49 protein-coding genes and 1 pseudogene (2 of these 50 only partly in view) are annotated in these 57671 nt (G+C 53.3%); 30 read left to right on the forward strand and 20 right to left on the reverse strand.

Features of this window, described 5'->3' with window-relative positions; translation table 11 throughout:
* From FHP24_RS03110 to FHP24_RS03145, 8 genes are all read left to right on the forward strand, one after another.
* Positions 1 to 2991: the 3' portion of a sensor domain-containing protein gene (locus FHP24_RS03110; protein WP_180355865.1), read on the forward strand. Its footprint begins 135 nt before the window's first position; the window shows 2991 of its 3126 coding nt (coding positions 136–3126); its start codon lies off the left edge, out of view; it ends in the stop codon at positions 2989 to 2991.
* An 853-nt stretch (positions 2992 to 3844) separates the two neighbouring features.
* On the forward strand, positions 3845 to 4444 hold the full coding sequence (locus FHP24_RS03115; protein ID WP_139672709.1) for a DUF4360 domain-containing protein: 600 nt from the start codon (positions 3845 to 3847) through the stop codon (positions 4442 to 4444).
* Between the two features lie 56 nt (positions 4445 to 4500).
* A complete protein-coding gene (locus FHP24_RS03120) occupies positions 4501 to 5892 on the forward strand; it encodes a DUF4360 domain-containing protein (RefSeq protein ID WP_180355866.1) in 1392 nt (463 codons plus the stop codon).
* Between the two features lie 269 nt (positions 5893 to 6161).
* Positions 6162 to 6617, forward strand: a complete 456-nt coding sequence (locus tag FHP24_RS03125) for a hypothetical protein (RefSeq protein WP_139672714.1) — start codon at positions 6162 to 6164, stop codon at positions 6615 to 6617.
* A gap of 952 nt (positions 6618 to 7569) precedes the next feature.
* Positions 7570 to 7878: a DUF982 domain-containing protein gene (locus FHP24_RS03130; RefSeq protein ID WP_180355867.1), complete on the forward strand. Its 309-nt coding sequence runs from the start codon at positions 7570 to 7572 to the stop codon at positions 7876 to 7878.
* A 1056-nt stretch (positions 7879 to 8934) separates the two neighbouring features.
* On the forward strand, positions 8935 to 10773 hold the full coding sequence (locus FHP24_RS03135) for a BTAD domain-containing putative transcriptional regulator (protein WP_246091578.1): 1839 nt from the start codon (positions 8935 to 8937) through the stop codon (positions 10771 to 10773).
* A gap of 254 nt (positions 10774 to 11027) precedes the next feature.
* Positions 11028 to 11237, forward strand: a complete 210-nt coding sequence (locus tag FHP24_RS03140) for a KTSC domain-containing protein (protein WP_139672725.1) — start codon at positions 11028 to 11030, stop codon at positions 11235 to 11237.
* 354 nt (positions 11238 to 11591) lie between these two features.
* On the forward strand, positions 11592 to 11792 hold the full coding sequence (locus tag FHP24_RS03145; RefSeq protein WP_180355868.1) for a KTSC domain-containing protein: 201 nt from the start codon (positions 11592 to 11594) through the stop codon (positions 11790 to 11792).
* A 418-nt stretch (positions 11793 to 12210) separates the two neighbouring features.
* On the opposite strand, the gene FHP24_RS03150 is transcribed toward FHP24_RS03145, so the two are convergent.
* Complete coding sequence (locus FHP24_RS03150; protein ID WP_139672731.1) at positions 12211 to 12933, reverse strand: hypothetical protein; 723 nt, start codon at positions 12931 to 12933, stop codon at positions 12211 to 12213.
* A gap of 612 nt (positions 12934 to 13545) precedes the next feature.
* The gene (locus FHP24_RS03155) at positions 13546 to 14127 is read right to left on the reverse strand and encodes an NUDIX domain-containing protein (RefSeq protein ID WP_180355869.1); all 582 of its coding nucleotides are present in this window, start codon (positions 14125 to 14127) and stop codon (positions 13546 to 13548) included.
* A 633-nt stretch (positions 14128 to 14760) separates the two neighbouring features.
* Between FHP24_RS03155 and FHP24_RS03160 the strand changes: the two genes are divergently transcribed.
* The 3 genes from FHP24_RS03160 to FHP24_RS03170 all read left to right on the forward strand — a co-directional run bounded on the left by FHP24_RS03160 (position 14761) and on the right by FHP24_RS03170 (position 17920).
* Positions 14761 to 15264, forward strand: a complete 504-nt coding sequence (locus tag FHP24_RS03160; RefSeq protein WP_139672737.1) for a hypothetical protein — start codon at positions 14761 to 14763, stop codon at positions 15262 to 15264.
* Between the two features lie 287 nt (positions 15265 to 15551).
* Positions 15552 to 15785, forward strand: coding sequence for a hypothetical protein (locus FHP24_RS03165; protein ID WP_139672740.1), 234 nt, complete (start codon positions 15552 to 15554; stop codon positions 15783 to 15785).
* A gap of 1679 nt (positions 15786 to 17464) precedes the next feature.
* A complete protein-coding gene (locus tag FHP24_RS03170) occupies positions 17465 to 17920 on the forward strand; it encodes a helix-turn-helix domain-containing protein (RefSeq protein ID WP_139672743.1) in 456 nt (151 codons plus the stop codon).
* A 14-nt stretch (positions 17921 to 17934) separates the two neighbouring features.
* Here the strand turns inward: FHP24_RS03170 and FHP24_RS03175 are convergent, their stop codons facing one another.
* The 3 genes from FHP24_RS03175 to FHP24_RS03185 all read right to left on the reverse strand — a co-directional run bounded on the left by FHP24_RS03175 (position 17935) and on the right by FHP24_RS03185 (position 21612).
* Entirely contained in the window at positions 17935 to 18405 is a 471-nt protein-coding gene (locus tag FHP24_RS03175) for a helix-turn-helix domain-containing protein (RefSeq protein ID WP_139672747.1), read from the reverse strand.
* 199 nt (positions 18406 to 18604) lie between these two features.
* Entirely contained in the window at positions 18605 to 19906 is a 1302-nt protein-coding gene (locus FHP24_RS03180; RefSeq protein WP_139672750.1) for an HlyD family type I secretion periplasmic adaptor subunit, read from the reverse strand.
* Positions 19907 to 19908: 2 nt separating this feature from the next.
* Positions 19909 to 21612 carry a type I secretion system permease/ATPase gene (locus FHP24_RS03185; protein WP_139676090.1) on the reverse strand — a complete coding sequence of 568 codons (1704 nt, stop codon included), beginning with the start codon at positions 21610 to 21612 and terminating at the stop codon, positions 19909 to 19911.
* Positions 21613 to 22046: 434 nt separating this feature from the next.
* On the opposite strand from FHP24_RS03185, the pseudogene FHP24_RS28970 reads away from it, so the two are divergent.
* Positions 22047 to 22154 (forward strand): annotated as a pseudogene (locus FHP24_RS28970) (IS5 family transposase); the annotation flags it as partial.
* Positions 22155 to 22177: 23 nt separating this feature from the next.
* Here the strand turns inward: FHP24_RS28970 and FHP24_RS28975 are convergent.
* Together FHP24_RS28975 and FHP24_RS03195 are read right to left on the reverse strand one after the other, a co-directional pair.
* The gene (locus FHP24_RS28975) at positions 22178 to 22522 is read right to left on the reverse strand and encodes a hypothetical protein (protein WP_246091580.1); all 345 of its coding nucleotides are present in this window, start codon (positions 22520 to 22522) and stop codon (positions 22178 to 22180) included.
* A 90-nt stretch (positions 22523 to 22612) separates the two neighbouring features.
* Positions 22613 to 22984 carry a hypothetical protein gene (locus FHP24_RS03195; protein ID WP_139672753.1) on the reverse strand — a complete coding sequence of 124 codons (372 nt, stop codon included), beginning with the start codon at positions 22982 to 22984 and terminating at the stop codon, positions 22613 to 22615.
* Here FHP24_RS03195 and FHP24_RS03200 point away from each other — a divergent pair.
* The 3 genes from FHP24_RS03200 (at position 22971) to FHP24_RS03210 (ending at position 24822) form a co-directional block, all read left to right on the forward strand.
* Positions 22971 to 23477, forward strand: coding sequence for a hypothetical protein (locus FHP24_RS03200; RefSeq protein WP_139672756.1), 507 nt, complete (start codon positions 22971 to 22973; stop codon positions 23475 to 23477). The genes FHP24_RS03195 and FHP24_RS03200 overlap by 14 nt on opposite strands.
* Positions 23478 to 23534: 57 nt before the next feature.
* Positions 23535 to 23822 carry a hypothetical protein gene (locus FHP24_RS03205; protein WP_139672760.1) on the forward strand — a complete coding sequence of 96 codons (288 nt, stop codon included), beginning with the start codon at positions 23535 to 23537 and terminating at the stop codon, positions 23820 to 23822.
* Between the two features lie 346 nt (positions 23823 to 24168).
* Positions 24169 to 24822 carry a hypothetical protein gene (locus FHP24_RS03210; protein ID WP_139672763.1) on the forward strand — a complete coding sequence of 218 codons (654 nt, stop codon included), beginning with the start codon at positions 24169 to 24171 and terminating at the stop codon, positions 24820 to 24822.
* 66 nt (positions 24823 to 24888) lie between these two features.
* Here FHP24_RS03210 and FHP24_RS03215 read toward each other — a convergent pair whose 3' ends face one another.
* Positions 24889 to 25599 carry a hypothetical protein gene (locus tag FHP24_RS03215; protein WP_246091581.1) on the reverse strand — a complete coding sequence of 237 codons (711 nt, stop codon included), beginning with the start codon at positions 25597 to 25599 and terminating at the stop codon, positions 24889 to 24891.
* A 62-nt stretch (positions 25600 to 25661) separates the two neighbouring features.
* On the opposite strand from FHP24_RS03215, the gene FHP24_RS03220 reads away from it, so the two are divergent.
* From FHP24_RS03220 to FHP24_RS03275, 12 genes are all read left to right on the forward strand, one after another.
* Positions 25662 to 26564 carry a lytic transglycosylase domain-containing protein gene (locus FHP24_RS03220; RefSeq protein WP_246091582.1) on the forward strand — a complete coding sequence of 301 codons (903 nt, stop codon included), beginning with the start codon at positions 25662 to 25664 and terminating at the stop codon, positions 26562 to 26564.
* Between the two features lie 14 nt (positions 26565 to 26578).
* Complete coding sequence (locus tag FHP24_RS03225) at positions 26579 to 26914, forward strand: TrbC/VirB2 family protein (protein WP_139672766.1); 336 nt, start codon at positions 26579 to 26581, stop codon at positions 26912 to 26914.
* Between the two features lie 5 nt (positions 26915 to 26919).
* A complete protein-coding gene (locus tag FHP24_RS03230) occupies positions 26920 to 27219 on the forward strand; it encodes a VirB3 family type IV secretion system protein (protein WP_139672768.1) in 300 nt (99 codons plus the stop codon).
* A gap of 33 nt (positions 27220 to 27252) precedes the next feature.
* On the forward strand, positions 27253 to 29706 hold the full coding sequence (locus FHP24_RS03235) for a VirB4 family type IV secretion/conjugal transfer ATPase (protein WP_139672771.1): 2454 nt from the start codon (positions 27253 to 27255) through the stop codon (positions 29704 to 29706).
* 23 nt (positions 29707 to 29729) lie between these two features.
* Entirely contained in the window at positions 29730 to 30788 is a 1059-nt protein-coding gene (locus FHP24_RS03240) for a lytic transglycosylase domain-containing protein (protein WP_246091583.1), read from the forward strand.
* Positions 30789 to 30800: 12 nt separating this feature from the next.
* Complete coding sequence (locus FHP24_RS03245; RefSeq protein WP_139672774.1) at positions 30801 to 31505, forward strand: type IV secretion system protein; 705 nt, start codon at positions 30801 to 30803, stop codon at positions 31503 to 31505.
* Positions 31506 to 31732: 227 nt separating this feature from the next.
* Positions 31733 to 32728 (forward strand): type IV secretion system protein, encoded by a 996-nt coding sequence (locus tag FHP24_RS03250; RefSeq protein WP_139672777.1) that lies wholly within the window; start codon positions 31733 to 31735, stop codon positions 32726 to 32728.
* 64 nt (positions 32729 to 32792) lie between these two features.
* Positions 32793 to 33488 (forward strand): virB8 family protein, encoded by a 696-nt coding sequence (locus FHP24_RS03255; RefSeq protein WP_139672780.1) that lies wholly within the window; start codon positions 32793 to 32795, stop codon positions 33486 to 33488.
* Entirely contained in the window at positions 33485 to 34285 is an 801-nt protein-coding gene (locus FHP24_RS03260; RefSeq protein WP_139672783.1) for a TrbG/VirB9 family P-type conjugative transfer protein, read from the forward strand. The genes FHP24_RS03255 and FHP24_RS03260 overlap by 4 nt, the downstream gene beginning before the upstream one ends.
* Positions 34282 to 35466: a type IV secretion system protein VirB10 gene (gene virB10 / locus FHP24_RS03265; RefSeq protein WP_139672786.1), complete on the forward strand. Its 1185-nt coding sequence runs from the start codon at positions 34282 to 34284 to the stop codon at positions 35464 to 35466. Before FHP24_RS03260 ends, virB10 begins: the two co-directional genes overlap by 4 nt.
* The gene (virB11, locus tag FHP24_RS03270) at positions 35447 to 36469 is read left to right on the forward strand and encodes a P-type DNA transfer ATPase VirB11 (protein ID WP_139672789.1); all 1023 of its coding nucleotides are present in this window, start codon (positions 35447 to 35449) and stop codon (positions 36467 to 36469) included. Before virB10 ends, virB11 begins: the two co-directional genes overlap by 20 nt.
* Positions 36466 to 38052, forward strand: coding sequence for a type IV secretory system conjugative DNA transfer family protein (locus FHP24_RS03275; protein ID WP_139672792.1), 1587 nt, complete (start codon positions 36466 to 36468; stop codon positions 38050 to 38052). The genes virB11 and FHP24_RS03275 overlap by 4 nt, the downstream gene beginning before the upstream one ends.
* Positions 38053 to 38290: 238 nt before the next feature.
* Here FHP24_RS03275 and FHP24_RS03280 read toward each other — a convergent pair whose 3' ends face one another.
* Both FHP24_RS03280 and FHP24_RS03285 read right to left on the reverse strand, forming a co-directional pair.
* The gene (locus FHP24_RS03280; protein ID WP_139672795.1) at positions 38291 to 39364 is read right to left on the reverse strand and encodes an acyltransferase family protein; all 1074 of its coding nucleotides are present in this window, start codon (positions 39362 to 39364) and stop codon (positions 38291 to 38293) included.
* A gap of 117 nt (positions 39365 to 39481) precedes the next feature.
* Positions 39482 to 40963 carry a hypothetical protein gene (locus FHP24_RS03285; RefSeq protein WP_139672798.1) on the reverse strand — a complete coding sequence of 494 codons (1482 nt, stop codon included), beginning with the start codon at positions 40961 to 40963 and terminating at the stop codon, positions 39482 to 39484.
* Positions 40964 to 41249: 286 nt separating this feature from the next.
* Between FHP24_RS03285 and FHP24_RS03290 the strand changes: the two genes are divergently transcribed.
* Positions 41250 to 42500: a TIGR03790 family protein gene (locus FHP24_RS03290; protein WP_180355870.1), complete on the forward strand. Its 1251-nt coding sequence runs from the start codon at positions 41250 to 41252 to the stop codon at positions 42498 to 42500.
* A 776-nt stretch (positions 42501 to 43276) separates the two neighbouring features.
* On the opposite strand, the gene FHP24_RS03300 is transcribed toward FHP24_RS03290, so the two are convergent.
* The 7 genes from FHP24_RS03300 to FHP24_RS03330 all read right to left on the reverse strand — a co-directional run bounded on the left by FHP24_RS03300 (position 43277) and on the right by FHP24_RS03330 (position 52589).
* Positions 43277 to 45079, reverse strand: coding sequence for a hypothetical protein (locus tag FHP24_RS03300; protein ID WP_139672804.1), 1803 nt, complete (start codon positions 45077 to 45079; stop codon positions 43277 to 43279).
* A 101-nt stretch (positions 45080 to 45180) separates the two neighbouring features.
* Positions 45181 to 46110: a glycosyltransferase family 2 protein gene (locus tag FHP24_RS03305; RefSeq protein ID WP_139672806.1), complete on the reverse strand. Its 930-nt coding sequence runs from the start codon at positions 46108 to 46110 to the stop codon at positions 45181 to 45183.
* A 166-nt stretch (positions 46111 to 46276) separates the two neighbouring features.
* On the reverse strand, positions 46277 to 47446 hold the full coding sequence (locus FHP24_RS03310) for a glycosyltransferase (RefSeq protein ID WP_139672809.1): 1170 nt from the start codon (positions 47444 to 47446) through the stop codon (positions 46277 to 46279).
* Positions 47443 to 48561: a glycosyltransferase family 4 protein gene (locus FHP24_RS03315; RefSeq protein WP_139672812.1), complete on the reverse strand. Its 1119-nt coding sequence runs from the start codon at positions 48559 to 48561 to the stop codon at positions 47443 to 47445. Before FHP24_RS03315 ends, FHP24_RS03310 begins: the two co-directional genes overlap by 4 nt.
* A 117-nt stretch (positions 48562 to 48678) precedes the next feature.
* Complete coding sequence (locus tag FHP24_RS03320) at positions 48679 to 49827, reverse strand: glycosyltransferase family 4 protein (protein WP_139672815.1); 1149 nt, start codon at positions 49825 to 49827, stop codon at positions 48679 to 48681.
* On the reverse strand, positions 49827 to 51122 hold the full coding sequence (locus FHP24_RS03325; protein WP_139672818.1) for a lipopolysaccharide biosynthesis protein: 1296 nt from the start codon (positions 51120 to 51122) through the stop codon (positions 49827 to 49829). The genes FHP24_RS03320 and FHP24_RS03325 overlap by 1 nt, the downstream gene beginning before the upstream one ends.
* A gap of 192 nt (positions 51123 to 51314) precedes the next feature.
* Complete coding sequence (locus FHP24_RS03330) at positions 51315 to 52589, reverse strand: WcaI family glycosyltransferase (protein WP_139672821.1); 1275 nt, start codon at positions 52587 to 52589, stop codon at positions 51315 to 51317.
* Positions 52590 to 52995: 406 nt separating this feature from the next.
* On the opposite strand from FHP24_RS03330, the gene FHP24_RS03335 reads away from it, so the two are divergent.
* Positions 52996 to 53868, forward strand: coding sequence for a hypothetical protein (locus FHP24_RS03335; protein ID WP_139672824.1), 873 nt, complete (start codon positions 52996 to 52998; stop codon positions 53866 to 53868).
* A gap of 22 nt (positions 53869 to 53890) precedes the next feature.
* The gene (locus tag FHP24_RS03340) at positions 53891 to 54361 is read left to right on the forward strand and encodes a hypothetical protein (protein ID WP_139672827.1); all 471 of its coding nucleotides are present in this window, start codon (positions 53891 to 53893) and stop codon (positions 54359 to 54361) included.
* A 44-nt stretch (positions 54362 to 54405) separates the two neighbouring features.
* Here the strand turns inward: FHP24_RS03340 and FHP24_RS03345 are convergent, their stop codons facing one another.
* The 3 genes from FHP24_RS03345 to fcl all read right to left on the reverse strand — a co-directional run.
* Positions 54406 to 55590 carry a glycosyltransferase family 4 protein gene (locus FHP24_RS03345; protein ID WP_139672829.1) on the reverse strand — a complete coding sequence of 395 codons (1185 nt, stop codon included), beginning with the start codon at positions 55588 to 55590 and terminating at the stop codon, positions 54406 to 54408.
* Complete coding sequence (locus FHP24_RS03350; protein WP_139672832.1) at positions 55587 to 56657, reverse strand: CgeB family protein; 1071 nt, start codon at positions 56655 to 56657, stop codon at positions 55587 to 55589. Before FHP24_RS03350 ends, FHP24_RS03345 begins: the two co-directional genes overlap by 4 nt.
* 85 nt (positions 56658 to 56742) lie before the next feature.
* Positions 56743 to 57671, reverse strand: partial view of a GDP-L-fucose synthase gene (gene fcl, locus FHP24_RS03355; RefSeq protein ID WP_281287388.1) — the 3' portion only. 25 nt of this gene lie beyond the right edge of the window; 929 of the gene's 954 nt are visible here — the last part of the coding sequence; its start codon lies beyond the right edge, outside the window; it ends in the stop codon at positions 56743 to 56745.

Raw genomic sequence — 57671 nt, forward strand, 5'->3', positions numbered from 1 at the left:
TACCGGGCCTGGGATCTCGCCGATCGCCATCGCAGCATTTTCTTACCCAGCGCGCCTGATCGGGAGACCGAAGAAGGCATCCGCCTTGCTTTTGAGAAGGGGATACCGTTCCAGGCGGACGTCACCCGAGTGAAACGCAACGGGGATGAATTCGTTGCGGAAGCAATGTACCATCCGATCTGCGATGCTGCGGGCTCTGTCGGAGAAGTTATCGTGCTGATGCGCGATATCACCTCACAAAAGCGACGCGCGGCTGACATAGGTGGGCAAATTGCGGCAATCAATACATCGCAATTGGTCATCCAGTTTTCTCTGGACGGAACCATTCTGGATGCCAATCCAATGTTTCTCAGCGCAACGGGATATGACCTGAGCGAGGTGGTCGGCCGCCATCACAGCATGTTCGTCGAGCGCGATGAGGCTAGCTCAAGCGAGTACAAAGGGTTTTGGCAAAGGCTGGCAGCGGGCCAGCATTCATCGGGAGAGTTCAGGCGCCTGGGCAGAGGCGGCTCGCCAGTCTGGCTTCGCGCCACCTACAATCCGATATTTGACGTCAACGGCCATCCGTTTAAAGTCGTCAAATACGCGATTGACGTCACGCCCGAAAAGCTTCAGCAGGCAGATTACGAAGGGCAGATCGACGCTATTCACAAATCTCAATGTGTCGTCACCTTCGATCTCGACGGGACGATCATCGACGCGAATGAGAACTTCTTGCAGGCGGTTGGCTACCGACGCGAGGAGATAGAAGGCCGGCATCACCGGATGCTGGTCGATCCATCTTATGCGCATGGACTGGACTATGAGATTTTCTGGAGTGATCTCGCCGCAGGGCGGCATCGGTCGGGCGAGTTCAAGCGGGTCGGTCAGGGTGGGCGTGAGATATGGCTGCAGGCCACCTATAACCCGGTATTCGATCAGGATGGAAAGCCTTTCAAAGTGGTCAAATACGCAACCGCGATCACACGCGAAAAGCTGCGTCAGGCCGACCATCAGGGCCAGATTGCGGCAATCCACAAGTCACAGAGCGTCGTCTCGTTCTCGTTGGATGGGACCATCCTTGACGCAAACGATAATTTCCTCAGTCTGACGGGCTACCGTCTGTCGGATGTCCGCGGTCGCCACCACCAGATGTTTGTTTCAGACGAAGAGCGAGAAGGTGCTGCCTATCTGGAGTTCTGGCGACGTCTGGCGTCAGGGCAACATCAAAGCGGCGAGTTCAAGCGGATTTGCCGCGATGGCAAGGAGCTCTGGCTTCAGGCGAGCTACAATCCGATTTTTGATATGAACGGGCGCCCGTTCAAGGTCGTCAAAAATGCTGTCGATGTAACCGCGGAAAAGCTGAGACAGGGTGATCACGAAGGCCAGATTGCAGCGATTAGCCGGTCACAATGCGTTGTCAGCTTTGACATGGATGGCGTCATACTCGACGCCAATGACAATTTCCTCCACGCCATGGGATATCGATTGGAGGAACTTGTCGGACAGCACCACAGGGTTCTGGTCGAACCAAGCCATTCCGAAAGTGACCAGTATCAGCATTTCTGGGATCAGCTGAAGAAGGGTATTTTCCTCTCATCAAAGTTTCGCCGATGCGGCAAGGACGGACGTGAGGTCTGGATCCAGGCGTCCTACAACCCGATCCTTGATCTCAATGGCCAGCCGTTTAAGGTGGTCAAGATCGCAACCGACATCACGGCCGATGTCGCGCTTGCGGCGGATCTGAGCAAAGCCCGCAGGGAAGTGCTTTGCGATCCCCTGACGGGTCTGCCGAACAGAATGGGCCTCACTGATTTTATTGCACGCACGGTGCAGTCACTCGATGCCAAACTATCGCTTCTTTATCTGGACCTTGATCATTTCAAACCGATCAACGACACGTTTGGCCATCATATCGGCGATCACGTCCTGCGCGAAGTTGCAGCCCGCCTGCAGCTGGCGCTGGATGTGGATCAGATCGTGGCTCGGGTCGGCGGAGACGAATTTGTTGTCGCCGCGCCAGACCTGTCTCGCGAGGATGCAGCGACCCTGGCCGCAAAGCTGATCAAGACGGTGAAGGACCCCATTCGCCACGACAAAAACAGCCTGACGGTCGGACTGTCGATCGGCATTGCCCAGGCCCCGCATGATTCAAAAAACGAAGAAGAGCTCCTGCGCTTTGCCGATGTCGCGCTCTACCGGTCAAAGGGCGGCCAGCGCGGAACCTACAGCTTTTTCTCGGATGCCGTTGACCATAGCGAAGAAGCTGACCGTCACCTTGCCCATGAAATGCAATTTGGCATCAAGGCAGATCAGTTCGCGCTGTTTTTCCGTCCGCGTTTCAGGGCCGAGGATAGCGTGCTGGACGCGGTCGAAGCAGAGGTTGAGTGGAACCATCCCGATCGTGGCCGCATCATTGCCAATCGATTTGTCGGACTTGCCGAACAGAGCGGGCTTATTGTGCCGCTTGGTGACTGGATCCTTCGTGCAAGCTGCAAGGCAGCGCTTGAATGGCCACTGATTACGATATCGGTTGCTGTTTCGCCAATTCAGTTTCTCAGCGGCGACCTGCCTGGCGCAGTGCGCCTAGCGCTGCGGGAAACGGGCCTGCCGGCAGGCCGTCTCGAATTGCGTGTTGAACAGAGCGCCGGACCGATGAATATCGAACAGATCCGGCATGAACTTGAAGATCTGAAAAAAATCGGCGTTCGAATTGTCGTTGGAGGACAGCTTGTCGGTGAGGATGCCACAAGCGGCCGTCAGGCGTGGCCCGTTGATTTCATCACGATCGATGCACCGACACGCCGGGTCCTCGAGCGCCAGGGCCATGCAAGTGTCAAAGAAATTGCCAAGCTGGAGGCGGTTATGAACGTTCCGCGTCAGAGCGGCTTGCCGGGCGACAGCAATAAAAGGCTGATCCTTTGGCTGGATAACGAGGCGAACCTGCAGGCATTTCTGTCGGTCGAAGCACGATCAGCAGCAGACGTCCCTGCCCTCCTGGCGAGACGGTGAACGGGCAAGGAGAAGCACGGTTTCTGCCATATCGCTGATCTCATGCGCCGTTGCGCCTCGGCGCTGTTCACTGTGCCACGAGAAAGCCGGAACTGCATTGCCGGGCATCGCCTTTGCCGTCTCGCATGCGGGTGGGAACCAGCTGCGTTATCAAAGATGGGCAGGTCGATATTTACTGCCTGAGCCCGACGCGTTTGGCGGCGCTTTCGGGGCAAGAAAACTGAAGGGGTATGTATCCCTGCCACAACAATGGAGCGTGACGCCCTTGCACTTCAGTTTGCTGGCCTTCGTCGACCATTGCCTGCTGCCCCTATGCGCTCAAAGTCGGGGCTGCTTAGTATGGATTGACCACTCGACCACATTGCTGCCCGGTGTTTCTACAGGATTTCGGTCGATACAGCCGCCGATAATTGCCCTCGATATAACGCGCCTCTTGCCTGCGTTGATGCTCAAGCCGCTGAGGAGACACCAATTGAGCTTTCCCCGTTGCCGATGTCGGCGTCGCAGCGGATGGACCGGTCGTATTGCAGCCTGAAAGACCAAATCCGCCCAGCAGCAGCAGGATGATAGTGACAAGCCTGTATCCAATCGAATGCATGGCACCCTCCGCGGCGTGAAAACCGAAATTCGTGAGCGATTGTCACGTCTTAGCCATATCTCACCAGATCACAAAATCGCCTCAGGATGGGACGTTTCAGACCATATTTTCGTAAGCAATCATTAACTCAGGTTCGTGGATATTCGCATCCGCTAAATGACTCAGGGATTAACGATGCACTCATGCGAAGTTCAGTTTTCCGATGTCACATTATGGGTCAGTCACCGGGGTCGCATCAAAACTTAAGGAAATCTCATGAAGATCGCAGGTATTGTATTCGCCTCCTTGCTAACCGCCTCGGCTGCTTCAGCCGCCCCGGCGCAGGACATTTCGCTTGGCGTGCCGGGCTATGGTGGCAGTGGCTGCCCATCTGACAGTGTTTCTGCGACCATCAGCCCTGATGGTAAGGCGCTCAGCCTTTTGTTTGATAATTACGTCGTCGAAGCAGGCGGTGAAACCGGTAAATCGTTTGATCGCAAGACCTGCAATGTTGCCATCCCGGTTCATGTGCCGCAGGGCCGTAGCGTCTCGGTCCTTGCAATCGACTATCGCGGCTTTAATCAGCTTCCTCGCGGCGCACGGTCGCAGTTCAACGTCGAATACTTTTTTGCCGGAACGCGGGGGCCGTCTTTTACCCGATCGTTTAATGGCCCGACAGAAAAAGACTATCTGATTTCCAACAAACTGGTGGCGGAATCGCTGATCTGGTCGGCCTGTGGCGAAGACGTCAATCTGAGAACGAACTCGAGTATTCGCGTCAACACCAATGGCAGACAGCAGGCCATGGCGACGGTCGATACCCAGGATGTCAAAGCAGCGATTGTTTATCAGCTGCAGTGGCGGACCTGCCGGTAGTACGCAGCGTTGGGGCAGCACAATGGTGCTGCCCTCCTTCCGCGGGAATTGTGTATTTGAGACTTTTATCTCGTTTGATTGTGTCATTCGCTGCAACTGCCCTGCCAGGTTACGCGCTGGCTGCAAACGGCTGTGCGGATGGGACCTATTCGCGCGTGCAGTCTCCCGATCGCAATTCGACAAGCTTTCTGTTCGATGATTTTTCGGCAACAGCTGGCGGCTCCTCCGGAATTTCCCGGGCGAGCAGCACATGCAGGCTGAGCGTGCCGGTCACACAGGCAGAAGGACATTCCGTTTTTGCGGTGGACTATCGCGGTTACGTCTCAACGCAACCTGGTCAGGCTGCTTCGGTCGTTATGCTCAAAGATGGCCGCGCCGTCGTCCTGCAAGACATCACCCTGCCAACCGACGATGATCTTTCTTTTTCGCAAAGGATCGGCAGCTCGGGATCCAACATAGTTGAGCTTGACGTCGTGGTCGGCGCAACCGGGGCGCCTGATCCAGGTCTGTCCGACGCGATCATATTTCTGGACTCGATCGATCTTGCCCGAATTGGTTTCACAACAACTGAGGCTGTCGTGGAATCGGCAAATCAGGTCGCACGGCAAAGACAGTCGATTGCCGTGGGATTAATGGACAGTGCCCTGAGCTTGCTGGGACAGACGAACCGGTTTGACGATGGCAATTCTGTAAGCGGTTTTGCCAGTTCGGATGCGGCAGCGGGATTTGCCGGTCGCTGGGAGGCAGGTGACGGTTTAAGTTTGCTTGCAGGCGCAGCAATTATTGATCCGAACGAGATCGACAATGTCTCCGATACGCTTGCCTTGTTTGCCGCAGCTGTGCGCTTCACCACCGCTCCATCTCAATGGAGAGCGTTTGGCGAGGTTGGCGCGTGGGCCTCACCAAACGTGTCGGCGTCATTGTCGCGCAGCTATTCAAATCTCAACAGCACCAATTTTGGTGTCGGTTCAAGCTCTGGGTATTTGTTTGCCTCCTATGCGCGAGCGGGTCTGATATTTGCTCCAGACGAGATCAACGAGTTTGCTCTGTCAACCCGCATCTCGCGATCCTGGCTCGATCTCGATGGTTATGAAGAAGCGGTATCGCCTGACAATCTGTTTGCCGCGCAAATGAAACCGGGCCGATCGATCGCCGACACGATCAGCGCAGAACTCGCCTGGAGCCGAAGCCTTTCCGAAACATTTGACTTTACTGTTTTTGGTGCTGCAGGGCGGACGTTTGCCAGGAAGAATGGCGTCAGTGCGTCGGTTGATTGGGTAGGTGATGTTCGCGGTACAGCAGATGACCAAAATTTTGGGTCCGTTGCAGGGCGGGTTGGCTGGAAGTTCACGCAGGGCTGGCAGGCGGACCTATCGGTTTCAGCCACCTTCCGGGAGACTGAGAAACCAGCCTGGAATATTGGCGGTCAGCTCAAATCAACGTTCTAGAACCGGAAAAATCTGCCGTGCGTCCAATAGCTCGAGCTTATGTCCCGTCCTTGGAACCAGGTGATCTCCGTATCGATCAGCAACCCTGATGTGCATCGGCGTTAAAATACGATCTTAGGGAAGTACAAAACCCGGATTACCCAGATCATCGCATCGAGATTAACTTCAACTCAACATGACGTCAGGTGAGCTTCAAGTTGTTGTGGACGCAGCATGTAGCAAAATGCCATTAACCGCTCGTTAGGGATAAATTCCCAGTGAGAGGTAACATGATGAAACTGAAGACTTTGATGCTGGCGGCAGCGCTGGCGTTTGGAAGCATTTCGGCGGCGCAAGCTGCATTTCCGGCTCCGGCCACCAAGGTGACGAGCACTGACGAAGCGAATTACGTCAACATCTACAATTCGTGGGTTTCAGGCTGGACAAGCGTGTTCAACGCAACGGTCGGAAACAACTGGACGACAAGAACTTACGGGGAATTCGAAGAGAACTTTTACTCGGAGATCCCTGCGGTTACCATTATGCGCACCTACCTGGCGCCTAACATCCAGGCATTCCAGGCCATCTTCAGCTATCAGGGTGGTTCGATCACCTACACGCAGCTACCCGCGGGCACCGCAGTTCCGGTCCCCGGCCCCGAGGCTGGCGCAGGCATTGGCGCACTTGCCATGCTGGGGCTTGCCTATTGGGCAAAACGTCGCCGCAACAGCGCTCAAACCGCGTAAGGCTTTAGTGGCTAACTGCGGTTTCGCTAAAAGCGTTAATGATCGTTACGGCGCGTGTCTCAAGATCTTCGAAGTGGGATCTACGCGCCGTAACCAATTGAGCGACAAGATCGGCTGGGTACAGAGCAGGTCACAACAGGGGCCGGAGCCTGAACGGTCCGCTACGCCATTTATAAGAGCGTAAATTGGCATCGACATGATTTGGATTGCCGAACATCATTGTCCTGCAAGCAATTTCAGTGCGGTAGCAACCCCTGCCCCTGCGCCTGCGCCAATTCTATCGGTCAATAGCGCTCCGAATACCGACAAGTCCGGTGCTTACCAGCAAGAGCAAGCGAAGCAGGCTCAGGACGAGCGGTCCCGCCGCTTTTCCTTCATGACCATGACGACGATCGCACCAAAATAGCCAACCTGCATCAGCGCGAGTGATGCAGCAGCAAAGAGCCCGCTCAATATCAGACTGTTACCCGAATATACTGCCACACATCCTATTAGGACACTCATTGTCAGCATGCGCAGAAGAATACAGGGGACGCGCAAATACCGACAGTAATGTTCCATGGAAGCCGCACCAGGTTAAGGGATAATTAACATAGCCTGCGCTCTAGAGTACTACAATACCCCATTTGGGTGAGGCATTTTACTGTGACGCGGCCGCGAAGAGCCGATCAATTCGCCACAGCCTCTGACGCGTTGGGGTTATTCTGAAGCGCAGTGGCCTCCTGTCATGATCATTGAGAGGATGCTCCAGCGGGACACGGCCACTCGAACTGCCTAAAAAAGCCAATCCAAAACATTTAAAATACAACTTAAATGCCTTAATTAACTGACTTTTTTGCTACTACCGTCTCAAAACAGATCGCCATTTCTGGTAAAATCCGGAATATCATACGACGAAGACCCGGGTATCTGCTTATCTGAATATTCAAATAAACGATGCAGGTCCGATTTCGTGAGTGTCATTGTTGAGCTACAGTTTTCGACCCGCTGGACGCGTCCAGTTCACGTTGGTGATGACCATCGCATTACCGGCGTGGTTGTCGGCCCGAGCGATGCGCTTCGCTTTATGAGCACGCGCTTTTCGTTTCGCAGAGGGACAAGTTTCTTGCTGGCACAGCGCGCCTGCTGCGAGGCGGTTGCCGGAAAGACAGATCCGGAGCATGCCCGCCGTCTGTTCATGAGCGCCTATGCCGAGGACTGTGTGCGCCGCTGCCTGCTTGCAGAGGCCGATGCAACTTTAACCGAGACGACATCAAACTAGCACGGCATGTGCGAGCCTAAGCAAATGGCTGTCGCGTGCAAAGCAAGAAGGCGACAGCGTCGCGAAGCTGTTGATGTAACGCCCCCTGATTAACCTTCGAAGATAACCCTAACAGCAGATCTTCATTGCAATATTTTCACGGCATGACAGATTACCGATGTAACTATATTGGGGATAACCATGGACGTGAAAATATTTCTGATTGGTTCCGCCATTATTACTTCAGCCTGGATTGGCGGGATTGTTGGTTTTCTCTGGTCGATCGCCTAAGCGGCGAAAAACCGACCTCGCGACCTCTCCGTGCACATCTCCGATGTGCTGTTTTGAAGACCTGGGCCGTCGCAATGTTTTGACCTCTATTGGCCTCAGTCGTGTCTCTACAGATGCATTGGCAACGACAGGCGTCGCTAAAGTCGCATCGCTCCGACACCATGAGGCGCCAGTTGCGGCAAAAGGTGATCGTCTGGATGGCTCTTATCGGCAAGAACGGACACACACTGACTTTCGGTCAGGTCACAGGCTGGACAGCTACTGATCTCTTCACGCCTGTCGGTGGCTGACTGGTTTGACGCTGCTGTGACGCGCCAGGACGTAATAGGGAGCAACGCGACCTTTTCCTGTTGGGTAGCGCAGGTCGTTGAGCTTTACCCCTAGCTCAACGGCCGTTTCCTTTCGGCACGTGGCGAGAGCATCAATATGAATTTAAGAGCGCTGATGGTCGGTGGCATCTTTGTAACGTCGCTCTGGCTTGCCGGGATCGTATCGCTCGTCGTTATTTATGTCTGATTATCCGGCGCAAACCGTCATTCTTTCGGCCAACAGCCAGGCCGCCTCAGCTGCTCACCAGATTAGTTCAATTTAGAGCGCCAGCAAAACCGCGCCGCGAGGCGGTTATTTTCTGTCATGATCGTGTCAAATCATACAATCACTGTATGATCCGATGGAAATATCGCACGTTTTGTTTCACTATAGCCTGCAATGACAGTTGATAATGGCACAGAACAGACATTGCTTTGGCTGACAGGCACTCCGCGACTGGCCGGTCATGATGGATTTTTGCCGACCAAAGCATATGTGCTCTTTGCAGCGCTCCTGCTTGCTCCGGGGCAGACACTCTCACGGCCTGCCGCGGCCTCGCTTCTTTGGGAGGGCGTTGAACACAAGCGGGCGCTTGGCAATCTGCGACAACTCCTGTCGCGGCTTCAAAGTTTTACGGATGGCAGCTCATTTGTGATGTCGAGCGGTGGCCATCTCATGGCCGGCCCGAAAATCCTGAAATCCGATCTGGCGACTTTCCTGCAATCGGTCGATACAGAGGTTTCGAACGCGCGTCTTGAGGCGATGATGTCGGTTCACGGTGAGCTTTTGGACGGACATGAAACCGGCGACGAGCAGTTTTACCTGTGGCTTTTGTCGGCGCGCAAGCGGGTGAAGGACCTGTTCTTTTCCGCTCTGGGACCGGTCTTCGATGATCTGACCCGTTTGGGTCATAAAAAGACCCCTGCAATCGGGGCGCTAGCGGAGCGCGCGCTGAGCCTTGATGAAGATCGCGAGCAAACCTATCGGGACATTATGGCGGCCTACGCCCGGATCGGCGATCACGCGTCCTTCCAGCAGACGTTCGACCGACTGCGTGCTGTTTTAGAAAGCGACGGACTTTCGCCCGACAAGACAACAGTTGCACTCCATCGGCGCCTCACGTCGTATGATATTGCGGAGCTGGATAAAGACGTTGCATTGCATGAGACGCGCCCTTCCCAGCCGCGCATTGCCTTTATGCTGCCGACAGATACCGAGATGCGACCGGCAGGTCCGCTCATACGGTCGCTTGTCGAGGATGTCGCTTATGGCCTTACCCGATACCGCACGTTCAAAGTTCTGTCGCCACATAGTAGTTTTGCCGCGGAACGCGATAATCTCGAGAGCTTTTCCGACAAACTCCGTTTTGATTATTTCGTCACCACACTCGTTTTCGAAGATCGACACGCCTCGATCGCACTGGTGAAGTCTCATTCCAGGGAAATTATCTGGTCGCTTGACCTCTCATTGGGTGAGACAGACCTGCGAACGGCATTCAGGATCTTGTCGCGGCAGGTCTCGACGGCGCTTGCCAATGCTCTGGAGAAACATCAGCTGGATGTCACGGCCGGATCACCGACGGCCTATTTGCACCTTTTGACCGGACAGAATTATCTGAGGGGAGAGTGTCATCTGCCGGCGCTGCGCCGGGCAAGGGCCGAATTCCGTAAGGCGACAGAACTTGAGCCGTCCATGGCGGTCGCCCGCGCTCGCACCGCACAAACCCTGCAGCTGGAATGGCTGATCCTGGGAGGCGATGATCCAAACCTTTTACATCGTGCCCACGCGGAAGCAGAAGCCGCCATGCAAATCGATCCAGCGTCCGGGATCGGGCACTGGGTCAGTGCAATGGTGGCACTATACCGAAGGGATTTTGATCTCTCCGCTGAACGTTTTCTGGAAGCCGAGGCCCTGACGCCGCATTCGGCCGACCTGCTCCTGCAGCATGCCGACGCGCTTGCCCATTTCGGACAGACAGACGAGGCCTGGGAGCGCTTCCAGCAAGCGATCGATATCAATCCGCTGGCGCCTGATCTTTACTGGTGGGCAGGAGCCAGCATCGCCTATAAGCGCGACGACTATCAAACGGCGATCGATCTTTGTGACCAGATGAAACAGGACGAGCCCGCCCTGCGCGTCCTGACCGTATCTCATGCGCTTATCGGCAATATCGATACGGCATCCGCTTACGCCAACCGACTGAAAGAAATCCATCCGGGCATGACGGCGCGTCAGCTTAGCCTTCTGTCGCCGGATCGAGATCCGCAGGTGACCGAGAAATTGCATTATGCCTATCGGCTGGCCGGCATGGCCTAGACAATCCGAGCATTGATCATCGCTATTGTGCGCGGCCAGGAAGAGGAAGGGCACCGCGTGTTCAGTGTCATGGAAAGACAAGGCGCTGCTCAAGTCTCCCGCATCGGCGCGCATTTTTAAACTGAGTTCGAAGCGGCCACAGATCCTGGCCGTTACAGTAACCTTAAGACGTAACCACAGTGTCATGTTTGACTTCAGGATTTGCTGTCAAAGGCGCATATTGCGGTTCGTTCACGAAGAGACTGTGGCCTCGAATGATTTACGCAAAACTGAAATCGTCGATGCTCCATCATGCAGAATATGATGAGGAGGCACGCCTCCTGCTGGTCTATTTCCGTGTCGGCAGGATCCGTGTGTTTTCCGGTGTGCCGCGCGAGATTTTCGAGAAACTGACGCGCACGTGGTCGCCAGGCCGGTTCTACCTGAAAAAAATCAGGACGAAGTTTCCAAGAGACGACAGCTGACGGCTGGTCTGCGAAAGCGGTAATTTTCTGTTGCCATCCAGCGGCCGTGTACCGGCTACAGTGAAGACTGATGCCCAAAAACAGCACGATCGCCTGTGGATTCTGGCATTTCGATAACCCTTCCACCGCATTCAGCCAGACGGGCGGTGAGCGCTGGGGCAAAGACAGGCTATCGCAGCAGCCAGACCGGCTTACCCCAGCTGCGGCAGAGGCTGGCGTACAGCCATAGATAGCTGCGCCAGCCTCGTCGGGACAAGCCTTCACGATTTTTCACAATTTGTTAACTCGGCGATTGAATTAGCACCGACTTACATGCATTCTTTGCCTATCTATGGGGATGGTGGGGACTTCGTGATGCTGATTAAGCTCAAGTCGCAGCTTATTGATGCCGTGGAATATAATGAACAGAGGCGGATGCTTCGTATTTGCCTGGTCGACGGATCGAAGCGTGTTTTTTCAGAGGTGCCGAAATCCACCGTTGAGGACCTGATCTCGGCGCAGTCTCCGGGAAACTATTACATCGATTACATTCGCAGCCAGTTTCCGCGCCACTGAGTTTATCTCACTGTGGTCTGCGAAATATCCGGCGCCAATTGCGATGGCAGCCGCGGGTTGCGGATCTTGAGGGATATGCCGGTGTGGCGTTACCTGATTGCGGTTTAGTTGGCATTTTAGCGAAACATTTGACGTGGCTTTGAGGCGCATGTGGGAAATTCGATGCAAATCGGAGACGACCGCCTATGTCGCAGAGATTGCGCAACCTCTTATTGTCCTTTGGTGCATCCTTTGTACTGTGGGTGCTCCTCATTCAGGGTAGCCAATCGGTCTATCGTTTCGCCACGTCTGAAACGGACCCGGTGACGGTTGCAAGCGTCAGACGCTAGGCGCTGCGAGCTGCCCTGAGATTTTCGTCGTCAGCGCCTGTTTTTGGGCAAATGGACTGGCGGAATACGACGCTGAAGGGGGGCCCCTATCACGGATTTGGGTGTTGGTATTTTGCCCGACGCCTCAAAAACAGGGCAATGCCACCGATAGCAAGCGCGCCAAGCCCTGCCCCTGCTTCCGGACCTGGTACCGGGGTTGTTGTCGCGGTGAAATTATAGGTACCGGTTCCCGAATAGTTCAGATTTGATCCCTGAAGCCCGAGCGATGTCCAGGCCGCGGCACTAACGGAAAACCGATAAGACGCGATATAATTGGTCACTCCGTCGATCAGCGTCGCAATCGTTCCGGTCCAATACACGTCTACATAGGCGTTTGCGCCGTTGGACTGAGTGCGTCCATCGATTGAAAAGGGAGATGGTCCCTTATCGGCAGACACGCCCCGGTCAGTGACATATCCGACGCCCGGCAACGAATATTCTATGCGCTTGCTCGCTTGATTGCCGGCTATTCCCCAGGTGTCGGCGATCTGTCCCCAGCCCGTCTGACCGGGCGTCGCCGCATTAAAGACGGTTGCAAAATTTTGCATGACGACAGCAATTGCAGATGGGACGTAATCGTTCTGAATAAACGTCGCGTATTCGGAAAGCGAGCCCTGGCTGGACGAACAGGACAGCGCGTTGGAACCGACCCCGCCAGAACAGCTTGCCTGCGAGCTTGTTGAATAACCGAGGCCAAGGGCCAGTGTTATGATGGGAAGTAGGTAAAAACGCATGGAATCCCCCAGTGCCGATTGCGCCTTATCGACGTGCATCCACACTTCGTCAATCTTTAGCTTCTGCTAACCTTAATTATGAACCTTGTAGGTCAAACAGACCTGCCTGCCGTCCATGGACGTCTTTGGTTTTCAGACGTCAAAGTGGATGGGTGACAGTCGCAAAAATACGACTGAAGATCTGAAATCCTCCGATATCCGGACATGATGCGATCCAAAAAAATGAGAGAGTTGCGAACGGCGATGGTTTAACCTTGCCGAACCTCGCCCCCATGATTTCAAGCCAGAGAAATCTGAGCTCTCGTGAATGGGGCTTGGTCGAACCTTCAACACTGCAGCATCTGCGGCGGGACCATAGGCGGTCGCCCTTACTTCGGGCGGCGACTGAAGCAACCAATATCTGCTACAGTCGGACTGCCAGTGGGCGCTGCTGCCGCAAGATTTCCCGCTGAAGGGCTCGAAGTTCATTATTTCAGAGAGTTATTCCGGGACGGCGCGGGCGTCGTATCCCCTCCACCGAACGCGACGGTGTGAACGTCGCGAAGAGTGGCCGTCATTCGCCGACATCGACAAGCCAATTGGTGAGGACCTGCCCCTGCGACTTCATGTTGGCCACGACACAGCCATGGTCTGTCCAGGCCATCTATCTCTTCACAATTTGGCACCACCGGTCAGCAGCTCGATATGCAAGGCCTGCAGAAGAATGATGGTTTTCATATCTACGATTTCGCCGGTTCCAATCATCGAAAATGCCGTCTCAAAAGGCAGCTCAACAACTTCGATGTCTTCGCCCTCGTGGGCCAAACCACCTCCAGCGGTTCGGCTTTCATCATCGAATGTGCCAATAAACAGCGTGACCACTTCAGTTAGCGCCGCCGGATTACAATACGCACTCACTATCTTTCTCAGATCACGGACGACGATCCCAGCCTCCTCAATTGCCTCGCGCCGTATACACTCTTCAGGCGTATCGCCCTCAAGGACACCGGCACAGGCTTCAAGGAGATAGGGATTATCGCCATTTATCAGTGGCGGTGGCCTGAACTGCCTGACCAGAACTACGGTCGGCCGGTCAATATGGCAAAGTAGAACCGCTGCAGCATGCCCACGATCGTAAACCTCCCTGGACATTTTGCCGATGTCACCATCTGGGCGACGATAGGATAATTCATATTCCGTCAGGGAACCCCAGGCACGAGATATCAATCTTGAAGAAACGATCGCTTCCGACACTATATTTTCTCTCACAATAAACGGTCATTTTCCGGACTGCGATCAGCGACATGAAGAAATACTTCCGTGTCGCAGTCTCTTGACCTTCTTGCATCACATCCTCCTAGCAAAAAATGATTACATTTTTTTTGATCAAATCAAAGTCCACAGCGGTAGTTGCTGCGAGTTCAATCCACCTGCGCGGTTACCATGAACTGGACGAGGCAAATTACGCCCTCATGGATGGCGCAGGGTTGCCAACACACCCCGTCGCCCGTGTTCGAGGCAAAACGGAGATGGCCGGGCCGTCGCCGGCAATCACGCTTTTCTTTTTGCTGAGTTGCGATTGCCAGATCGCCTTCGCTCAGTTGCCAGACGCTTAAACCTGCAGACTGGACACCCGCGCCTGCGGTAACCAAAAATCACCACGGCTCGTAGACATCAACGGCCTCCGCTTCAGGTGACTCCACTTTTCGATCGAAGAGATCATCTCATGCAATACTTCGCGCCTGGACCAGCACGCTGACAATCTTCCAAGCTCAATTATCCGATATTTACTAAGCGCAGGTTTTCATTCTCGCCGACTATCGACTTTTTCTTGTATTGTGCGTATTTACGCTTCGCTAAGCATAGCTCAAAATTTGGGGTTAATCGATGAAGTTTGCCTATCTCGCCGCTATAGCGGCACTTTCTTTTTCCACGCCGTCACTTGCGGCGCAAACGGTCAGCACGAATGTCACGGCCGGTGCCTATCACGGCACGCCCGGCGGGATCTATAATACGATTACGTCGCTAGTCATCTCGACGGCCGGAAACTACTCGTTTTCTCTCGGGATTGACCTTCTGTCCGGGACGTCGCTTGCGACTGTTGGTGCAGATATCTTCAAGGGAAGCGCAACCACCCCGCTGGCGTCGATCTTTAAATTCACCACCGCAGACGCAACGAAATCGACTGGCGAGTTCTGGCTTGACGCGGGAACCTACAAGGTCTCCTGGGATATCACCTCTTTCGGCGGCAAGACTGCTGCGACACTGAGCGCCAATTCAGTCACCGCAGTTCCTGGCCCGGAAGCCGGTGCAGGTCTTGGTGCGCTTGCAATGCTCGGCGTTGCCTATCTGGCAAAGCGCCGTCGCGACGAAAAGGCACTGGCTGCCTAGGTTCTGGACCAATCCAAGATCGACAAGCCCCGGAAACGGGGCTTTTTTTTGCACAGGTAAGACAAATTTGGTGCTGCAATCAGCAGTTCCAAATGCGTTTGTCGATTGGTCGGGACCCTAGCAGGACTGGCTGAAATCACGACCCTACGCAGCCCGTACAGATTAAATACCTTGTTACGAACAATACTTTCAAACTCGCTTTTTACTTCAGAAATCACAGCATATCTATTTGACGGCATTCCAACCACGGTCCATGATATTTGGCATTCATCCGGGGGGAGAGATAAATGCCAAAGGTATTCCATGGTCCATTTCGCATTACCGGTGCTGACGTATCGATTGGGCGTGACGGCGACGTTTTCGTTCACTTCAAGGACGAAAAGAACAATGTGATTGGAGCTGTTTTCGCCGTCGAGACGGTAATCGAACTCTCACAGGTACTCGAGGCTGCGGCTGTGCAACTTTCCCCGGCGCGAGGCGTCGTTCGGGCCGATAAAACATACCGCGTCAGCATGGAGTAAACTTTGGCCAGTTGCACAGGTTGTTCCAACGGGAGATGGTCGGTCCCGTCCCTGTTTTATCCTGTACGTGGGATTGCTCTTAGCTTTCTGGTTTGCCGGTTCAGCGAACCGGGATCAGCGTCAGGCAATGCGACAGGACCTCATTTTGAGGTCAGAGGTTATGCCTCAGGGTCATCCGGCCTGTAGAGCCATCTCAGATCTGGTAAAACAGCCAGATGATGGCGCCAAGGATTGCAGCCCAGATCGTCAGGGAAATAGCTAAAACCAAAAGATAGTTTCGAAATCGCTTCGTCATGGCGAGACAATGCGCCGCCCGTTGCCAATGGTTAAGATGCAACAAAAAACTATGGCGAACAAGAGCTTAACGGCTCATTCGAAAGTGTGTATCAAATGGGGATTATGCTTTCTTTTGGAGCAATCGCCCTGTGGATTTTGTGCGACAGGGACACGTTTCCGATAGCTGGCGGTCCAAGACCGTGAGGATGATGAGGGGAAGAGCTGGGCGACATCGCGATGGTTGCGTTATGATTCGACGCTCGTAACATTTGCCGGAGTTCGTGGCTGCGAGATCTCTTGGGCGATCGTCCGCGCGCGTGACCGATGCCTCAGCGACCCGTGATAACGACACTCGCCTCAATCTTGGCGAGACGCAGCCTCTAGCGACACCACAATCCGTGCCCTCGGCCGGAAACCAGACCAGAAGCCGCGGCAATACTTAGCGTCGTTGCCATGATGGAGGGAGCTTGCGGGGCCGAACGGCATCGCGACTGTCTCGGCGCAATCGCCCGACTTGACCGGGCTGTAGGGCTCCTTTTTACGAGCCGGTTTCCCTTTTTCCCCAAGCCTCTCGACAGGGTAAGTTTGTCGTTACGAATGCTTTTTAAGGCTCCTCGCTTCAAAATAGACCGAACTTTGGTGTTACCGCTTCGAGATGAGTTGGGCTGGTAAGGTCCGCCAGTTTGATGACCGATAAAGTAGGCCACCTCAGCCGCGGGGAGCCCTCATATTTCACCTGGCGTCTGTCGAATGAACCGGCGAACACGTGATCCGGTCATTTTCGATATTTGGCAAAGCTGCTTGCAGACCTCTTTCAGAGCAAGCCGTCAAAATGTTGCTTCAGGTGAAGATTGGGCATGACGCCGGCTTCCTGGCCAAAGCGGTAGAGGTCCCGTGTTATAAGGAAGCTACCGCCCCACAGGAGCAGGCTGACCTGAAACACGATAATGACGACTTGGATCCTCATATGGGAGGCTGACAGGTAAAAGCCGGCAAGTTGATGGCAGAGTGGTCGGCAAAAGCGGTTGAGGCATGATCTCTTGCGATCTGAGCCTCGCAATCCCGCTTCTTGTCTCAAGGTGGAATGGCCCGAGCCATGGACAAGGCAGAAAAACAATCGTCAAAATCTCGATGCAGCCCCTTTTCCTAACCTGAGGTTTCGGCAAATAGATTTGCAATCCTGGATTTATGTGATACTTACTCAGATAGGACTCTTTGTGTCTTGGGGCGTGGAAACCCCTTGGTGAAGATCTGCTTTTCGAGCGATCGTGTGCAATCCACGGTCGGGATGCTTGTGGCCATACAAGAGGCTTATCAGCTAAAAGCCACAAGGGCTGTACCAACAGCTTTCCAACATTCCGGCTTTGATCCGTCAGGTACGATCCTGGCCGCGAGAGGTTGGAATGGCACGAACTTCATCACCCCGGCTTGATGCGACGAAAATTGCGGACCGCGACCAGGACTTGCCGGATCCTGTTGACTGGGAGGTTGGTCGGCGGATTTTTTCGCGCCGCAAGCAGTTGCGCTTGTCGCAGACTGCTCTTGGTGAGGGAATTGGGGTTTCTTTTCAACAGATCCAGAAATACGAACGCGGATCAAACCGGGTATCGACGTCGGCGCTTTATCGGATTTCAGCGGTTCTGGACGTGCCTATGGGCTATTTTTTCGCGACGCTTCCAGATCCGGGCCACAGTCGCCAAACGCCATTGGGACGTCAGCTTGACACGCATCTTGATTTTGTCGCCTCAGAGGAAGGGCGACGTCTGGTCGACACATTTTTGCGGCTGCCAAAACCATTGCGGCCACGGTTTATTGCAATGCTGGATACGCTCAATGCGGTTCACGCCGACAAGAGATAGAGTTTGAAGGCGCGCTATCGTGACGTCGAAGGGTTTGGGCGCGCCATCGCATTTATCACAGATAACAGCGCTTTTATGATGTCATCCGGGAGGGCTTCAATTGTCCTGATCAACTCGCATCGCTGAGCCGACGTCTCTTTCGAGCTGCCGAATTTATGCGGTGCGGCGGCCAAGATGACATCCAGCGGTGAGAATTCAAGGAGCTCGCTGAGCTGGATCAGACGCGTGACGGTGAGCCTACTTTCGCCCCGTTCATAACGTCCGTAGACCTGAGGATGCAAACCCAGCAATTTGGCGACATCGGCATGGATCAGTTCATTGCCCTCACGCGCCTGCCTCAAGGCGTCGCCGATTCGTTCTTCGAGTTCGTTTAACGCAATGATTCCTTCATATCCGGGGCGCCGGAACACAGCTTTACCGCTTACAGGATCAAACACCTCGACGAGAGATTTTTCCTCGACATGCTTTTGCAACTTGCTGTCCATGGAAGGGCTTTCCCATTGCCAACTGCCAGATCTGCATCAGACGACGTCGAAGGTAAAATGACAATCGTCAACTGACAGACCGAGCGCGTTGACCACAGGGGAAAACCGAGGATGGCATGTCTGGAAAAAGCAGCAGATTTCCGCGATGCGGATCATCGGCTGAGGGTGTGATCACTGGCGCATGTTCCTCGGTTTCACATCATTCCTGGCGGAATGTATGGGCCAATTGATCGGTAAGAGGCTTGGAGAAATATGAGATGACCGAGCGATCTTTGATTTTGATGAACACTTCTGCCGGCATTCCCGGATAAAGGGAGAGCCGGCTTAGCTGGGCAAGACTTCCTGTACTCGGCTCGATCCGGACGGGGTAATAGGAATTGCCGTTACGTTGATCGACAACGACATCGGGTGATATCGACACGACTTTGCCGTCGATCTGTGGGGTCGTCCTTTGATCGAAGGCACTGAACAGGATCGCGACACCCTGCCCCGGGTGAAGTTGATCAATGTCGCGCGGTGCGATTTTTGCTTCCACGGTGAGATTTTGATCATCTGGGGCCAGAAGCATGAGCGGCTCCCTTGGATTGGCGACACCGCCGACGGTGTGAATAGAAAGCTGGTAGATGCGTCCGGAAAGCGGTGCGCGGAGATCCAGCCTTTGAAGCTGATCCAAAAGAGCCAACCTGCGCTGCTCGATTTCGGTGATGTTTGCTTCAAGTTCGGTGAGGTCTGTGGCATTTTTGGTGCGGCGATCCTCATCGAGCTGCAAGATCTGAAGATTGAGCTCGGCGATCTTGCCCTCGGCCTGGGCGCGTGCCGCAATCCTTTCGCCGCGGTTGCCGACGAGCTCGATCTTTTGACGTTTAAGCGCATTGACGCGCTGCATCGTAACGATCTGCTTTTCGTAAAGCGCGCTGATGGCGCTGAGTTCTTCCTCGATTAAATGCATCGCGTCATCGATTGCTGTTATCTGCAGGGTATTGCCTGTGGTTTCTTCTCGAAGCTGGGACTTGCGTTCTTCCAGTTGGTTTTTCATCCCGGCAAGTGATGACTTGCGGGTCAAAAACAGCTGATATTCCCCATCGACAATCGTTCTATTGCGTTTGATGTCGATGTCTTCGCTTGAGAGCCGTCCGAGATCGAGATCGGACCTGCCCTGCTGCTCTGCTTCAAGGCGAATACGTCTTACGGCAAGCTGGGTGAATGTCGTGTCTAAGACGGAAAGTGATGCCTTGAGCGCGGTGCCGTCGAGACGGACAAGCACATCTCCGGCACGCACATGGTCGCCTTCCCTGACCAGAAGTTCCGACACGATGCCGCCATTGAGGTGTTGGATGGATTTGGCATTGTCATTCATGATCACGATTGCGTCGCCGATAATGGCGTTGGAGAGTTTTGTGGTCGCGGCCCATCCGCCGACGCTCGCAAGGAAGATGGTTGCCAGAGACGCGAAGAAGATGACGTGGCGTCGAAGCGAATGTTGAGATGGCTGATCGGACATTGCTATTCCCCCGCTTCGCCGACGACTGCCAAGGGTGAAGATCGAAGCTCACCCTGCTGGTTTTTGCGCAGGATTTTGGGAAGCACGTCTGATTTCGCGCCAAAGGCAGCGACACGGCCCTCAACCATCAGTAGGACCTGATCGACACCTGTTAATGCACTGGGGCGATGCGCGATGATGATGGCAATCGCGCCGCTATTGCGTATGGAGAGGATTGTTTTGGTGAGAGCTATCTCACCATCGGCATCGAGATTGGAATTGGGCTCGTCGAGCACAACGAGAAACGGATTTCCAAACACGGCCCTTGCCAATGCGATCCTTTGCCGCTGACCGGCCGACAACATCGAGCCGCCAGGACCGATTTCGCTCTCGTATCCGTCGGGCAATCTGAGGATCAGCTCATGGACATCGGCGATTTTTGCCGCTTCGACAATTGCGCCCGCATCAGCATCGGCACGAAACCTAGCAACGTTTTGCGCAATGGTGCCGTCAAACAGCTCAATGTCCTGGGGAAGATAACCGATGATATTTTTCCGTTCGGCCTCACTCCAGCGATCAAGCGTCGCGCCATCAAGGCGGAACGATCCGCGGGCAATCGGCCAAATTCCCGTCAGTGCCCGGGCAAGCGACGACTTCCCGGAAGCGCTTGGTCCGATCACGGCAAGAGCGTCACCGGATTTCAGGGAAAAGCTTACATTTGTGATGACGGAGCCTGATTGGCCGGGAGGTGCGCTCGACAGGTTTTCGACCACAAGGGCGGCTTTTGGCAATGGAAGCGCCATGGGGGCCACATGATCTGCATCATCTGCGAGCGTCTGGCGCAGACGCGCGAGTGACTGGCGGCACAAAACGAAGCCTTGCCAGTTTGCGATCGCCTGCTCCGCAGGAGCAAGTGCGCGCGATAACAAGATCGAGGCTGCGATTATGATGCCGCCAGATGCCTTGTTTTCGATGACGAGCACGGCGCCTACGGCAAGGACGAATGACTGTAGCGCAATCCGGAATATCTTGGATGCGGTCGCATAGGCATTGGCGGTGTCGGATCTGTTGCGAAGCAAGGACCGATGACGATCGTTAATTCTGGACCAGGCCGAGGCCAGATCGGCGCGCATTCCCATGGCCTCGACCACATCGGAATTTCGATGCGCGGCCCCCAACAATTTGTCGCGTTCGATGGTCACGCCGGCAATTACGGGGCTGGATTTTTGGGCACTGGCATGGGTGAGGTAAGCAAAAAGCAGAAGGATAAAAGAGCCCGTCATCGCAACGATCCCGATGAGCGGATGAAAGAGGAAGGAGATGGCGATGTAGAAGGGAAGCCAGGGAAGATCGAAAAAGGCAGGCAGTCCGGTACTTGATAAAAATGCTCTGACGCGGTCGAAGTCACGCATCAGCGTGAGGCCGTCATGCGCGCGACCACTTGCGATCGGCGCTTTTACGGCTGCACCAAACACTGATGTGGCGATCGTTTCGTCAAAAATCCCGCCGATACGGGTGAGCATTCTGCTGCGGATGATCTCGAACGCCGCTTGGAACAAGTAAAGGCCCGCGACGAGAAGCCCCAATGCGACAAGCGTCGCAATGCTTTGACTTGGAATGACCCGATCATAGACCTGCAACATAAACAACGAGCTGGTCAGATAGAGAAGGTTGATCAGGGCGCTGGCAAGGCCGACTGCGATCAGGCCATGCCTGCTTTTCAACATCGCGGCAGCTACCGTCCCCTGTTGTTCATGCAGCCGGCCAATATCGGTGTTGTTTTTCACGGATTCGACCTCACAACGGGAACATTACCCCTCCCGCGGACCGCCCATTCCGCCGATATGAATAGAACACGAGCTAGGAGGATGAGGGAAACGATTGTCGGCCCGAAAGCGAACAGGTGCTTACTGATGAGACAGAGACCCGTATCAAAACGAACCAGCACGCTGTGATTGAGCGCGTGCGCAACGTGCTGCAGAGAGGCATGAGCATGTCGCTTTTTTGCCACCAGACCTTGGATGAAGGATTTGTAACTTGAATCCCTGACCTTATGTCACAATATACTCATATACTCCTTTTTTGGGGTATGCTTAGCCGGCAAGGCCCGGCCACCGTGCCGGGTCTTGTTGTATGAGAGCATGTCATTGAGCCTTTTCTCCTGAGCGAGAGAAGACGTAAGTCCAGCCCTGCCCATAATAGTCGGCGCTATCTGAACGGCATGTTGCATGACCTGCGCGTTTGTTGCCTGTGGCGCGACATGCAAGAACGGTATGGCAAATGGAATTCTGTTTACGTTCGTTTCCGGCGGTGGGCAGAGCACCATACAGGGGACGGTTTGCTTGAGCCCCTCGTTGAGTTTGGGTTGCCCGAGGAGTGTCGCCAGATGATCGATAGCACGATCTTCTGGGGCTGGCGAGCATATGCCTTGGCATCGGCAGGCGAGACGTATTTCGGGAACGTGTTGCGAAGCCCCTGCTCTGAATAATTCAGGTTCTCAACGATTGGCTGGAAGGTGTTTCCCGTCTCGATGACTGGTGTTGCCAGGATGTTGGCGATGTGACGCGGGTCATTGACGCTGAATTCAGCCGAATCGTTGAGAAGCGCATCGACACCTTCGACCTGTTGCTGGGTCATCTGGCTGCCAAAGACAGACGTGTGCGCCCCCGAAAGGAACTATGCCAGCGATTGACTTAACGAGATGTCATCGGCACATCCCAGCTTGGATCACTTCGTGGGATGCCCGCCAATCCGATGGGCGTTTTCGGATTCGCGCTTCAGCCATTCGGCGGTCGGTTTGTCTGGATCGACCTGGCTTGGGTTTCGGTTCTTTAATTTTCCCCGTCGAAGGATGATATAGGCGAAAATCCCGATTGCGGAGATCAGGAAAATAGCAAGAGCAAGCATTGGCGCAAATGTCATTGTTGTCATGGGGACATCCTCGTTTTCAACCCAACGGCTCGCACCAACGGATGTTCCTTTTTGATTTGCCCCGTGCGAGGAGACTACCGACCAGAACAGCCGGTCGAAAGTCGTGCAGCGGCGACCACTTGCCTTGAACTTTTTAATGGTTATTGACTGAGGAATGCCGACCCTCAAAGAACTCTCCATTGCGATTGGACTTTTGACCAGTGATCAAAATCCCGTCGCAAACGCCGACGGCTGGACGGACTATGTCTGGCGGGTACGCGAGAGTGACAAGTGCTTGAGTGTTGCTGACGGGTTCTGCACACTGGTGAAAGACAGCTGGGACTGGAAACGCCCGCAATATTATGAATTTGCATTCAAGGCGGATGAAGCGTCGAATACGATCATGTCCCGGATCACGCTTCGAAACGAGGACATTGCCGATGACGATCAGGTCTGTGTGGTTGCGAGTTTTCTTGATGCGTCAGGCATCGAACGCGGCGTCCTGTTCGTCAATTGGCGATCACTGCATGGGCGCACCTATAGTCGCAGCGCGCCGATCCAGCTTGCGACACCTACACGTGATATCGTCACCGTTGCCGTTGGTACGAAACAGTGTCAGTTGAAGGCTTTGGCGGATAGCCAAAATTTCTACAGGAAGCGGGCAGAGCTAAAGCAACGTTGACCAAACAAGGGCTGGATTTGCGCCACAATCACCTGCCGAAGCAGAAGGAGCATGATCATGAGAGCGTTGATTGTTTTTGCCGTGTTTTTCATTGCCGGCTCTTCATGGGCAGAAGAGCAGCAGCATTATCAGAATTTTGAGATCCAGCGGAATGCGACTGGTGGCTACACTGGAACGTTGGGAAACCAGAATTTTGATATCGATACGAAGAATGGTGTGTCAGGACAGATGGGGGGCAATCGACCCAATGTCGTGCAGGAGCGGCCGGCACGGACCAAAGGTAATGTCGGGGCAACGCAGAAAAGCTGTGTTGTCGATGGAAATGGCAGGGCCTTCTGCCGATGACAACGCCCTTTCCTCCACGTTCTCTTAGCCTGATGTGTCTGAGCTTGACCAACCTTGGACGAAGAGCAGGTTTTTACTGTGCTTGATCTGATATAATGTCGGCAAATTGACCACCTTTCCCGATACTTCGCATCACCGATGACCGCGCGTGGCTTACGAGACAGTTGAGCGAAGTAAATTCGTTTAAAGAGGCCTCAAAACACGCAGTAATAGTTAAAAACTCTTATTTACCATTACTTTTTTTCGCATACTTTGTTTTCCACTACACTCGTTTCGGTCTATGGCGTTTCGCTCATGAAGCTGTTATTAGTAATTTGCTAAGCATGGCTCACAAGAGGATAGAGCGATGAAATTGAAATATGCAGGTATCGCTGCAGCTCTGTTGTTTGCCAGCTTGGCAAACGGCGCGGCGGCTGACGAAAGAGTTAAAAACGGGACGTTTACCGGTGGCCTTTCCGGCTGGTCGACAAGCGGCATTGTCGAAGCTGCCAATGACACAGTTTACACCACAAATGCAGGTGCTACGGGTTCGAGCGGCGTTGCGAGCTATGCTGCTTTCGGTGGCGGCAACGCCACCGGCGGCTCGCTGTTCCAGACATTCGCCACTGTGGTCGGTCAGGCGTACACGTTGACCTTCAACTTTGCCGGCTTTGGCAGCACCAGCACCCAGGTCCTGAAGGCGACCGCTTCGGATGCTGGCACAAACGCCGCGATTGCTAGCACACAGGCAAGTGTTGGCGCTGGCTTCCTGAAGTCTGACCTGACCAACATCTTCCAGAATGGCTATCTTTCGTTTGTAGCCACTTCCGCGCTGACCAAGTTGACCTTCCTCGACGTTTCCCCGTCGTCGGATTATGCAGATATGCTGTTGGGCAATGTCAGCGTTCAGGGCGCAACTCCGGTTCCGGGTCCTGAAGCGGGCGCTGGCCTTGGCGCGCTTGCAATGGGTGGCATGGCTCTTTACTTGAAGCGTCGTCGCAAGACTGTCGCTGCTGCCTGATCCAAACGGCAAATAGAATTTCTAATAAGGGCCCTCTGGGCCCTTATTTCGTTGTTGTGGAAGCTCTTACGGTTTCTCCCCAGAGCCTTCCCACAGACCGAAAGCATTCTTCTTGGCGATTTGCTCAGCTTCTTCGAGATCGGGCCGCAATGGCTTGCCGACTTTAGAGCGGGACAGGCGAAGCGCACCGATCGAGACAAGCTGCTCCTCCAGCATATCGATGCTGTTCAGACGGCCTGGAAAGTTGTGATATGCAAAGCAGGTCGCCTGCTGCCGTGATTTGCCACGCTGATCGATAAAGGCTCGGCAAAATACCACACCTGGATGTTTGAGCAGGATTTCCAGTTGCGCCCGAGCATAATTTTCGCAGCTCCCGACATAACCTTCTCGCCGCACGGTGATAGCGCCGCTGCAAGGCTCGACGCCGTATAGCTGAATATGGCGCTTCTGATCGACGGCAAATTCAGTCGAGGAGACGGAAGAGAATGCAGCCTTCGATCTCAGCCCCTCGCGATCAGCCACGCTTTGGTCGGCTTGCCGATATTCCATCACGAATACGACGTGTTCAGGCACTGCAAGACTGCGGACATAGTTCTTGTCGAGCGGCTCGGCTGAGGAAGCACTGCCAGGAAAAACACATCCCAGGATAGTGGCGACTGTAAATCTAAAAGCAATTGCAATTTTCACGATATATCGCCCCTCAGATCTTACAATTTCCAATACGTATTTTGAAATTCTACAACTAGCAAAATTCGTTATCAACAGCATTTCGGGCATTTGCTTATCCAACAGGGAGCAAGAGGCTAATGAAGCTGCGAGACCGTTTCCCATCGATCGGCATGTCCGTCGTTTTTGTCAGTTTTCCAATTGTTTTCATCAGTGGAAACATGATGGAAAGGCCGGCATATGCGGATGTTTTAAAACACCATTATTCGGACACCAATGATCCCTCTTTTGTCCTGACGCCGCCAGCACTGACGAACCATTACGCGCCAATCAGGCGTGCTGGGAGTGCTGTACAACTCGACAAAGCTGAGTTTTCGCGACCAAACGGTCGACGTGGTGCGCGACCTGAAGATACTATTTCCGTTACACCAACCGTCGCTCAGGCGCAGGCAGCGATGATAAAAAATGCCGACGTCGGGGCAAACGGCACTGTCGGCGCGGCAGACGTCGATGCTCTACCAATTGCAGCGGCTTCGTTGCCGCCGCTGTGTGGCCCATCCGGCCTCTCCTCTACGGAAATTGCCGAGCTCATCGTCGAGACGGCTCGCGAGCAGAAGATCGACGAAAATTTGGCGCTGGCGATTGCATTTGTCGAGAGCGGCTTTGACCGACAACGCAATTCGCCGAAAGGCGCCCGCGGTGTGATGCAACTGATGCCGGCGACTGCTGCTCGGTTCGGCGTGTCGGACGTCTGTGACCCGCATGCCAATATCGCTGGTGGAACCCACTATCTTCGCGTTTTGCATGAGGAGTTCGGCAATCCGCTGATCGTTGCTGCGGCCTATAACGCCGGCGAGGCGCGGATTTACGAATATGGCGGGATCCCGCCCTTCGCCGAGACGGTGAGCTATGTCGCCAAGGTCATCAACTACCAGCTCGGTTTCGGCATGCCTCAGATCGGCAAAACGAAGCTGTTTCGAAGATTGCCTCGCCACGTCGATGAGGGCGCGCCGAAGACCGGCGTCCTGCCTGTTTCAAAGGGCGGGAAATTCACCGGCGGTGTCATGCACTTTTAGCAGGAGCACAGATTATGAAGATCAATAAAAACAACGCAGGTTCCGGCCCAAACTACTGGGCTGTCATCGGTGGCGCGACGATCGCATCTCTTCTGATGGTCGAAAGTGCGTTTGCGCAATCGACTGGAAGCGGCGCTTTTGCACCGCTGCAAGCCGCCGTCCAGATGATCGTCGATTTCATCACCGGGCCATTTGGGCGATTGCTTGCGATCATCGCGGTTATCAGCCTCGGCTTTATGGCGTTCATGGGCCGCCTCTCCTGGTTTTTCGCCGGTGGCGTGATTTTAGGAATTGGGCTCGTCTTTGGTGCACCGACGATCGTCGATGAGATGATTGCAGCGGTGGGATGAAGGCGATGGATGCTCAAAGCGAGGACAAGGTTGTGCTGACGCCACTGATTGTCGGCCTGACGAGGCCGCCGATGTTGTGGGGTGTTCCTTACATGGCGGTGGTGATCGTGATCGGCGTAACGGTTACCGCTTGGTTGATGACCAATCATCTTGCGGCATTGGGTCTTTCACCGCTGCTTTATCTTCTTTTGTTTTCGCTCACGGCCTCTGACAGCAAGTTTCTCGATGTCCTGCAGGTCGCCTGCCGGCAGACACCGGGAACGCCGAACCGGGCATTTTGGGGTGCAACCTCGTACGGCCTTTAAACTGTGTCAGCAAAATCCAAGAGGTGTGGGATCATGTTGGGTTCCGTCAAACGTGAATTGGGGTTTGGGGAAAGGATCAATCACGAGCGGCCCATGGCTCGTCACATTCCCTACCTTCGGCACCGATCTGATCGCATCATCGGGCTTGAAAGCGGTGCATTGGTCGGGGTGATCAAGCTCAATGGATTGTTTTTCCAGACCGAGGATCAGGCCGAGCTGAATATGCGGTCGGCGGTACAGAACACAATGATCCGGTCACTTGGGTCCAGCCGGTATTCAGTTTGGTCAACGCTCATTCGCCGCCAGGTCGATGCGACGCTCGAAGGTTCCTTTGACAACGAGTTCTGCGCCATGCTCGATGCCGGTTACATGGCGCGGCTGCGCGAGAAGCGCATGTTTAGCAACGAGCTGTACCTGACCGTTGTGCAATCTCGTCCCCATACGGTCTTGGGTGCCGGCGAGACCCTTAAAAAAGCTTTGGAACGGCTATTTGGTCGGGCTGCGGATCAGCAACATGGGCAAGATGTTGCCGACCTTGAGGAAGTTATTGAACGCATTCTCCAGGACTTGAGCAAATATGGTGCCCGGGCACTTGGTATTGCGCATCGAGCCGTCACTGAGGATCCGGTCGCAGGAACCGATAAGCCGGCACCCCTCAAGCCCTATTCTGAGCCATGCGAGTTTTTCAATTCGATCCTGACCTGTGGCCTGCCCTCGCGGATGCGGCTGCCACGCATGGGCATTCGCAACTATATCGGTACGGCGCGATTACATTTTAACCGGCGCAGCGTCATGGCGCAGGCGGCGACAAAGGCGGGCGATCGGTATGGCGCAATCCTATCGATCAAGGAATATCCGCCTTTCAGCGAACCTGGGATGTTGGACGGTCTCTTGAAGGTCAATCAGGAGTTCGTCCTGACTCAATCCTTTACACTTGCCGATCGCCCGATTGCCCAAGAACGCATTAGCCGGCTGCAACGGCAACTTGGCGCCTCAGACGAGGCAGGCAGCAGTGTCGAAGACGATATTGATTTCGCGCTCGACAGTCTTCTCAATCAGGAAGCGGTGTTTGGCACCCATCATTTCTCGCTTTTATGTCTGGCCCGTGAACTTGAGGGTCTCGGCAAGTCGGTGAGCGAGCTTGGTGCCTGCCTGACAGACAAAAACATCACCTGGCTTCGGGAAGACCTTAATCTCGAAGCGGCCTTTTGGGCGCAGCTTCCTGGCAATCATTCCTACGTTGCCCGCAAGTCGATGTTATCGAGTGGGAATTTTTCTGGCCTGTCGTCGATGCACAATTTCGCAATTGGACAGAGCGAGGGGCTGCATTGGAAGACGCCGATCAGCATTCTGGAGACGAATTCCCAGACGCCTTACTGGTTTAATTTTCACCAGCGCGACGTCGGCCATTTTCTGGTTACCGGTCCAACCGGATCAGGCAAGACCGTTGCGCTTTCCTTTCTTCTTGCGCAGGCGATGCGGGTCCAACCCTGCCCACGTGCCGTGTTTTTCGACAAGGACCGAGCAGCCGAGATTTTCATCCGTGCAGTTGGCGGGACATATGAGGTCTTAACCCCTGGACGTCCGACCGGGTTTAATCCTCTACAGATTGAGAACGATGGGCCAAATCGTGGTTTCCTACTGAAGCTGATCAAAACCATGATCGGTCCAGGTGGGCGCGACGACCTCAGTCAGGAAGATGAAGATTGTTTGGAGCGCGCGTTATTACGGCTGATGGTCGAGCCGAAACATGCGCGCACGCTTTCACAGTTTTCCTCGCTTCTGGTCGGAGGCAGCCGGTCTAACGCCAATGACCTCAATGCGCGGCTTCGCAGCTGGATCGACGGCGACAAGGCGTGGCTATTCAACGCTGCAGAGGATGTGTTGTCCTTTGAAGGCAATCGCACTTTTGGCTTCGACATGACGCATATCCTGTCGAATGAGGCAATGCGAACGCCGGCCCTGATGTATCTCTATCATCGCCTTGACGCACTTTTGGACGGCACGCCCGTGATGTTTTTCATGGACGAAGGTTGGCGGTTGTTGATGGATGACACGTTCAGCGCGTTCATCGTCGACAAGATGAAGACGATCAGACGATTTAACGGGATCGTCGGTTTCGGCACGCAGTCTGCGGCTGACATCGTGCGTGCGAAAGCGTCCCGCACACTCATTGAACAAGCGCCCACCCATATTCACTTCCCCAATCCGCGTGCCGACGAAGCAAGCTACAAGGAGAGTTTCGGGCTGACGGCGAAAGAATTCGCCTTTCTCAAGACGACGGCGCCGGAGACACGAACATTTCTGATCAAACACGGCACGGATTCTGTGATTGCCAAGCTCGACTTGTCGGGCATGCCCGGACTGATCAAGGTCCTGTCCGGCCGCAAGGCCAATCTTGAGGAGTTTGACGCTCTGCGGGCAGAGTTTGGAGACGAGCCGAAGAATTGGCTGTCCAGATTTTGCGGCTCGGAGAACTTGTTATGATCGGGAGGTGTTTAACATGGACTTTGGCATCGCTGACCTTCGCCGTCCCCGAGACCGGTGGCGCACAAATTGCTGTGCTCGACGCATCGGTTTTGAGCGAGGACAGCCATCGCTCAAGTGCGGCGGGCAGTATAGCAGAGAGCGACGAGCGCCGATTTTCTGTCGATAAGGGAGTGACTTGCGCGCATTACCGTCCAGGCCGTGCAGGTGACGCGGCATCGGCAGCGAGCGCCAACCCGCAAATCCTTGCGCGCGCCAGGCAGATTGCCAGGCAAGAGGGTGTCGATGAGCAACTGTTCCTCGCGCTCATTTATCAGGAGAGCCGATTTAACGCCTGCGCCACCTCACCTGCCGGGGCAATCGGCTTAACCCAGTTGATGCCCGCCACGGCGGCTGAGCTGGGCGTTAATCCGCACGACATTGACGATAATCTGCGTGGCGGGGCACGGTATCTGAAACAACAGTTGGCGAATTTTGGCGGCGACACCAAGCTCGCTCTTGCCGCCTACAATGCCGGACCTGGCAATGTGCAGAAATACGGCGGCATTCCGCCGTTTCGAGAAACACAGGGCTATGTCGCCTCCATAACCCAGCGATGGCTCCCAGCCTTTGGCGGCGAGAGCGCAACAGGTGTTCCTGTCGCAACGGGTGGCGACGGGTCTGCCTATTTGAATTTTCGGCAGGCAACGCTCTCTTCGATGGCAAGCACACAAGCCACGACTGAGGGAAGCGGCGAGGTCGCGCAATACTGGAACGTTCTTGGTGCTGCGTCGCCCGGCACGCTGCAAGACAGCTGGGACCATAACTCCCTGAGCCGCAACGCCAATCTCGAGATGATCAACCGGATGATCGTGCTTGGGGCGACAATGGCAAATCTCATTCAGGCAAAACAGACGATGGTCTTAAGCGGCTTGTCGGGGTCGGCACAGGCGACCAAGGGGAATTCGGCGCCGAGAGAAGACAGCGGCCAGCAGGACGACGCCTGCGTCGACGAAGAGCGCCAAACAGCAGTGACGAAAGACGATTGTCGCGCCGCCTTGATGGGTGACGGACCAACACAGGTGATGTTGAGCCTTCAGTGAGGAGTTAGGAATATGAGGACGTGTTTTTCATCCGCATTGATTTTCCTGTCGGTTGCCTCGCCACTTTGGGCGCAGGTACCAGTCGTCGACAAGGCCAATCTCAAGGTCGCGAAGGAGACGGCCGAGACGACGGACAAAATCCTTCAAACCAACAATGAAGTGCTCAAGACGGTCGAAGAGACGTTGAAGGCCGTCACGGGCGACCGCGCGAATGTCGCAAGCGAAATGCAAAAACTTGCTGTCGGCAGCGGCTTCAGCGTCTCCCAACTGCCGGGTTTTGATAAAATACTGTCTGGTGGAGTCGTAAACTTTGGCGATGTCAGTGGCGATATCGGCACGTCGGCAACGACGTTTTTGAACGGACTGAAGCTTCTGGAAAATCTTTCTGGTCAAACGGGAAGTAGTTTTGCCAGCGACAAGTCCTACGAAGAGTTGGTGCGGACGGTGTTGGGTATCAAGGCGCTGGTTGATGGCGCGCAGCGAGCGACCACAAGCCGCCGTACGGCGCTCGAGGCTGCGGGTGCAAAGATCGGACAGGCCACCGACATCAAGGGATCTCTCGATCAAAACACGCAGCTCCAGGTACAATCGGGACTGACGATCAATGAGTTGATCGGCGTGATGAACGGTGCGGTCGCATCGTTGCAGGCTGATAACCAGCGGCGATTAACCGACATGTCGAATTCGAAGAAGGCGCTGACATTTCATCGCGAGTAGAGCCGATGTTATCCAAAACTCTCTTCTTCGCTGTGACCGCCCTTACTGTTACGGGGTGCGGCAGCACCTACAAGGAACGCAAAGCGCCGTGTCAGCGGCCGGCCATATCGACTGCGTATGGGCGTGAGGATGGGGTGGCCTGCGGATCGCTCACGCCGATCAACCCGAATCCTTCGAATGTACTGTCCGCTATTGATGCAGTGCTTGGTATCTAGGGATCATTGGCGATGGATGATGTTATCGGCGATCTTTTGGAGAGGGTGGAAGAGACCGGCGCCAACTTTTCCGAGCAAGCGTTCGGTATTGTTGGCCAACATGTCTTGCCGGTCCTGACCGTGTTGCTGATTGCCTATGTGGCGTTTTACGGCCTTCAGCTTTTGACAGGCACGGCGCGTGTTAGCATTGGCGAGATCGTTGGGCGCGTTACCCGTATGTTGGTGATCCTTGCTTTGGTACGCGAATGGCAAAACTTCAATGACCTGTTTTACGCTTGGCTTTCAAAAACCCCAGAAGCCGTTGGACGGGCGATCCTAGCGGCGACGGGCACCGGCATTACCGAACCGACCAACGGGCTTTCGCAGATTTGGGTAACGGCGAATGAAGCGGCCTCGGCCTTTGCTGAACAGTCGGGCTATTTTTCCATCCTGCCATCGATGGTCGGTTTTCTGATTATCTTCTGCGTTGCCATTTTTCTCGCGGTCGCGTTGGCAATCCTACTCCTGGCCAAGGTGATGATGTGGGTTTTGATCGGGACCGCTCCGATCTTTATTGCCTGCATGCTGTTTGAACCGTCGCGAGGATTGGGGCGAGCATGGTTCCAGCAAGTTTTGACCTATGCCTTGATCCCGCTCTTCGTCTACGTCGTCGCGGCATTCTTAATCTCAGCAATGGATCCAGAACTGACGAAGGTGACAAATGCTGCTGGTCAACGACGGTTACAGCTCAGCGACGTCTCTGCCTTTTTGCTTTTATGTTGTGCTGGCGCGTTCGTACTTTTCAATATCCAGGTTCTGGCTCAGGGGATCACTGGAGGAGTTGCCGCCGGCATTGGAAGGCTCGCCCAAACGGTTGGAAATATGGCCGGCATCTCGCTGCCAGCCGCTTCATTGCGTGCCGGGCGATCGATCGCTGGAAAAGCCGGCAAGATCGGAATGGAAACGCGAGAGCGGACACATGTCGGAATGAGGCAAAAACTGCGCAACAGTGCAGCACAACGGCGCTAGCGACACCTTCGGTGCGACAGCGTGCGAATATTTGATGGCGACCGTCAGCCAGGAGACCAAATCGATGCTGAAATCGCAGGACGCAGATCTGTTTCATTATTTCCAGGACGGCGAGCGCTGGGAACATGAGATTTTGAAGAATGCCAGGCGATCACGGGCGATTGCCTGGGGCATTACTGTCGTCTTCGGCACCATCGCGATCCTTTGTCTCATTTCCTTGATTGCACTTGTGCCGCTCAAAACCTTTGAACCTTACATTGTCGAGGTGGACCGCAATACCGGTTACATCGAGGTTAAGTCAGGCCTTACGGCGCCATTGACACTGACAAATCACCAGGCGGTGACGCAGGCCAATATCGTTCGTTTTATTCGAGCGCGGGAGGCTTATGACCCATTTGCGATTTCGGACAATTTTGCGCTTGCAGCCTTGCTGTCCACCGATGATGCAGCGCGCGAATTGCAGGGGCTTTACCGATCGACCAATCCGGACAGTCCTGCTGAACGCTATGGTCGGGACAAGTCGGTCACGGTTACGATCAAATCGGTCGCCTTTCCCAATGCCAGCACCTCGCTTGTCAGGTTTTCGACGACGGAAACGTCAGACACCGATGCGATCACCCGGCATTTCATCTCGGTTGTTCGCTATCGCTATACGGAAGTGCCGGCAAGGAACGAGTGGCGGTTCGACAATCCGCTTGGCTTCCAGGTTTATCAGTATCGACGAGAGCAAGAGAGTGTCGAAACGGGAGCTGTGCAATGAGATACGCCAGACTGATCTTTCTGATCGCGGTGAGCCTCCCGTTGCATGTATCGGCAAGCCAGACACCGCAGCCTGGACGGCTTGATCAGCGCGTTACCAGCGTCGTTTACCAGGCGAACAATGTCGTCAAGCTCTCAGCGACCTATGGGATTTCGACGATGATCGTCTTCGATGACGATGAGACCTTCGAGACGATTTCGCTCGGCGACACGGAAAGCTGGCAGGTCGCACCGACGGAGCGCGGCAATATCTTGTTCGTCAAGCCGATCGCGAGAGATGTCGCGACCAATATGAGCGTGGTGACCACCAAGCGTATCTATTTTCTTGAACTGACCGACCATGCGCCGAAGGATGAGAAGCAGATTTTTGGAGTCCGTTTCGTCTATCCAGACAAGGCGATCAATTTTGGTCTGAAACAGGAGGCTGAACGGCGGGCGGCATTTCCCAATCTATTCGGCATCGACAAAGCCAAGGTGAATTCGAGTTACAGCTCTTCTGGTGATCCGGACCTGCGTCCAAGTATGATGTTTGACGATGGCAAAAAGACGTTCTTGCGCTTTGAGGGCAAGGTTCCGGCCATTTTTGCGGTGACATCTGGCGATAAGGAGACGTTGCGCAATTTTCGCAAGGAAGGCGCCTATGTCGTGCTTGATGGGGTCGAGCGCCAATACACATTACGCGATGGCGACCGGTGGGTTTGCGTTTTCAATCTCAAGTCACGGTTTAATGAAGCGTTCTTGCAGGACAAGAGTGGCACCGGCGAAGGCGCTCCTATTCGAGGAGGCGTGACGCCATGAGTCTTTCCCCAGAGCTTAAGGCTTTACAAGCTGAAGATGATGTTCGAGTTGCCGATCGCACTATCCCGCGCAACCAAAGGCTGGCTATGGCGACATTGTTTGTGGGCGGGGTAATTGCCGCCTATTTGGTGCTCTCAGCTTCGGCCGAACAGCCGGTCGATAATCTCCAAAGTGACGAGGAATTCAAGACAAGCCTGTTTCGGCCTCCGTCTTTCATGCGGCAAGAGAAGGTCAAAGCTCAAGCTGAACCGTCGGTTATCAAAATTCCACCGCCTCCGGCAGAGCCGGAACCAGTTACGGAGACGATTGAGGTACCCCCTCCTCCGTCGGCGATACCGGAACTGGCAGCAATTGACGAGTTTCCGGATCGTTTTCGCTCAAAACTCCTGTCGCTGGACCAAGGTGGCGCGCGGGGCGGCCAGACGGGAGAGCAAACGGCGCAGGCAGGAAGTGTCGTAGCCGGTGAGGATAAGGCGAGCCGGTATCTCGAAAGCGCCTCTCGTCTATCGGATCGCAATGCAAAGGCGCGTCATATCGGCCGCATCGACGCCGTTATTGCCGAAGGGACGCTCATTCCCGGCATTATTGAGACAGCCGTCAATAGCGACCTGCCTGGCCAAATCAGGGCGGTTACCGCCGAAGATGTCTATTCGTTTGACGGAAGGCGTGTGCTGATCCCGACGGGGACACGGTTGATCGGCGAATATCAATCGGAGATCACTCGCGGGCAAAAGCGCATATTCGTGGTGTGGACGCGGCTCATTCGCAATGACGGCGTGACTGTCAGGCTCAACTCGATTGGCAGTGACAATCTTGGGCGATCAGGCCTGACGGGGCATATCGACAACAAGTTTCGCGAACGGTTTGGCGCGGCGATCATGTTATCCATTGTGGGCGCTGGCGCAAGTTACCTGACGGGCTATGGCAGCGACGCTGCGACTGGCGACAGCGAGGATGCCGAACGCGCAAAAGAGCTTGCTCGTGAGACGATCGCTCGCACCTTTTCAACGATGGCCAATACGGTTCTCTCTGAAAACCTCAAGATACAGCCGACCATCAACATTGCGCAGGGTGAGCGGATCTTTGTCTATGTCCGGCAGGATCTCGATTTCAGTGCATTCTATGACGATCCGGTCGTCGAAGCGATGAAGGAGATCCGCCGTGAACGTCAGGGCAAATGAGGACGGGCGTCACAATAGCCTGTATTTCCTCCATCGGGCGCTTCTACCCCTTCAGCCATTCCTTGATGACCCACAGGTGATCGAGATCGCGATCAATCAGCCTGGCCTAGTATTTACTGAGCGCCTCGGCGTCGACGGCATGGAGAGACATCACATACCGGAGCTTAGTGGGGAGGAGATACGCAATATCGGCGAACGGATTGCGGCATTGACACAGCAATTTGTCAGTGCGGCAAAACCACTGCTGAGCGCATCACTTCCAGGCGGCGAGCGCGTACAATGTATTCTGCCACCGGCGGCGCCAGATGGTGGTGCCGTGTCGATCCGAAAGCAGGTTGTCAGCGACTACTCTCTTGCTGACTTGCGAAACGCGGGGGCGTTTGACGACTTCGTTGGGGGTTTGCCTCAGAACGGACGTGTCGAGGACCAGCTTCGCCAGCATCTTGAGGCGGGTCGCATATACGAGTTTATCGATCTGGCCTTGGCAAAGCGGATCTCCATGCTGATCAGCGGCGGGACGTCTTCTGGGAAAACGACGTTTCTGAACGCTTGCTTTAAGAACATGGATCAGTCGGAGCGGATCATCACAATAGAAGATACGCGCGAGCTTTTCCCGCCGCATGAAAATGCGGTTCATCTTGTGGCGTCGAAAGGTGATCAGGGCACTGCCGACGTGACTATCCAGTCGCTGCTTGAAGCGTCACTCAGGATGCGACCTGACCGCTTATTCGTTGGAGAAATCAGAGGAAGCGAAGCATTTTCGTTCCTGCGTGCGATCAATACCGGCCATCCCGGCAGCGTCTCCACGGTTCATGCGGATACGCCGCTTGGGGCTTACGAGCAGTTGATCATGATGATGATGCAGTCCGGCATGGTGAGCGGCTTTTCCAAAGCCGATCTGGCGTCATACATCAAGACCGTTATTCCGATTGTGATTCAACTGAAGCGCGATGGCGGACGACGCGGCGTATCAGACATTTTCTTTTGCGGAACGCGGCAATGACCGATCGTGTCCGGATCGCAGCGATCGCGATGATGACCTTGGCCGGCATTGCAACCTGGCAGATTGCTTATGCGGGTTTGCTGCTTCTCTTTCATCGGGACGGCAGGATTTTAGAGCTGATGGTTGAGGAGCGACCGTTTGCCCCGATTGAGCAATTCTGGACGTATGGATCGAGCCCTGCCCTCTTAAAAATTGCGTTGCTATCGCTTGTCCCGGCTTTTTTCGTTGGTGGGCTAATTTGCACGGCAATCTTGAAGAAACCTGATCAGCCCTTGGGGAGTGCGGCGTTTCAGGACCGTGCATCGCTTCGGCGAAACGGATGGTTTCGCAAGGATGGCTACATCGTCGGCAAGTATGGGGGAAAGACCTTGAAGGTCAATGACGATCGGCACCATCTTATCATCGGGCCGACCCGGTCAGGCAAAGGTGTCGGATATGTCATCCCGAATGCGCGAGAGCATAAGGGGTCGATGATCGTGACCGATTTGAAAGGAGAGATTTATCTGCTGACGGCGGAAGAGCGCCGCAAAAACGGTCATCAAGTCTTTCGGTTTGCGCCGGGACAAGAGGAAACGAACTGCTACAATCCGCTGGATTTCATCCGGCAGGACCGTGGAGATCGAACGACAGACATCCAAAACATCGCCGGCATGTTGATCCCGGAAGTGATCAGCTCGGAGAACGCCGTCTGGCAGGCGACGGCACAGCAGGTGTTGGCTGGCGTAATCAGTTATATTCTGGAGAGCCCTCATTACAGTGAGCAAAGAAACCTTGGTGGGGTCAATGCATTCTTAAGCGGCGGCGAGGATCTGCAGACTAAGCTAAAGGGGATCAAGGAAAACGAACCCTACCTGTCGAAGTTCACCGTTGAGAGCTTCAATGCCTATACAATGCTGGCTGATCGCGCCGCACAATCAGCGCTCCTCGATATTCAAAAAGCAATGCGGCCCTTTAAGAATGAGCGGATCGTCGCCGCGACACGCATAACCGACATCAACATCGCGGCAATGAGGGAAAGACCGGTGTCGATATATCTCGCACCGAACATCAACGACATTGCGCTGTTACGTCCATTGCTTGCGCTTTTTGTCCAGCAAACGTTGGGGTTCCTGACGAGGAACCTGACGAGAGAGAAAATTCCAGTCTATTTTTTGCTCGATGAATTCTGCCAGATGAAGCGCATGGACGAGGTCGTCAGCAAGTTACCGTTCGTCGCCGGGTACAACGTCAAGTTCGCTTTCATCGTTCAGGACTTGAAAAGTCTAGATGCGGTCTACGGTGAAACGCCGCGCCATTCGCTACTTGCAAACTGCGGGTATCAATTGATCTTCGGCGTAAACGACCTCGTAACTGCCGACTATGTTGCACGAGCACTAGGCAAACGCACTGTTCGGCTTCAGACATTTTCAAAAACTATTGGCGTTCAACACCGCACCGGCAGCTCAATAACGGAGCAGGTCCGCGAACGCGACTTGATGATGCCTCAAGAGGTCAGAGAGATGCCGCGCGAGAGTTTGACAATCCTCTCTGAAGGACAAAATCCTGTCAAAGCGCTAAAACTTCGAAACTTGTTGAGGCAATAGATTACAATTATCGTATTGTGACCCGATTAGACGCCGCTTGCCAAGTCAGCCAGGAAATAATCGAAGATGCTCTGTGCAGACGGGGAAGTATACCACCAACTGCCTCATGCTCGTTAGAATTCTATCGCTAACCCGAACCCGCAAAATAACCTCGCAATACAATGCTCCAATTTAACGCAAAGGGCATGGTCGACAGTCAAGCGGGTGTGGGGCGAAAGGCAATTTCCGTTCAATATGCCTATATCTTTGAGTTCACCTGCGAACGAAGTTCTAATAATTGGTCCTCCTTGTCTCGCCAAGCACGCGCTAATCGCCGGCCTTTCTCAATCAATGGCAACTCAATCACATAATAAAGCGCTGCGCCTAAGATAACACTTATCGTATAGGTGAATATGTAGGTCGCCCAGAAAGAAGAGCCCCAACCCAATTTTCCTGCAAAAATTTGCGCTGCATTAATCGCCAACACATGTGTCAGATAGATCGCGTAGGTAAATTTCCCCGCCAGAACAAGAGGACTAAATCGGAGGGCCGCGCTTGCGTAAGTATCTCGGGTGTTCCAAAGGCCCGCTATGAAGAAGGCCGCCACGAACGAAATGGCGACGTTCCATTTGAGGCCACCAGGGAAAAAAACACTAAGAACATAAAGGACAGTAATTGCGGCGATGGAGAGATATATGTTCCATCTCGACTGGAGAACCCGATTTACTCCATGGCGTCCTGCCACTATTGCTAACACAGTGCCAAATCCTAAGCCGGCGTATCCCCGTAAAATGACACCCTGGTCGCCGATGAATATCAACAATAAGATAAACGGAACAACCAGCATAGCGATCTTGCGCCACCCACGAACGAATAAAGACATCGCGGCAGGGCATAAAATATAAAATTTCTCTTCGATCCCCAACGTCCAAGCGTGCCCGAATAAGTTGCCTGCTTCTGCAGACCTGTATTCCGAATTGAAAGACAGAAGCCATGGAAGGGCGGACTGATAACTATTAAACTCTAACGGATCGCCTTTCAGTCTTGCCACTAGAAAAGCGGCAATACCGTAAAGCATGATTGTCACGAGATAAAGTGGAACAATACGGAAAGCACGCCTTATATAAAATCCCTTTAAGTATATCTGTCCGGATCGATCATACTCATCAACCAAAAGCCGCGTGATAAGCCAACCGCTCAGAGCAAAGAATATATCAACGCCGACAGTTCCATTCAAATAAGCAGGCGCACCACTAATGTGATTCGTGATCGTGAGAAGTATACATATTGCACGTATTCCATCTAACTCAGATCGGTATCGGCGATCGCCCATGTCAACCCCCGCCCATCGACAACGAAGCTTCAACAACGGTCCCGAAATAGATAGTCACCAGTATATCACGCATCTTGCAACACTAAACATCTGCTGAAACCCTCAATATACATGCGATTAGCCACCTGTGCGGACAACATTTCGCCGCGGCAGTGATCCAGCGCGGCGAGACAGTCTCTGACCGAATACTTTGCACACAACGTAAAAGACACCCATTGCGATCAGAGCATTTCGGCCAAACACGAACAACGCTGTCGGGCTAGCTTCAATACTCACAGAAAAAACGCATAGCATGTAGAAGAAAAACACCGACCAAGTTTGATCCTTCAATCTCGTTGTTAATATACATAATCCAAAAAGGAACAACACGAATATTGCAAAATATATGAAGGGCCCAAAATACCCAAAATCTACAATGGAATCTAGAAAGATTGTGTTCGAGTAGTCATCGAACGGGATCATCCCCTTCACTGTCCAAAGTCCTTCGCCTACACCACCCGCGTAGAACAATATCATGTTTTTCCACGGGAAAAGTGCGGACGGCAATGCGCCGATGAAACTCGTATAAAGATGTTCTCCGTACAAATACTCAAGTTGAGTATGGTAAACAGTATCAACTGACTTTGTTATAAACGGCCTCTCTAGAAGATTATCTTGGAAGTCCGCACTGGTGTCTCCAACATATGCCGAGCTGTCGGAGAAGAACTTACTAACTGAGATCGTTTCGCCCGCAGAGAGCGAATACGACATCACACGAATCTGAAAGAAAACTTGCCACATCGCGTATATTATTGGCACGAGCACTATAAAGCCGACAGCAGCACGGATCAATACTGTCAGGCTCATCTTATGTCTGTAACGAGCTGATAGATAAGCGAGCAGTATCAGAAGAAGCATGATTGCAAGTTGCCGCCTCTGCATCGGTATCCAAGCGTAAACGTGGAACAACGCGATACATGCCAGCGCTAAAACTTGCCTCGTCGCACGCCCTGCTCTGGTTTTGATTGCACCGATGACGTAGGCGCACAGAGGAGCAATTGCCAATCCTGTTCCGGTAGTAAGAGCCAGAGCAATGGACTGGCGATTCTCAGTCTCGAAATCGCCAATGCGATAGCCCCATTCACCGGTCGCCATCAAATAGACAATCAGTCCAGTCGACAACAGTCCTGCTACGATTGCGACCATGGGATCCGGAAGACCGGTAGAGTGTATTTTATGAGTAGGGCCAAGGGCTTCTGACGCAAGAAATATTACGAAAGTTGACAGGGCAACAAAGAAATTTACTCTAATCGCAGTATCAATTGTATCTTGAAACCAGAGAGGAGCAATCGCCCAAGCATAACTCAGAGGGAGAATGTACCAGAGAGCGCACTGAGCGGCGAGGGTCGCACCAATGTTAATTTTGCCCTCCATAAAAGAAAGCGCTGTATACGCGCTTGCTGCACAAATGAGGATTGCCGAACTAGCGTAAGTCGGAACCCTTAGGTCGGCCGCGATGAATAGCGCCGACGACACGATAAAAAATAGATATGCAGCAGCGAGCGCAAAAGAGGATGCTCTCAGTAGCGGCGCTTGAGTATCATTGATGCTTCGTTGCATACCTTGCTCACAACACTATGGCCGACCAACATAGCTTTGCCGCGGTAAATTTAATAGCCTGAACTATCCGACCACAGAGGATATTTGCACGGCGGCCGTTCTTGGTTCGGCACAGCGTGAGGTTTCCGCCCAAGTTGACAAGATGCCAGAAAGAAATTGACTATTGAGCTCGAACGTCAGGTTAAACTACGAAGAAATGCGGGCGATCATCCTCTCCCTATCCATTGCCGTTGTGTCTCTAACAACCTGTTGGCCCGATAGGGCAGCAGCCGGGGAGGCCATCGTCGTGGTCCCGCTCACCTCCAATCATCAGCAGGTCTTAACTCCAGGAACCCTCGGCGTTATTATTAACCTTAGCGATCCGGACTCTGTGGCGCTCGGCGCCTATTATGCTCGTCTCAGGCACATCCCAGTTTCGAATATCATCGGCCTCCATCTGCCGATCGCAAATTCAATCGACGGGCAAGTGTTAAGCGATGCGCTGCTGCAACTTCATAGGGCTACAAACTACGGACACCTGCTTGCTTTTGCGCTAGCGTTCAGCAAACCCTATCGTGTCGACGAGAACCAATCGATCACTTCAGCGTTTGCACAGGGTATTGCGCGTTCCACTTGGATTGGATCGTGCAATTTGACGCGCGAAAATCCTGACAAAGCTTTGGGCCCTGGAGCGGAGTTGTCGGTAAAACCCGCATTTTTACTTGATGGCGGCGGTGGCATTGCAAGCAGTATGGCTCTGGTTAGGCGTGGCAAGGCTGGCGATGCGAGTGATCCCGCTGCGGCAATCCTATTGGCAGGCACCGACGAAGGATCACGCTCATTGCCAAGAGAGCCATCAATGAAAAACGCAGCCAATACCTTCCCCGACGTCGCGCGTTTTGAGAAGCTTTCTCCTGAAACTTTCAGCAATGCGGGACCGCTCATTGGATTTGAAACGGGCCTTGCCTCGATCCCAAAAATCCATTTGCTAGAGTTCTTGCCTGGTGCGTTCGCAGACAGTTTGACTTCATATGGAGGTGCCATAAACGATAACGTGGGCCAAACAACAGCCTCCCAGATGATCCGGGCCGGAGCAACCGCATCCTTTGGAACGGTGCGAGAGCCTTGTAATTTCAAAGGAAAATTTCCAGATCCAACGAGGGTTATTGCCAACTATCTAGCCGGAGATTCGATCCTAGAGGCATATTGGAAAAGCGTCGACATGACGACTGAAGGACTTTTCATCGGAGAGCCACTTACGCGCCCGTTCCCTATTCTTGATGCTAAATTGAAGGACGGTTTACTCGTCCTAAGGGCGAATAAGCGGACGCTTCGTTATTTGGATCGATCTTTCGGCGGTAATATAGGAGCTAACGAGCGATCGATTGCGACAGACGCAACGATCGCATTCGGGCTGTACTCAGTCGAAACGGGATCACCTCATTTGGTCCAGGAGATCGTCATTCCGAATAGTATCAAGCCGGGCCAAATTATTGCAACAGTTCCCTTTGCCACCAACAACTCAGAATCAACTGTCCTTGGCATCCTAAGACATTGATCGGAAGTGTTGAGCTTGAACCATAACGCGAGCGAAGCTAATCAATTGGCTGAAAAGCCCTCGCCCTAAGGGGTTTCGCCGGATTACCTACATATACGGTCCAAGCATCAAGAGAGCGCATCGTCACGGCACGAGCACCGAGTACCGCCCCTTCTCCAACTACCACACCCGGCCCGACGAAGGCTTCCGCTGCGATCCATGAATTATCCGAGATGACAATCGGCCTAGTATAGAGTTGGAACTCTGGATTATCTATATCATGCGTTCCCCCGCAAAGGTGAGCATTCTGCGAAACAAGCGCATAGCGCCCGATATATATCCGGTCCATACAGTAGCAATTTACGTTTGATGCCAAGCACGCATGGTCGGCCATAACCAAATTGGGTGGATACCATATCTTGGTACCTGGATAGATTTTGGCAGTTTTATCAATATCTGCGCCGAAACTTCTAAGGAGGAAACGACGCCAAGCATGGAATGGTATCGGCGTCCATCGACCGAAGATGGCCCAAACGCCCCCCCAAACTGCGCGGAATGCCCGGTGCCTTAGGGAGAAACTCGGCCCCCCTTGCCTGGGATTCGATATCTTAGCGTCCAACAATGACATAATGGCGTGCTCTTCGGCTATAGAGATCTCAGCTTTGATCTCGCGATATGAATTTATGTTTAGTGTTATGACATTGCTCAATGACTAGACAGTGCCTTAACGTAAGGCGCACCAACCGATCTCCAAAATCAATGCTTGCATTGCTTACTATCGAGCTTCTACATGAGTTTTAAAGTCGACACGGTTTCGGGAACCGCGGCACATCGACTCCAGTTCGTAAAACGACGTCTTCGGAACCATTACATCTGAGGGTAAGGCGCCCATCTTCTAGTGTTATACTGGGCGATTTTACTACCGCAGCATCGCCGCCATCGATCCGCGTTCCATTTTTTAGTACTTCCGGTATTAAACGCATACGGTTGTTGTCGACGGGTTGTGCAGAGTATCTTACTTCAATGTTGTCTCCGCCATCATCATTATATGAGTACCCTTGCGGGGTTTTGACTATCATTTTCGATGAAATATATTCCTTGAATGCTTCTAGGCTTCCATACTTTGCGGCTTCTGCGACAGTAAAATATATCGCATTTCTAGCTCCCTTTATCGACAGATTTTGATAACCAATCATTTCGGGATTGCGCGACTTTCGGCTCTCGAAAAAGCCATTTTCAGCCTTAAGCGCCACGTAAATATTACCATCACGATAGTATATGGTGCTACCATCGACTTCAAGAATTCCGCCTAACGTTGGAAATCTGCAATTGACGACCTTAAAAAGTGAAGCTGCATTGTTGTTGCGTTTCATGTAGAAGCTATTTTTGGCATCGAAGATGTATGGGTCGGCGTCGGGAATATCGAAAATCAACAGCCCGCTGCTTCCACCAATATAAATTTCTTGAAATGGGGAACTGCGATCACTCTCCCATGCCAAATCCCCGCTGTTACTGCGATAGTACGGATGGTAGCAGTCGATAAGACCGAACGATTTTTGAGTCCGATAAATGATGCCGAATGCATCTGTATCTTCATTGTATCCACCTGGCTCCAACACCGAATTGCCTCCGCCAATCACGAAGTTTTCTGCCATGAAGTGTCTGCCATAAATCTCCCGCGATGTCGGGTTTCCCCAAATAGCGAAAGCAGGAGTGTTGATGGTAGCCACATAAGGCTGCGTAAATACAGCCGCAGAGAAGGGAGCTGACCATTTGGAAAGCGCAAGCATTGCCACATAGTAGGGTTCACGCTTATTTTGTAAATCAAACCGGCCATACTGCGGTTCACCAAAATAAAACCAAAGTACATGCTGCGTCACTGCGGGTATTGCCGCTAAAGCGCGTGCATCCTGAGCGATTGTTTGTGGGTGCGTGTGTCGAGTTAGAGGCGGCACCAGCCGCCCGTGAAAAGAGTTCGCTTTCAGGAGTGCGAGGATAAGAATTGCCTCGCGTTCGGAGCTTTGTCTTAGTTGCGCGTCTCGGCCGAAATCAATCATATTAAGCAACGGAAAGAAGTTTACCATCGCATAGGTAGGCGATGATTGCTCAGCATAACCGTTTTGATAAAAGCTTTCCGTTCTTGCCGACAGTTTATCCTTCAATCTCTCCATCACTTCCGGTGAGGTAATTTGCTCTCCATCCGAAGTGGTCCAAATGATGTCTGGAAAATATTGAGCAATCAAATACCAAGAAGAAATCTGCATGATTGCGTGATTGAGTGTCCCGTGAGCGTTTAGATTTACTCGCGAAGACGTGATACTTTTCTTTATGCTTGCAACGTTTTCTGGAGATAAGCAGTTGCCGTACATGTAAAGGTACCGAACCAAGGGCGGCAACGAAAACATCTCGAATGCCAAAGGTCCGCCCTCACCTTTCGGACCTATTTTGACCAGCTCTGACATGTATTTGGTGGTACGCGGGTGCATACACCCTTGAGTTGCCGTCATTGCCAGTATTTGGAATGGGCCGACCTTTGCGTTATAATTAAAGTCGGTTACTCGCGAATAAATCGCCAATACCGCGTCGCGGCGATCATCCACTGAGGTCTGTCCGAGCGCCGTACCATTTAGACCTATAAGTGTCGCAACTAAAAGAGTCACGCAACTAATTTGCCGCCAAATTGACATATCTGACCACTGTCTCAAGTGTTGGTTTCACTGTTCATTTTCAGGCCGGTAAGCCTCTCAAGCGCTACGACTTGCTCTATGTCATTATCAAGACCATTGATTGCTCGCTCAAGTTCCAAGATCTTCGCCCCAACTAAAAACCGGTACCAGTACCCCTGCAGGAAATGATAGATTAGTCCCTCTCTACCATCGAGAAAGCCAGCCTGTCCGAGATAACGGAATGCGAAGTAGCCAAAGGAGGAGACGGAGAACGGCAGTTTGTTATAGATCTTTTCTTTTATTTGCCTTTTGAACGATGCTTGACGTGACATTGCTACAGCCTCGCAGCCTGAGTCTTTGCTTTTAAGCCTGTATCGTTGCGTGAGGACATCGACGGCTTCGCGCGTTGCATACTTGTTGTGTTTTTCAGTGAAGAAGGTGAGATCGTTTAGGTTGTGGTCGGCAAATCCACCGTAAAAGTGCACAATTCGCCCAGAAGAAACGACAATATGCTCATCCATCCACCTTTGCTCAATCGAACCGAAGCCCGCCCGGAACAATCGCAGGAGCCTTAAGGGATAGCGTCCGCCATGGCGGATCCACCTCCCCAGGAAGATATGTTTCCTATCCATGGTTACGCCATTTACGTCCTGCGCCACCGATGGGAGCTTGTCGACAATCTCTTGCGCCAGATCTGGCTCAATTATCTCGTCGGCATCAAGTCTCAAAATCCACTCGCCGGTAACCGGAGCGTTATCAAGTGCCCATTGGAATTGAGCGGCCTGATTAACGAACACGTTAGTAAGCACGATCGCGCCCATCTCGCTCGCAATTCTCGTTGTTTGATCCTTCGAGAATGAGTCGACCACGAAGATTTGCGATGAAAACCTCGCAGCAGACTCAATTGCGCGAGCGATATGCCTCTCTTCGTTGTAAGTCAGGATGATTGTCGTTACATTTGTCATCGTCTACACACTCGATGGCAGCCCAAATGGCGCTCCGGTTTCCTAATCCTTAGTGGTTCGTCAGCAGGCCGGATTAGGGGTCAAAATACAAATCAGTCTCTCAAGATGACTCGTTGGAATTCACAATCTTGTCGTCCACGGGGTGTTCACCCAAATGACAGTATAACTAACGTCTGGCATTTAATGCGGATGCTTCGATCAACGCCTGTTCAAGATCTCGTGCGGCGGCGTCGATACGGAAGTGCCTGTCGAAAGCCTTTCTGGCTGAACTACGTATTTCGGCCTGTTCGTCAGTTTTGAGAGCAAACCAGCGATGCAAGAGCCTGCTCACGCCTTGTTCGGTATCATCGTCAACAAAACCCGCCCGGCAGGCTTCGACCTCGCGCCAGATATTGACCTTGTTGGTAATCAGCACGGGCGTCCCACATGCCAGGGCTTCCGCAACGACTATGCCAAAATTCTCCTGATGCGAGGGCAAAATGAAAGCTTCGGCGGAACGAAAAGCCCCCCACTTCGCAGCGCCCTGCAGCATGCCCGGCCAGTGGATCCGCTCGGCGATACCGGCAGCATTTGCCGTTTGTTTGAGTGTTTCCATCAAACCTGTCTGGTCAGGCCCAGCAATAACCAGATCGACATCTGGATTTTGCGCGGCGAGCCGTCCATATGCGGAGACAAGGAGATCGCAGCCCTTCTTTTCGTGTATTCTAGACAGGAACAGGATGAACCTGCGTCCCCCGAGATTTGGAACGCATTTTCGAAAAGCCGCATCCTGATCTTTCGCTTCGTCTGGCGGCACTGATGTTCCGTAAGCGACAACCCTCTCCTTGTAGCTGTGCCCTCTGAAGACGCCACGGGAAAGCTGCATCTCCTCCTCAGAGGTGAACAGCACCGCGGTCGCATCGCGAAGCACTTTGCCCTGCAGATGTGTCCAGAACAATTGCTTAGCCTTGTGTTTGAGCGGGTATTGAGCCTTAAACCAAGGATCCATCATGCCGTGAGTGAAGACCACATAGGGCAAACCGATTTTTTTAAGTCCGAGCCATCCACCGATCGAAGCGTGGTTCCACAAGCCGTGAATTACAGCAGCGTCAAAGGCTTTGCCGTGTTGACGTATCCACTGTGTCAAGCGCGGGGTGTACCCATATCTACTCATCCATCGGCCCTGCGGGTGAACTTTGAACGGCAGTCCTTTAGTATGGTCCGCCTCAGGAAAGTCGAGTGTGACAACCTCCGTCTCATGGCCGGCGGTTCGCAAGGAAGCAGAACTGAGTTTCAGGCCCTCGATCGGCCCGCCATCTTTTGGATCGACGCTTGCGATCACGCGAAGGATCTTCATTTGATTTCATCCAGGAGAGTGAGCAGGTTCAATCGGAATGAGTCATTCAGGTACTTCTCGCGCAGCTTTTCCGCTCCAGCCTGCCCCATGGTGGCACCGCGATCCAGATCAGACAACAAAACTCCCATGTGATCGGCAAGCCGATCGATATCGGACGGGTCAACGACAAACCCGTCCCCGCCGTGACTGATGATTTCGTGGGAGGCGCCCGCATTTGAGCATATAACGGGCAAGCCGTACTTCCAGGCTTCGAGGTAAACGATCCCGAACCCCTCTTTAACCGACGGGAGAACGAAGGCACGTGCGCGCCGATAGGCTCTGTCTAATTCCTCATCGCTGACGCGGCCGCGAAATAACACCCGCTCCGCGACCCCCAGGTCGTGAGCGAGCTTTTCCAGTTCAGGGCGAAGCGGGCCATCACCGATGATCTCTAAGCGGCTATCCGGAAATCCCGATGTCAGTTTGGAGAAAGCACGCAAAACACTGTCGACCCGCTTGCCGTGGTCATGGGGCGCCATACGGGTGACACAGAGCAACATCGGCTCGGTGGAAGATCGGGGTGTGATCTCAATTGGACCATCCACCGCGTTGGGGAGTATCGAGAATTTCGCCCGGTTCACGCCGAACTCTTTCGCCATGACATTTGCAGTGTAATCACTCACCGAAGCAATGCGATCAACGGCCCGCAACATTGTTGGCTCGTAGAACCGTTTTTTCCGGTAGATAGGATCGTTCCAGACCTCCACGCCGTGAACAAACATCGCCAGTTTTAGTTTTCTGTTCAGTTGTTTTGCCATCCAGCCGACGGGAAGCAGGTTAACCTGACCGAGAAACATTATATCAAGCTTGCTTGCCGAGACGAGTGCGGCACGGATAAACGCCAGTCGGTTCGGGCCGTAACCTTTCAGGTCGGCAGCTGTAAGGCTGGGAAGATCGCTAGAGACATCTCGCATTACATGCATCACGGGGCGCGATAACCTGCCCTCCTCCGCAGCCGATGCCAGGTTTGAAATCACGCGTTGATTAAAACGCTGCAACCCTCCGACACGCGACCACGTATCAAGTGCGAGGAAACCGACCTTGGGCTTTGCGATTGTCGTCACAGGATGATGCATTTCGGTTCTTTCGTTAACAATCACTTCTTCGGTAAACCACCGGCTCTCACGGACCCGCTACTATTAAAATTCCAACATTTGGGTGGGGTTATCTTACGACCACCACGCCATTTCAGATCAAAGCCAAGGGCGCAAAACCTCAGCCCAATGCTTGCCATAACGATCCCATCCGCCAATGGCCTGGACACGTTGCCGGGCAAGAGGTCTCATCAGGGATCCGAGATCCGCGACCTTCTCCAACGCCTGGACGATCGCATCAGGATCGCGATTGGGCACGATGAAGCCTTCTTTCCCGTCTTCGAATAGGTCTTCAGCTCCGGTATTTCTGGACGCAATCACCGGGCAGCCACAAGCAAGTGCCTCGGCCATCACCATGCTTAGTCCCTCTTCTATACTCGGGAGCACCAGCACGTTGGCTGACGAATAGGCCTCGACGAGTTCCGTATTGGCCAATGGACCAACAAATTCGACACCATCGGTAGGGAGTGACGCCAAAACGGGCTCCATGCCCTCCACTATGCTTCCAACGATTTTGAGCTTCTTTCTTGGATGCTGGAACCTGGAAAATGCATCAAGCAAGTATGGTATTCCCTTTCGAAGCGACACTTGTCCGACAAACAGGACGGTAAAAGCCTGAGGGTCTGGTGTGCTAACGGGATGAAACCTGTCCAATCTGCCGCCATAGGGAATTCGACGAAGTTTGGCGGGGTCCACTCCCATTTCAACGAACGAGGTTTCGCAGAAAGTCGATGGGATGCTGATCAAATCCGCAAGCTCGTACTCTTTTTCTTCTTTTGCAATCACAAGCGGGTCGACCCCAGACCACTCAACCTTCCAGCGGCGGTGTTCCTCCCGCAAAAGCCGATCCTGGTAGCGAATATGAGTCGAGCCGCGATCGCAGATGTAGCGCCCCCCCACCGATTTTGCGCGGCGCCCGCTTTTGTAACCTTGCCCTGACAGCGCGATCAGTATGGTCGGATCATTGATGGCCTGTTGTACACGCCAGTCGAGTGCCTCTCTCCCCCACCACCCAACTCTCTGCCTCAAAGAATTCGATCGACCGATCAGAGGAAGTTTCGACCAACCCATATAAGGCACTTGCAGCCACGGAAAGGTCTTGATTTTCTCCTCCGGAATGCCGCTTTCATCTCTCAGCTTAAACCGAGGGTAGCCGGTCCACAACTCTTTCAGCATGCCGCGTTCTTGAAGCTGACGGGCAAGGTGAAAATGATGAAATCGGCCAGAGGAAATTTGCGTAACTTGCATCAAAAAGCCTTGTTCGAGCGCATCAACACGAGAGTGATGATTAACGTGGACAGATGAAGAAATAACGACGCAATGCCCACTACAACAATTGATGATAAGTTTAAAAACACGACCAATGACACAATACTAACAATTGAAAACACGAGAAAATACACAGCAAATACGCTGTGACGATTGGTCGATACGTAGGGAGTTTGAAGGGTGAACCAAATAATCTCAGTGATGCTCGACATCACCATCAAACGGAACAGCGCCCCCTGATCGACGACCACTCCACGGGTCCAGAAGGCCAGAAACGCCTCGCCCCACACGAACATCCCGATCCCATAGACTGCACACCCCGCGAGCGCCGCCCCGATCAAGAACTGAAAGTTCCTTTTCTGCGTTTCCCTTGCGCCTAGTCCGGCCAGATGGGCGAATATCGGTTCAAGCGAATGGATCACTACGGACGCGCACATCCGCCCCATACCTGTCAGCGTCCTTATAGAAGACACAACGACCACCGCAGCTGGTCCGAGCAGGATACCGACGATGATGCTGGTGCCCTGAATGTTGACCGAATTGCTGACAGTGTAGGACATATAAGAGAGTGATGGCGCGATCATCTCCCGAAGCAAACGCCGATCCGCACGGGCGATTGATGGACGAAACTGCCCGTAGTGGCGATAGAAAAGCGCCGAAGCGGTTACGAACAATATGACGCGCGCAGTCAGCATCAAAGCGGCAGCAGAAACCAAGCCGCCACCTGCCGCTGCCGAGCCAACCAACAGCAAAGCATCAAAAGCTCGCGCCGTGGCATGTGTCGAAATGATCAGCCAGTATTTTCCGACCGCCCGCATGGCCGAACCGACGACGCCAAAGGTCAACGAGAGGATAACACTACACGCCAGAAGAAACGCACAAAGGCCGATACCCTCGCCCAGTTGCTGCGGAACGTTGAAGACGTGGGCGATCGGAAAAAACAGCGCAAAAGCCGCGCTGACGACCAGTAGAAGGGCCGAGACGCAGGCATTCATCAACCAGGCCGTCTGATTGACGACCACGGCACCGTCAATATCCTCACGCGATACCCGCATCGTCATGTCATTGCCCGAGACCTGGGCGAAGCCCAGATCGGACATCGTGAGATAGGTCGGCAAGGTGGAGACCAGCAGCCATACCCCATAGTGCTCAGCACCCCATAACCACAGCATCAGCGGGAGCACCAGAAGCTGAGCCCCGATCGTGACTGATTGGGAATAGGCTTGCGAGAACATGCTAAGCGTGAATTGCCGCTTAATGGAAGTCAATTTCATTGTTTGTGCAACCGGATGAAGTTTAACGATGCAACACAACCTGAGGCTTCAGGTCCTGATACAGAAGTGCTGAGTGAAGCAAGCCCAACCCAGGCTCCGGTCACAATTTCACCGCTACGAAGCCGTCTTTGCGACCGGGCCCTGCCCGTCGCGAAGTTTCTCGGCGACACAACTCGCCATCTGCATACCCCATCAACGGAATTCCACTATTCGGGCAAGCTTCGACAGGTTCGAGGTCCTCGAAAGCTGGCGGCCGAGCTCGGACACGCGCTCGCCGTTTACTGCGAGCTTTCCGTCTCGTGTCTGGCGAATAGCGTCAGCCAGAGCTTTGGGGTTTCCCGGCTCGGTGAGGATTGCGCCATCGCCCAGGAAGTCGGCAAGTTCAGTCTCGGTGTCTGCAGTGGCAATCACCGGTTTGCCGGAGGCCAGCATTCCACCCAGTTTGGACGGCAATACAAGGTCTGCGGCGTTTCGATCTTGCGGAAGGGCATGCACGTCAGCGAAATTCAGGAATTCATTCAGTTGCTCGTAGGGCTGGAGCGGCAGAAAGGTGACATTGGTCAAACCCTTGTACGTTTCCTGAAGCTGAGCTTTTACCGGCCCTTCACCGGCGACGACAAACCGAATGTTGCCTTCTTCTTCCAACAGCGCTGCCGCATCAAGCAAAACATCCAGTCCTTGTTTCGCGCCGATATTTCCAGAATAAAGAACAACGAAGTCTTGGGCAGAGAAGTTTAATGAGGCTCGGTAGGAATTGTCGCCGTCGAGCGGATAGATATGGCTCAAGTCAACCCAGTTTCTGATAATGTCGACTTTTTGTTGGTCGACCCCCTTGGCCTCAAGGTTTGCAGCCATTCGCAACGATATCGTAATAATCCGATCGAAGCGGCGCAGTACACGCTTTTCCATGAAATAGGCAAAGCTCTTGATCCATCGCTGCCGGCCCAGATGACCAACGGCGAATGCCGCATCAATTTCGAGATCTTGGACGTGCAATATCGTCTTCGAACCGGATATCCAGGCCGCAAATTGCGCCATTGGCGCCGCAAACAGGGTTGGCTCGACACAAAAAACGGCATCCGGGCGGCGCCTAATAATCTGCCACATGATCACGGGGGTAGAGGAAATGGCAAAGGTAAGGGGCGCGAGCAGCCGCCATATGCCACGCATTTGACGGCGCAACAGAAGAGGTGTGCGAATGACCCGAACGTTTCCGTTCGTCTCGGTAGAATAACGGTTCCTGAAACCGTTCTGGACGGCCCAGCCGGGATAATGCGGAGGGGTTGTCACAACAACGACCTCCATTCCAACGTGCGAGAGATAGTCAACGATGTCACCGGTATATCGGCCCACCCCGGCCAGTTCCGGCGCATGGTTCATACCATACACAATAACCGTTTTTGGTTCAGTCCTCGACGCTACCGTCCCAATGTCGAGTTCGGCCCCCTCAGTTGCAATCGATTCCATATTACCCCTTCATTAATGCATAACTCTAGCTTTGCATTTTCGCAGAAGTACCCCAGTGCCTGCGATCAATAAATCATGATTACACTATTTTTCGACAGCTATTCTAAACTTTTTTGTAGATCAGGGATTCTTTAACTTTCCGGATCAGATCGATTTTCGCCTAACTCGCCCAATCCTTAGGCACGTCCGAAAAGCGTCACAATATATTAGCATAACTGATCGACACTTTACCTCCCACAAGATAACATCCAACTATGCCATCTGTTCTGCCTTCTTTCAGTACTATCCCACGCAAAATAATGGAATATTGTCATTTAACAGATCGTTGGTAAGGTTAACCTCATCAGGTTCGACATCGAGAAGAAAATAGCTTTATAAAGACCATATATATTCCGGAGACAAATGCATGAATGCGACGAACCGGCCGTTTCCGGCACACCAAACGATATCCCCTGTCGAAAAGGGGCGTTGGATTGGTCTTTCTCGCGGCGAGTTCGTTACGGCTCTCTTCGTTCTTACGATTGCAAATGCGTTATTGCCCAACATGCTGCACGGGCTGTTCACAAAAAGCCCTTTGTACACAGTCGTGAGCCTGTTTGAGATAAGTGTGATTGTATGGGCGGCAATTTTCATTGCTGCGCAACTCACGCTCGAAGAACCGCTTGGAGAGATATCTTTCTTTGAAAAAATTGTATCCGTTCCGATAGTCGCCGCATCATTGCTGCCAATTGGCCCGATTAGTTGGGTACTGGTGACATTGATGGCGCTTTACCTGATCGTTACGCAGTCGGGACAGAGCGCAATGCGAAGGGCGGGTTGGATCTTTCTCGCCCTCGCTTTTCCTATGTTCTGGAGCAAGCGCCTTTTTAATATTCTGGCAGAATACTTTCTTTCGCTTGATGCAATCCTAGTCAGCTCAATTACTCACACACAACGCATCTCCAATCTCGTCGAAATGCCTGGAGGTGACGGATTTCTTGAAATCGCTCCGCGGTGTTCTTCAATGGCCAATGTATCACTGGCGGTACTTTGCTGGGTGCTTTTCACGCAAACGCGTCGTACAGAATGGCGGCCTGCAAACATTGTTTGGTGCTCCGCGGCCTGTCTACTCGTTATCGTTATCAATGTGACACGGATTTCGTTGATCGGCTTCTTCCCAAGCTACTACGATCTCCTGCACGGTGATGTCGGTAGCACGATCACCAACTGGTTGACCGTTATAGCGGTGTTCGCCGTTTGTAATTATGGAGCCCGTCGTGCGCCTCTCAATAGCCTTTAAGACAATCATTGCGGCGTTTCTGATGGCATCCATCAGCATGAAGCTCGCGACCGGCGGCGGCGTTCGAAACCCGAACTTTGATGAGATGAAGCCGCGCCTTGAGCAATATTTGCGTGGAAAGGGTTATCAAATCGCTGGATCGCTTCGATTTGCTGACCTGAATGGCATTGCCGCGATGAAGTCTGACTGCCTGCTGTACTTGGTACCGATCGCTCATCAGGGCTGGAATGAAGCCACGGTACTTCAGCAAACACAGAGCGATCAGGAGGTCTATTTCCTTTATGAAGGAACCGCTACAAAAGCGATCCAACCGCGTCTTTCACCCATGTTGGGATATTATTCGTCCAAATTCTTGAGTTACCTTGGCCTCAAACATTACGGTTATGCTCCCATGTTGGCGGCTGTCACGACAGGTAGTTGCGATATGAATTCCGAGGCCTGGGCCGACGCGCCGACGGTATCGTTTCCGAGACTTAGCTTTTTTGACAGTTGAACCCAGAAACGCCGGACTAAGAGATCGCGATATGAGCCAAGCCCCTACTGTCTCTTTCCATATCGCGCGGCGACAGCTGTGATAGCAGTTGCGGCGGCCTCTGTGCTGTAATCTGCGATGTAAGGTGCTGCCCAGTCGAAGCTGCGCTCGAACGTTGACAAGTGCGCTAGAATGTTGACCAACCGATCCAAATCACCGGTCGGAAAAATGCCGCATCGCTCGAGGTGGCCAAATTCCAGCGCTGCTCCAACAGCGTCAGACATCACCACCGCACACCCTGCCTGCAGCGCTTCGTTGCACACAAGACCCCAGACCTCGCCCTCACGCCTCGACGGAAGCACGAGAATGTCCGTTGCAAGGTAATAGTCCGTGATCTGAAGCTGATTAACGAAGCCTACGAAGTGATAAGTGACGTTATCATGGTCGCGGAACCTATCCCGTAGATCGCTCTCCAGCTCACCGCTTCCTACGACGAGGCAAACAACGTTCCTGTCAGTCGATCGAGCAAGAGCCCTACAAGCCTCAAGGACTATGCTAGGATCTTTCTTGGGGATCAATTTGCCGAAAAAACCAACCACGAGGTCGCGCGCTGAAATAGATAGCGACGATCTCACCTTACTGCGGCGGTGTTCCTTCACATCAGGAGTGAGCAAACGCGCCCGGTCGACGGTGGAAAATCGGCTATAAACGATGTCTTTGTCTTTGAACCCATGCGTCAGAAGGTGCTTCTTGTTAAGCTCTCCGAAACAGAATGCCCCATCGAAAAACCTGTAGGCTGCTCGGTAGATAAATCTGCGCGCAAGAGACTTTGCTTTCGACTTACGGACGAACGCCTCGTCCTGTGTCTCTACTCTCAGCCAGCATGCGATCCCCTTGAGTTTTGCAAAAAAAGCGAATTTGAACCCGACGAGATTGTTGAGCGAGTGAATGATGATAATATCAGGTTGATATCGTTCAAGAACATCCTTTGGCCTAATCTGCGCGAAGCCGAAAAAACCTGCACAGGTCGATTGTGCATCGGGAATCATAATATCATGGCGATGTCCTGCCAGCAGTGATGAATCCCATTTGACCTCCTTGCCAAACTCGACATCATGATATCCGCGCACCGACGCGTCATTGTAGTAAACAACCGATAGGTCGACCTCATCACCCTCTGTAATCGCTGCATAAATCGGCGATCGATATTGGACGGGATGAGTATCAACGATGAGGACTTTGGGCTTCAAGCGCGCACCTCGGGAAGATCAGAAAGACGATCGACAATGCTCTTCATCAGATCCTCGTTGTAAGTTCTGTTCTGGAAGGTTCTATGTCGCCCACCACTTGCAACCCTCTCGCGCAAATCGACATCAGCAAGCAATCGACGGCATTGCGCAATGCATTCATCGGCATTGTCGAAAAACAGCGCCTCGTCTCCGTCACGATACAGGTTGGCGTGATGAATTGTGCGTGGAGCACACATGGCCGCACCGATTGCTGGAATCTCTGTAGATCGTGTCGTGTGAAGATCAGAGTTGGCGCCATTCACTAGAACGAGCGCAACTTTTGAACACTGGATCGCTTTGGCATAATCAGCGCCGTTCAAGAACCTGAATTGAACGGCCGAGCGGATACGTTCAAAATCAGGCGAACGTTCCCATCGCAAACCATAAATCTTTAGAGGCAGGCCAGCTTCAACGAGCTTTGCCATGAAGGCATCTCGCCCAGGCATCCAAGCCCCTGCAAAAATCACATCCGACGCCCATTCCGCAGTCTCGGCCTTCGTCAGGGATTGCGGCTGATGAGCGACCTCATCTGCACTGAACCAAACCTGCATGGGCTGTTTTCCAGTCAGTTTCTGGACCAGCACATCGGCATTTTCGCGCCTAGGCGTGACTAGGAGGTCGTATCCCGGTGCGGCGCGTCGGAACAAGGTCCATCTTCGCCTTTCTGGGGGAGGATCGCCGTAGGGATTGTCCTGGCAGTAATTCGCTGTTTTCGACGCTACCTGGCGGATGTGACGCAGCGCCTTGGGACCGACGACATCGCCAGAATCAACCAGCGCTATGGGAAACCGCTGTTGGGCGATCTGACGCTTCAAGGAGCGGGCGACGATGCCGTCGAGTCCGGGGCCGCCAAACCGACTCAGCCATAAGGCCCAATGCTTTGGAAGATCCTCGTAAGGGGAGATGTGAACCACATCATAACCAGACCGTCGTAAAGCTTCCGCCCTGTGAAGGCTCGTTCCGGCTTTAGACCCAATATAAAGAATTTTTCCGTGTAACATTCCCAAACGCCATGTGATGAGCAGCATTACGAACGGCAGTGTCAACTATCGAACTAACGCTCGCAGTCCGATCGACAGATCTTGAGACTTTGCCTGCTATGGAGAAAAGCGATTAATCGTGCCGTCGCTCGAGGTAGTCACCACGCTTGAATATCTCATAAACCCCTGCAATCCCTTCTTCGAGGCCGATCTGCGGCGCCCAACCGAGTCCGCGAAGTTTGCCTGCGCTCATCAGCTTACGTGGTGTTCCATCCGGTTTGGCCAGATCATGGCTGATTTTACCAGCGAAACCGACCACGTCGCAGACGAGCTTTGTGAGCTCCAGAATAGCTATATCGTCACCGGAACCGACATTGACATGCGTGTCGTCTGAATAGTTTTTCATCAAATGAACGCACGCGTCTGCGCAATCATCGACGTGAAGAAATTCGCGACGCGGAGTACCGGTGCCCCACATGACGATTTCTTCCAGGTTATTGACCTTTGCCTCATGGGCCTTGCGAATGAGGGCGGGCATGACATGGCTTGATTTCAGATCGAAATTGTCACCAGGGCCATAGAGGTTTGTTGGCATTGCGGAGATGAAGTCATCCCCATGCTGCTTGCGAAAGGCCTGGCACAATTTAATGCCAGCAATCTTGGCGATCGCGTACCATTCGTTGGTAGGTTCGAGTGCGCCGGTCAAGAGGCTTTCCTCGACAATGGGCTGATCGGCGAACTTCGGATAGATGCAAGATGAACCCAAAAACATGAGTTTCTCGACGCCGACTTTGTGAGCTGCGTGGATGAGGTTGGCCTCAAGGATCAGGTTTTCGTAGAGAAATTCGGCTGGATAGGTTTCATTGGCCAAAATACCGCCAACCTTGGCAGCTGCAAGAAAAACCGCATCAGGACGATTGCTAGTCAGCCAAGCCTCGACTGCGTCCTGTCTGGTCAGATCCAGCTCAGCACGAGTGGCCGTCAAGATCGTGCATTCTTCCGCTGCAAGTCTTCGGACGATCGCTGCACCAACCATGCCTCGATGGCCGGCTACATAGACTT

Source organism: Aliirhizobium smilacinae (assembly GCF_006335145.1).
Taxonomy (GTDB): Bacteria; Pseudomonadota; Alphaproteobacteria; order Rhizobiales; family Rhizobiaceae; genus Neorhizobium; species Neorhizobium smilacinae.

Excerpts from the sequence above, each read along its gene's own strand:
- FHP24_RS03180 (WP_139672750.1), bottom strand. The coding sequence starts at position 19,906 with ATGTCCGATCAGCCATCTCAACATTCGCTTCGACGCCACGTCATCTTC.
- FHP24_RS03175 (WP_139672747.1), bottom strand. The coding sequence starts at position 18,405 with ATGGACAGCAAGTTGCAAAAGCATGTCGAGGAAAAATCTCTCGTCGAG.
- FHP24_RS03280 (WP_139672795.1), bottom strand. The coding sequence starts at position 39,364 with ATGGGCGATCGCCGATACCGATCTGAGTTAGATGGAATACGTGCAATA.
- FHP24_RS03210 (WP_139672763.1), top strand. The coding sequence starts at position 24,169 with ATGAAATTGAAATATGCAGGTATCGCTGCAGCTCTGTTGTTTGCCAGC.
- virB10 (WP_139672786.1), top strand. The coding sequence starts at position 34,282 with ATGAGTCTTTCCCCAGAGCTTAAGGCTTTACAAGCTGAAGATGATGTT.
- FHP24_RS03310 (WP_139672809.1), bottom strand. The coding sequence starts at position 47,446 with ATGAAGATCCTTCGCGTGATCGCAAGCGTCGATCCAAAAGATGGCGGG.
- FHP24_RS03340 (WP_139672827.1), top strand. The coding sequence starts at position 53,891 with ATGGCATCCATCAGCATGAAGCTCGCGACCGGCGGCGGCGTTCGAAAC.
- FHP24_RS03330 (WP_139672821.1), bottom strand. The coding sequence starts at position 52,589 with ATGGAATCGATTGCAACTGAGGGGGCCGAACTCGACATTGGGACGGTA.
- FHP24_RS03160 (WP_139672737.1), top strand. The coding sequence starts at position 14,761 with ATGAAGTTTGCCTATCTCGCCGCTATAGCGGCACTTTCTTTTTCCACG.
- FHP24_RS03225 (WP_139672766.1), top strand. The coding sequence starts at position 26,579 with ATGAAGATCAATAAAAACAACGCAGGTTCCGGCCCAAACTACTGGGCT.
- FHP24_RS03235 (WP_139672771.1), top strand. The coding sequence starts at position 27,253 with ATGTTGGGTTCCGTCAAACGTGAATTGGGGTTTGGGGAAAGGATCAAT.
- FHP24_RS03230 (WP_139672768.1), top strand. The coding sequence starts at position 26,920 with ATGGATGCTCAAAGCGAGGACAAGGTTGTGCTGACGCCACTGATTGTC.
- FHP24_RS03205 (WP_139672760.1), top strand. The coding sequence starts at position 23,535 with ATGAGAGCGTTGATTGTTTTTGCCGTGTTTTTCATTGCCGGCTCTTCA.
- FHP24_RS03335 (WP_139672824.1), top strand. The coding sequence starts at position 52,996 with ATGAATGCGACGAACCGGCCGTTTCCGGCACACCAAACGATATCCCCT.
- FHP24_RS03320 (WP_139672815.1), bottom strand. The coding sequence starts at position 49,827 with ATGCAAGTTACGCAAATTTCCTCTGGCCGATTTCATCATTTTCACCTT.
- FHP24_RS03220 (WP_246091582.1), top strand. The coding sequence starts at position 25,662 with ATGTCCGTCGTTTTTGTCAGTTTTCCAATTGTTTTCATCAGTGGAAAC.
- FHP24_RS03140 (WP_139672725.1), top strand. The coding sequence starts at position 11,028 with ATGATTTACGCAAAACTGAAATCGTCGATGCTCCATCATGCAGAATAT.
- FHP24_RS03115 (WP_139672709.1), top strand. The coding sequence starts at position 3,845 with ATGAAGATCGCAGGTATTGTATTCGCCTCCTTGCTAACCGCCTCGGCT.
- FHP24_RS03325 (WP_139672818.1), bottom strand. The coding sequence starts at position 51,122 with ATGAAATTGACTTCCATTAAGCGGCAATTCACGCTTAGCATGTTCTCG.
- FHP24_RS03245 (WP_139672774.1), top strand. The coding sequence starts at position 30,801 with ATGAGGACGTGTTTTTCATCCGCATTGATTTTCCTGTCGGTTGCCTCG.
- FHP24_RS03315 (WP_139672812.1), bottom strand. The coding sequence starts at position 48,561 with ATGCATCATCCTGTGACGACAATCGCAAAGCCCAAGGTCGGTTTCCTC.
- FHP24_RS03215 (WP_246091581.1), bottom strand. The coding sequence starts at position 25,599 with ATGCCCGAAATGCTGTTGATAACGAATTTTGCTAGTTGTAGAATTTCA.
- FHP24_RS03200 (WP_139672756.1), top strand. The coding sequence starts at position 22,971 with ATGCCGACCCTCAAAGAACTCTCCATTGCGATTGGACTTTTGACCAGT.
- FHP24_RS03305 (WP_139672806.1), bottom strand. The coding sequence starts at position 46,110 with ATGACAAATGTAACGACAATCATCCTGACTTACAACGAAGAGAGGCAT.
- FHP24_RS03185 (WP_139676090.1), bottom strand. The coding sequence starts at position 21,612 with ATGTTGAAAAGCAGGCATGGCCTGATCGCAGTCGGCCTTGCCAGCGCC.
- FHP24_RS03250 (WP_139672777.1), top strand. The coding sequence starts at position 31,733 with ATGGATGATGTTATCGGCGATCTTTTGGAGAGGGTGGAAGAGACCGGC.
- FHP24_RS03165 (WP_139672740.1), top strand. The coding sequence starts at position 15,552 with ATGCCAAAGGTATTCCATGGTCCATTTCGCATTACCGGTGCTGACGTA.
- FHP24_RS28975 (WP_246091580.1), bottom strand. The coding sequence starts at position 22,522 with ATGACCCAGCAACAGGTCGAAGGTGTCGATGCGCTTCTCAACGATTCG.
- FHP24_RS03285 (WP_139672798.1), bottom strand. The coding sequence starts at position 40,963 with ATGCAACGAAGCATCAATGATACTCAAGCGCCGCTACTGAGAGCATCC.
- FHP24_RS03170 (WP_139672743.1), top strand. The coding sequence starts at position 17,465 with ATGGCACGAACTTCATCACCCCGGCTTGATGCGACGAAAATTGCGGAC.
- FHP24_RS03125 (WP_139672714.1), top strand. The coding sequence starts at position 6,162 with ATGATGAAACTGAAGACTTTGATGCTGGCGGCAGCGCTGGCGTTTGGA.
- FHP24_RS03255 (WP_139672780.1), top strand. The coding sequence starts at position 32,793 with ATGCTGAAATCGCAGGACGCAGATCTGTTTCATTATTTCCAGGACGGC.
- FHP24_RS03145 (WP_180355868.1), top strand. The coding sequence starts at position 11,592 with ATGCTGATTAAGCTCAAGTCGCAGCTTATTGATGCCGTGGAATATAAT.
- FHP24_RS03275 (WP_139672792.1), top strand. The coding sequence starts at position 36,466 with ATGACCGATCGTGTCCGGATCGCAGCGATCGCGATGATGACCTTGGCC.
- FHP24_RS03150 (WP_139672731.1), bottom strand. The coding sequence starts at position 12,933 with ATGCACGTCGATAAGGCGCAATCGGCACTGGGGGATTCCATGCGTTTT.
- FHP24_RS03260 (WP_139672783.1), top strand. The coding sequence starts at position 33,485 with ATGAGATACGCCAGACTGATCTTTCTGATCGCGGTGAGCCTCCCGTTG.
- FHP24_RS03350 (WP_139672832.1), bottom strand. The coding sequence starts at position 56,657 with ATGCTGCTCATCACATGGCGTTTGGGAATGTTACACGGAAAAATTCTT.